The 57,671-nt window shown below is 44.0% G+C and carries 45 protein-coding genes (2 of these 45 cut by a window edge); 21 read left to right on the plus strand and 24 right to left on the minus strand.

Annotated elements, in window-relative coordinates:
• The 14 genes from FN961_RS07975 to FN961_RS08040 all read right to left on the minus strand — a co-directional run.
• Window positions 1-150, minus strand: partial view of an MtrB/PioB family outer membrane beta-barrel protein gene (locus FN961_RS07975; protein WP_143564083.1) — the 5' end (the start) only. 1,548 nt of this gene lie to the left of the window's left edge; only the first 150 of its 1,698 coding nucleotides appear in the window; it begins with the start codon at window positions 148-150; its stop codon lies beyond the left edge, outside the window.
• 9 nt (window positions 151-159) lie between these two features.
• Window positions 160-1,020, minus strand: a complete 861-nt coding sequence (locus tag FN961_RS07980) for a DmsE family decaheme c-type cytochrome (protein WP_143564026.1) — start codon at window positions 1,018-1,020, stop codon at window positions 160-162.
• Between the two features lie 562 nt (window positions 1,021-1,582).
• Window positions 1,583-4,444, minus strand: coding sequence for a hypothetical protein (locus FN961_RS07985; RefSeq protein WP_143564027.1), 2,862 nt, complete (start codon window positions 4,442-4,444; stop codon window positions 1,583-1,585).
• A 265-nt stretch (window positions 4,445-4,709) separates the two neighbouring features.
• Window positions 4,710-5,351: an ERCC4 domain-containing protein gene (locus tag FN961_RS07990; protein WP_143564028.1), complete on the minus strand. Its 642-nt coding sequence runs from the start codon at window positions 5,349-5,351 to the stop codon at window positions 4,710-4,712.
• Window positions 5,352-5,819: 468 nt separating this feature from the next.
• A complete protein-coding gene (locus FN961_RS07995; RefSeq protein ID WP_143564029.1) occupies window positions 5,820-6,680 on the minus strand; it encodes a hypothetical protein in 861 nt (286 codons plus the stop codon).
• Between the two features lie 9 nt (window positions 6,681-6,689).
• Window positions 6,690-9,308: a P-loop NTPase fold protein gene (locus FN961_RS08000; protein ID WP_185972749.1), complete on the minus strand. Its 2,619-nt coding sequence runs from the start codon at window positions 9,306-9,308 to the stop codon at window positions 6,690-6,692.
• A gap of 26 nt (window positions 9,309-9,334) precedes the next feature.
• A complete protein-coding gene (locus FN961_RS08005) occupies window positions 9,335-10,066 on the minus strand; it encodes an HNH endonuclease (RefSeq protein WP_221936109.1) in 732 nt (243 codons plus the stop codon).
• Window positions 10,067-10,112: 46 nt separating this feature from the next.
• The gene (locus FN961_RS08010) at window positions 10,113-10,976 is read right to left on the minus strand and encodes a hypothetical protein (RefSeq protein WP_143564031.1); all 864 of its coding nucleotides are present in this window, start codon (window positions 10,974-10,976) and stop codon (window positions 10,113-10,115) included.
• Complete coding sequence (locus FN961_RS08015; protein ID WP_143564032.1) at window positions 10,973-12,631, minus strand: AAA family ATPase; 1,659 nt, start codon at window positions 12,629-12,631, stop codon at window positions 10,973-10,975. The genes FN961_RS08010 and FN961_RS08015 overlap by 4 nt, the downstream gene beginning before the upstream one ends.
• A 22-nt stretch (window positions 12,632-12,653) precedes the next feature.
• Window positions 12,654-14,267, minus strand: coding sequence for a restriction endonuclease subunit S (locus FN961_RS08020; protein WP_143564033.1), 1,614 nt, complete (start codon window positions 14,265-14,267; stop codon window positions 12,654-12,656).
• Window positions 14,264-15,871 carry a class I SAM-dependent DNA methyltransferase gene (locus FN961_RS08025; protein WP_143564034.1) on the minus strand — a complete coding sequence of 536 codons (1,608 nt, stop codon included), beginning with the start codon at window positions 15,869-15,871 and terminating at the stop codon, window positions 14,264-14,266. Before FN961_RS08025 ends, FN961_RS08020 begins: the two co-directional genes overlap by 4 nt.
• A gap of 55 nt (window positions 15,872-15,926) precedes the next feature.
• Window positions 15,927-17,084: a protein adenylyltransferase Fic gene (fic, locus tag FN961_RS08030; RefSeq protein ID WP_143564035.1), complete on the minus strand. Its 1,158-nt coding sequence runs from the start codon at window positions 17,082-17,084 to the stop codon at window positions 15,927-15,929.
• Between the two features lie 261 nt (window positions 17,085-17,345).
• Window positions 17,346-20,903 carry a type I restriction-modification system endonuclease gene (hsdR, locus tag FN961_RS08035; protein WP_143564036.1) on the minus strand — a complete coding sequence of 1,186 codons (3,558 nt, stop codon included), beginning with the start codon at window positions 20,901-20,903 and terminating at the stop codon, window positions 17,346-17,348.
• A 318-nt stretch (window positions 20,904-21,221) separates the two neighbouring features.
• The gene (locus tag FN961_RS08040) at window positions 21,222-22,085 is read right to left on the minus strand and encodes a YicC/YloC family endoribonuclease (RefSeq protein ID WP_143564037.1); all 864 of its coding nucleotides are present in this window, start codon (window positions 22,083-22,085) and stop codon (window positions 21,222-21,224) included.
• A gap of 199 nt (window positions 22,086-22,284) precedes the next feature.
• Here FN961_RS08040 and rph point away from each other — a divergent pair, with 199 nt between their 5' ends.
• Window positions 22,285-22,998 (plus strand): ribonuclease PH, encoded by a 714-nt coding sequence (gene rph, locus FN961_RS08045; RefSeq protein WP_143564038.1) that lies wholly within the window; start codon window positions 22,285-22,287, stop codon window positions 22,996-22,998.
• 94 nt (window positions 22,999-23,092) lie between these two features.
• The gene (gene pyrE / locus FN961_RS08050; protein WP_143564039.1) at window positions 23,093-23,734 is read left to right on the plus strand and encodes an orotate phosphoribosyltransferase; all 642 of its coding nucleotides are present in this window, start codon (window positions 23,093-23,095) and stop codon (window positions 23,732-23,734) included.
• A gap of 177 nt (window positions 23,735-23,911) precedes the next feature.
• On the opposite strand, the gene folE is transcribed toward pyrE, so the two are convergent.
• The 5 genes from folE to coaBC all read right to left on the minus strand — a co-directional run bounded on the left by folE (window position 23,912) and on the right by coaBC (window position 29,335).
• Complete coding sequence (folE, locus tag FN961_RS08055) at window positions 23,912-24,571, minus strand: GTP cyclohydrolase I FolE (RefSeq protein ID WP_143564040.1); 660 nt, start codon at window positions 24,569-24,571, stop codon at window positions 23,912-23,914.
• Between the two features lie 226 nt (window positions 24,572-24,797).
• The gene (locus FN961_RS08060; RefSeq protein ID WP_143564041.1) at window positions 24,798-26,771 is read right to left on the minus strand and encodes an alpha/beta hydrolase family protein; all 1,974 of its coding nucleotides are present in this window, start codon (window positions 26,769-26,771) and stop codon (window positions 24,798-24,800) included.
• Window positions 26,772-26,930: 159 nt separating this feature from the next.
• Window positions 26,931-27,524, minus strand: coding sequence for a nucleoid occlusion factor SlmA (slmA, locus tag FN961_RS08065; RefSeq protein WP_143564042.1), 594 nt, complete (start codon window positions 27,522-27,524; stop codon window positions 26,931-26,933).
• A gap of 138 nt (window positions 27,525-27,662) precedes the next feature.
• A complete protein-coding gene (gene dut, locus FN961_RS08070; protein ID WP_143564043.1) occupies window positions 27,663-28,121 on the minus strand; it encodes a dUTP diphosphatase in 459 nt (152 codons plus the stop codon).
• Window positions 28,121-29,335, minus strand: a complete 1,215-nt coding sequence (gene coaBC / locus FN961_RS08075; protein ID WP_143564044.1) for a bifunctional phosphopantothenoylcysteine decarboxylase/phosphopantothenate--cysteine ligase CoaBC — start codon at window positions 29,333-29,335, stop codon at window positions 28,121-28,123. The genes dut and coaBC overlap by 1 nt, the downstream gene beginning before the upstream one ends.
• 145 nt (window positions 29,336-29,480) lie before the next feature.
• On the opposite strand from coaBC, the gene radC reads away from it, so the two are divergent.
• The 4 genes from radC (at window position 29,481) to argA (ending at window position 32,302) form a co-directional block, all read left to right on the plus strand.
• Complete coding sequence (radC, locus tag FN961_RS08080; RefSeq protein WP_143564045.1) at window positions 29,481-30,158, plus strand: RadC family protein; 678 nt, start codon at window positions 29,481-29,483, stop codon at window positions 30,156-30,158.
• Window positions 30,159-30,285: 127 nt separating this feature from the next.
• Entirely contained in the window at window positions 30,286-30,522 is a 237-nt protein-coding gene (gene rpmB, locus FN961_RS08085; RefSeq protein ID WP_012327135.1) for a 50S ribosomal protein L28, read from the plus strand.
• 6 nt (window positions 30,523-30,528) lie between these two features.
• Window positions 30,529-30,702 carry a 50S ribosomal protein L33 gene (rpmG, locus tag FN961_RS08090; protein WP_011494790.1) on the plus strand — a complete coding sequence of 58 codons (174 nt, stop codon included), beginning with the start codon at window positions 30,529-30,531 and terminating at the stop codon, window positions 30,700-30,702.
• Between the two features lie 280 nt (window positions 30,703-30,982).
• The gene (gene argA, locus FN961_RS08095) at window positions 30,983-32,302 is read left to right on the plus strand and encodes an amino-acid N-acetyltransferase (RefSeq protein WP_143564046.1); all 1,320 of its coding nucleotides are present in this window, start codon (window positions 30,983-30,985) and stop codon (window positions 32,300-32,302) included.
• Window positions 32,303-32,315: 13 nt separating this feature from the next.
• Here argA and FN961_RS08100 read toward each other — a convergent pair whose 3' ends face one another.
• On the minus strand, window positions 32,316-33,020 hold the full coding sequence (locus FN961_RS08100; protein WP_143564047.1) for a Crp/Fnr family transcriptional regulator: 705 nt from the start codon (window positions 33,018-33,020) through the stop codon (window positions 32,316-32,318).
• A gap of 108 nt (window positions 33,021-33,128) precedes the next feature.
• On the opposite strand from FN961_RS08100, the gene FN961_RS08105 reads away from it, so the two are divergent.
• Together FN961_RS08105 and FN961_RS08110 are read left to right on the plus strand one after the other, a co-directional pair.
• Window positions 33,129-34,502, plus strand: coding sequence for a hypothetical protein (locus FN961_RS08105; RefSeq protein WP_143564048.1), 1,374 nt, complete (start codon window positions 33,129-33,131; stop codon window positions 34,500-34,502).
• 107 nt (window positions 34,503-34,609) lie between these two features.
• The gene (locus tag FN961_RS08110; protein ID WP_143564049.1) at window positions 34,610-37,012 is read left to right on the plus strand and encodes a TonB-dependent receptor; all 2,403 of its coding nucleotides are present in this window, start codon (window positions 34,610-34,612) and stop codon (window positions 37,010-37,012) included.
• A 47-nt stretch (window positions 37,013-37,059) separates the two neighbouring features.
• Here FN961_RS08110 and rarD read toward each other — a convergent pair whose 3' ends face one another.
• Both rarD and FN961_RS08120 read right to left on the minus strand, forming a co-directional pair.
• The gene (gene rarD / locus FN961_RS08115) at window positions 37,060-37,947 is read right to left on the minus strand and encodes an EamA family transporter RarD (protein ID WP_143564050.1); all 888 of its coding nucleotides are present in this window, start codon (window positions 37,945-37,947) and stop codon (window positions 37,060-37,062) included.
• A gap of 149 nt (window positions 37,948-38,096) precedes the next feature.
• Window positions 38,097-38,561, minus strand: a complete 465-nt coding sequence (locus FN961_RS08120) for a thioesterase family protein (RefSeq protein ID WP_143564051.1) — start codon at window positions 38,559-38,561, stop codon at window positions 38,097-38,099.
• Window positions 38,562-38,819: 258 nt separating this feature from the next.
• Here FN961_RS08120 and recQ point away from each other — a divergent pair, with 258 nt between their 5' ends.
• On the plus strand, window positions 38,820-40,646 hold the full coding sequence (gene recQ / locus FN961_RS08125) for a DNA helicase RecQ (protein WP_143564052.1): 1,827 nt from the start codon (window positions 38,820-38,822) through the stop codon (window positions 40,644-40,646).
• Window positions 40,647-40,661: 15 nt separating this feature from the next.
• Here the strand turns inward: recQ and FN961_RS08130 are convergent, their stop codons facing one another.
• Window positions 40,662-42,407, minus strand: coding sequence for a tetratricopeptide repeat protein (locus FN961_RS08130; protein WP_143564053.1), 1,746 nt, complete (start codon window positions 42,405-42,407; stop codon window positions 40,662-40,664).
• Window positions 42,408-42,924: 517 nt separating this feature from the next.
• Here FN961_RS08130 and leuA point away from each other — a divergent pair.
• The 7 genes from leuA to glpK all read left to right on the plus strand — a co-directional run bounded on the left by leuA (window position 42,925) and on the right by glpK (window position 51,839).
• Window positions 42,925-44,496 (plus strand): 2-isopropylmalate synthase, encoded by a 1,572-nt coding sequence (gene leuA, locus FN961_RS08135; protein WP_143564054.1) that lies wholly within the window; start codon window positions 42,925-42,927, stop codon window positions 44,494-44,496.
• Window positions 44,497-44,613: 117 nt separating this feature from the next.
• Entirely contained in the window at window positions 44,614-45,708 is a 1,095-nt protein-coding gene (leuB, locus tag FN961_RS08140) for a 3-isopropylmalate dehydrogenase (protein WP_143564055.1), read from the plus strand.
• Between the two features lie 93 nt (window positions 45,709-45,801).
• Window positions 45,802-47,202 (plus strand): 3-isopropylmalate dehydratase large subunit, encoded by a 1,401-nt coding sequence (gene leuC / locus FN961_RS08145; RefSeq protein WP_143564056.1) that lies wholly within the window; start codon window positions 45,802-45,804, stop codon window positions 47,200-47,202.
• Window positions 47,203-47,211: 9 nt separating this feature from the next.
• Window positions 47,212-47,826, plus strand: coding sequence for a 3-isopropylmalate dehydratase small subunit (gene leuD / locus FN961_RS08150; protein WP_143564057.1), 615 nt, complete (start codon window positions 47,212-47,214; stop codon window positions 47,824-47,826).
• A gap of 507 nt (window positions 47,827-48,333) precedes the next feature.
• A complete protein-coding gene (locus tag FN961_RS08155; protein WP_143564058.1) occupies window positions 48,334-49,623 on the plus strand; it encodes an outer membrane protein transport protein in 1,290 nt (429 codons plus the stop codon).
• A 203-nt stretch (window positions 49,624-49,826) separates the two neighbouring features.
• Window positions 49,827-50,309: a nuclear transport factor 2 family protein gene (locus FN961_RS08160; protein WP_143564059.1), complete on the plus strand. Its 483-nt coding sequence runs from the start codon at window positions 49,827-49,829 to the stop codon at window positions 50,307-50,309.
• A gap of 42 nt (window positions 50,310-50,351) precedes the next feature.
• Window positions 50,352-51,839 (plus strand): glycerol kinase GlpK, encoded by a 1,488-nt coding sequence (gene glpK, locus FN961_RS08165; RefSeq protein ID WP_143564060.1) that lies wholly within the window; start codon window positions 50,352-50,354, stop codon window positions 51,837-51,839.
• 15 nt (window positions 51,840-51,854) lie between these two features.
• On the opposite strand, the gene FN961_RS08170 is transcribed toward glpK, so the two are convergent.
• A complete protein-coding gene (locus tag FN961_RS08170) occupies window positions 51,855-52,145 on the minus strand; it encodes a hypothetical protein (RefSeq protein WP_143564061.1) in 291 nt (96 codons plus the stop codon).
• Between the two features lie 514 nt (window positions 52,146-52,659).
• Between FN961_RS08170 and mraZ the strand changes: the two genes are divergently transcribed.
• The 5 genes from mraZ to murE form a co-directional block, all read left to right on the plus strand.
• Window positions 52,660-53,118 carry a division/cell wall cluster transcriptional repressor MraZ gene (gene mraZ / locus FN961_RS08175; RefSeq protein WP_143564062.1) on the plus strand — a complete coding sequence of 153 codons (459 nt, stop codon included), beginning with the start codon at window positions 52,660-52,662 and terminating at the stop codon, window positions 53,116-53,118.
• Window positions 53,119-53,153: 35 nt separating this feature from the next.
• The gene (rsmH, locus tag FN961_RS08180; RefSeq protein ID WP_143564063.1) at window positions 53,154-54,095 is read left to right on the plus strand and encodes a 16S rRNA (cytosine(1402)-N(4))-methyltransferase RsmH; all 942 of its coding nucleotides are present in this window, start codon (window positions 53,154-53,156) and stop codon (window positions 54,093-54,095) included.
• Window positions 54,096-54,167: 72 nt separating this feature from the next.
• Entirely contained in the window at window positions 54,168-54,482 is a 315-nt protein-coding gene (gene ftsL, locus FN961_RS08185; RefSeq protein ID WP_143564064.1) for a cell division protein FtsL, read from the plus strand.
• Between the two features lie 69 nt (window positions 54,483-54,551).
• Window positions 54,552-56,288: a peptidoglycan D,D-transpeptidase FtsI family protein gene (locus FN961_RS08190; RefSeq protein ID WP_143564065.1), complete on the plus strand. Its 1,737-nt coding sequence runs from the start codon at window positions 54,552-54,554 to the stop codon at window positions 56,286-56,288.
• Window positions 56,285-57,671: the 5' portion of a UDP-N-acetylmuramoyl-L-alanyl-D-glutamate--2,6-diaminopimelate ligase gene (gene murE, locus FN961_RS08195; RefSeq protein WP_143564066.1), read on the plus strand. 110 nt of this gene lie beyond the right edge of the window; the window shows 1,387 of its 1,497 coding nt (coding positions 1-1,387); its start codon is at window positions 56,285-56,287; its stop codon lies beyond the right edge, outside the window. The genes FN961_RS08190 and murE overlap by 4 nt, the downstream gene beginning before the upstream one ends.

Genomic DNA, 57,671 nt, shown 5'->3' on the forward strand with positions numbered 1-57,671 from the left:
GGTCATGATACCGACGGTGTTGCTGTGCTCAGGAGCGATGCAACGCTTGCAGGCGTAGTCCTTTTCAATATTTTGCGGTACAGCGAAGTTTGCTGCGGTGACATTGGCTGAGAGAACAGCGAGTGCCACTAAAGTAAGTTTAGCTTTCATCATCGATTCCTATTTCTCAAACAGATGCCCTGAGGGGTGGTTCGAGCCGTGTATCTTGCTGTGGCAGTTCATGCAAGATTGGCCTTGAGTGAAACCATCTAAGCTGTTGTGCACATCGCCCGGGTGACCCGCTTGGTTGTGACAGCTTTGACACAGCTGAGGTGCACGACTGTTGAGTAGGTTGTCGTTGACGGAGCCATGTGGGTTATGACAGGTGGTGCAATCTTCAGTGACAGGTGAGTGCTCCCAAAGTGTGGGTCCTCGCTTCTCGGCATGACAGGAATAACAGGTGTCATTAACAGACAGAGGTGCTTCTTCATGTGGGTTATGGCAATCACTGCAGGTTAAGTTATCGAGGTGAGTCGAGCGTTTAAACTCTGCGGAGGCTTGTTGCATATGGCAGCTGGCACACTGAGCTTGTGGCTGCTCTGCTGCTAACTCAGCCTGGTGAATGTTGTGACAATCACTACAGGCTTGGTCATGGAAGGGTGTGTGTTCTTGGGTGTGGCAAGACTCACAAACGCTGTTACGTCCTTCGATAGATATGTCATCTCCGAAGCTGAGCATAGGTTCGTTTTTGCCTTTGTGTTTCCCTTGCGGTCCATGACAGGCTTCGCATTGAAGACCTGACATTGGGCCTTTGTTGGTGTCACCGTGTGGCGTATTGAAGATAGCCATGACAGAAGGTGATTTTTTGTGACACATAAGACAGGTGTCAGCACCTTTGTTAGAGTAGTTCGCCTCCGTGAATTTATTAATTATCTTTTGCTCTAAAGGAGTAGTTGATTCATTTGCCAGTGCACTTGGCACTGATAGGATAGTCATGGCGATAAACGCAGTTAACATCCCGATATTTTGTAAGATTCTCATCTCATCTCTCACACTTGTAGTTTCAAAAAGAAACGCTATTTATGTTTTAGTACTTATTTCGAGGTAATTGTATGTACAAGTGTCACAGGGTAATGTGATTCAGATCACATCAGGGTAAGCAGGTGTGTATCTTGATGTTGATATTAAAACTTGGATTGCAAAATTAGGTTATTTTGTGAGCTGAGTCTGTGTGTGGTGTGAAAATTAAAATTATTTAGGTATAACGCATTAGATTTGTATTGTGACTGGTCACATATTTTGTTGGATTTATGATCTGTAAAGCAGAGTGGTGGAATTGCGAGCTTATTGTGTTGACAGGTGTCTTTGGGTGGGCGTAATCTGAATTGGCTTTTTGTTGTTCCCCATTATGATTTTTATATCTTAAGTATTAGATATGGACCATATAGCTAAAGCAATGCTCATCTTTCCCTGCAATGACGGATGTAGCTATATGGTCATTTTCTTTATGATGGCGAGACAGCAAATAGATAAAAAAAGCCCGCACCTAATTAGGTACGAGCCAGTTTTAAACTTGGAGGTTGATGACGGTTAAGACGTTAAGTTACAGATCAAAAACCTGAAACTTACCACTCCATACTTCACCCTCGGTGCCATCCATAGAGGACCATTCCGCTTCTTCAGTGAAACCTTTGACAGAGAGATGATCACCATCTTGCTCAATAAGACTAATGACAACCCTAAGATCATTGGTGCCGCTAGTGTTAGGGACTTCGATAATGAGCTCACCCATCGAGTTTACCTCCCAATTCAGTTCTTCGACTGTCGTCTGTCCATCATCAGTCTCTGTTAATGTGCCAGTACCCCCACTATTAAAGAGTAAAATGGTGTGGACAGTACCGTCTGAGTCGAAACCTTTTAATCGCTCTTCTGTGAGCATGTCAGTGGTAAATACCGCTTCATTTCCATCTCTGCATGTCGTCACTAAAGTCTGATACCCAGTGAAAGAGACGAGTGTATCCAGATCGGGCTGATCTGTTTCATCATTCCAGCTAGAGTCGCCTTCATCGCAGATAAAATTATTCTCCTCAGGTTCAGATAGAGGGAATAACTTCATTTTTTCGCTCCAAACTTCACCTGCAGTGCCGTCCATAGGTGACCAGTCAATGTCTTCGGCAAAACCCTTGATAGAGAAGTGATCGCCATCTTGCTTAATCAGACTGATGACGGCTCTGACATCATTTGTGCCTGTGGAGTTGCCTATTTCGATGACAATCTCACCCGTGTCATTGACGACCCACTTGTAGTTTTCAACTGTGGGCTCTTCACTGTCATTATCTGTGTGGCTGCCCGTTCCATCGGCGTTAAATTGCAAAATGGATTCAATGCTGCCATCTGCGTCGTAAGACTTTAACTTTTGACCGGCTAACATGTCGGTATTGAACAGTTGTGGGTCTCCCTCTCGACAGTTGGCCACAAGCGCTAAATACTCGCTATATGAGCGAGTAGTGCCCTCTTTAGGTTGATCGGTTTCATCATCCCAGTCGGAATCTCCATCACGGCAGACAAAGTCACTGTTTTCAGGCTGCGGCGCGGTCACGTTATCGAGTAAACTCAAGTCAGTATTGTCTAAAATGTCATTTTTCGCGGCGAGATTAAATACCCATTCGTCATCATCGGATACCTGGCCAGCAGCAGTAAATTCACCCCTCCTGACAGCCCCTTCAAATTCAGTGAACAGTAACTCCCCTAAATCATCGTCATCGCTGTCGCCAAAATTACGTACACTCTCAGGCAATGCTAATAGGAGTAACCTTTGATCTAGAACGGTGACCTCACGCCAAGTCCCTGTTGCGAAAAGGGAGGCGACATTACTGACTTCTCCTGAGTCACTTTGAGCTTGCCATTCAATTTTGTAGTAGTTAGCTACACCACCATCGGCCATCTCAGCGATGATTGAACGGCTACCGTCCCAACCAACATGGGGGCCGACAATATTATTGACCGCGCCATCTGATGCTGTGGCGGATATTAGGCTATTTAAGGTGACAGCTGGGCCATCCTTTTCACTGCCTGCTGTATGTGCCCACACGTTATTACACATGCCCTCAAACATCTCATCTTCATTGCAACCATCCCAATTGAAGATAGAGTAGACATCATTGATATTACTGAAGCTTAATTCGAAGGCTTCGGCTCCAGTACTAAAGGTGACGGTTTCTGGGATCACCTTATGCCAGATATCAGTGTCGGCTTGCTCCGATAAAAATAGCTTTACCTTGAGATCGACGACTGAAATTTGCTCGGCAAAAATAAGCTCACTCAACACAGGTAGATCTGAATTGATTAAGGTAATACTGCCGTCATCATTTAAATCACCAATGACAAAGTTATCATTACTGACAACCCAACCTGACTCGGTGAGAATAAAATCATCCTCATCATTCATGTCATCTTCTGCAACAAATGCACCGTCTACCAGCTTGAACCTAACTTCTGTCGACGTTTGAGTATCAGCGTTATAGGTTAAGGTGCCATAGGATAGTTCCAACATGTCGTCGTAATAGCCATCATCGAAAAAGTTTATTCCATCGCCGCTCACCAGCTCTGCTAAGTTTGCCGCCGCAGCGGTAGCTTCAGTGTCTCGGATCTGAACCTGACCTTCTAGATCGTCAGTGGAGACAGTGCTGGCATCGGTAACCGTTTCTGATTCGAGTACCGCATTAGGATCAAACTCACCACCTTGTTCGTTAACAAATTCGACTTCGCTGACTATTTCATCCAGTGCTTCGATGATCTGATCGACAATAAGGCCAATGATGTCATCGGTTGAAATACCTGCGTCATCAGCGGCGGTTTGAATCGCTTCGAAATTGCTCGCGATAAGTTGGGCGGTAACCTGAGCTACTTGGTGTAGCCGCTCATACTCCTCTTGTACATCTCCCTCCAAATCGGCATTAAGCTGTTGAGCAACATAGTCTTGGCTAAGTGCTAAGGTTGTCCCGAGTAGCCCTTGTAAGCTCGCTTCGGCATCTGCGAGAGCATTACCTTGTTCAACCTCATTTTGTACCATCGTGGTTAATGGACTCACGAACTCATATCCCACGGGAGCCGTCATGGTGTAGGGCTGAGTGATGGCTTCCCCTGTATCTTCATCGACGACACCTGCGGTGACTTCAACCAGCAGCGGAAAGTTATCTATCTGCTCTTGTGTTGCATCTGTAATAGAGAAATCCCCTCCCGCTGTGCTGGTGGCGCTTGGTTCACCATCATCGCAGAGTTTATTTTGGTTCAGATCTAAACAAACCTTAGCGCCTACGAGATAGCCATCGGCGACTTTTCCGCCCATGACTATCGGGGTGGGTTCAGGTTGATCTGGTATGGGTGCGGTGTCGTTACTGTCACCACCACAGGCGGTTAGGATTGGCAGGCTTAAAGATAGAAAAAACATATGTTTGGTATTCATCAAATCGCTCCATTGATCTTGATGGGATATGGGTATATCCACTCTTTTGATGAGTTAAGTAATCATGACTAATTGGTGTCATGGGTTCGTATCAATCACTATTTTTGGAAATTGGTAGTAGGCACGGTCTGTTATAAAAAGAGCCAGATTTGTTATTCGATTTATTGGCTTTTAAAGCGTAGGAGCCAGCTTAGATTTGTGCCAAACATTTCTTAATAGGAAGGTGTTTCAATGTGTGTACTAGTGTAAGCGTTTCGACCCTGTTTTATTTTAACGTTAATATTTCACGTATTCGCCGAGCTTTCTCTTGTCCAATGCCCTCGACTTTGGTGAGTTCCTTTACCGATGCAGTGAATACAGCTTCTATGCTGTCAAAATGGGTCAAAAGGCGCTTTGCCAATTTGGGGCCCACTTGAGGAAGGCTTTGAAGAATAAATAGCTGTCGGTTCTTTTGTCGTTTAGGTTTTCTGCCACTAGAGATAGTTCCCGTTTCTCTACTGTTTAATTGAGTCGCACAGAAGTAGAGAATTTTAGCCGATTCTGCTTGGGATAAACTGCGAAGAATAGGCATGTTGAAGTTGAGTGAAATAGAGCAGATCGCTCCGATTAATGCTTCACGCGTAATGTCATAGGTTGCAATATCATGAGATGAGCCTTCAATAAGCAGTGCTGTATTGTAGCTGGATTCAGATAATCTAGAAATTTGTGAAAATAGTCGACCACTGCAAAGAGAGGTAGCAAGGTCTGGCAACGTTTTTCTTTCGATAAGCCAGTTATTTATCTGATAATCGCCAAGTTTTAACCGTTTCTTTACTAGGTAAATATCAGTATTAAATGAAAGCAGTTCTAGCAATATATCTGCGTGTTCTCTGTCGTCATAGCTGATTTCAATGGGGGGGTTATTCATCCTGAATAATCCAGCAATCCTTTTGGTATTACTGAGCTTAGTTTAGGGCTTACAAAGATAAAGGATGTTTGGTTAAATTGACGAGAATTTTTATCGACATGAAAGGTGTTTTATTATGTTTATGTCGATGGTATCAACATGAGTGTTGCTTAATTTTTGAGGTTTAAGCTATCTCAGTCATATAAAAATTTAACTTTCCAATCAAAGAAGCCACCTCACCATAAAGGCAAACAAAAGCCCAGCGATAAACTGGGCTTGGATAGACTAATTCAAATCGATAAAACATTATTCTACGTTTTGGATCTGAATGTAGCTAATGTTTATATTTAAATTTAAAAACAATGGCTTAAATTGTGTTCGTTTGGTTTATTATTGTTTTAGTCACCACTTTAGTCACCACTTTAGTACCACTTTGTAAGGTGTGTAAGCCATTTCCCAGTAGAGATGAAATCTTAACGGTTAAGCGGGTTAATATATAACGCCGTGATGTTCAGTCGCGCAAGCGTAACAAGTAATAGCCTCGATGCTGTCATTGACCAAACGACTCATTCCCATACCTTCATGGACCTCACCTTTGCAATAGAAACAATCAGCAGGGTATTTATGCTCACTCTCTATTTTAGTTTTTAGCTCTCTCACTTCAGCAGGGCTTGCTGATAATGGAAGCGTGGCTTTAATGGCGTAACCAGAGTGACATTCATGTGGGTGAGGCCAAAAGGTCGTTGAATTGAACAGCCGAATTTCATCTTCAAAAATAGCGACTCTAATTTCGTCAAATCTTGAGCTTGTCACTCTATCTATTTGGTTAACGTCAAAGGTCTGTTTATACGTTCCTGTGCATGAGTCTGCTGCGCAAACGGGTATACCACTGATATCAATCAGTCTCGAGTCCACCAGCTGATTGCACTGCTGACAAACATAGAAATACTCAGAGTTGTCTAATAGGTCATATATCTTTTTAAATACAGTTTCTCGATGTTCAATATCACCAGCATTAGCAACAAACATGAGCTGTAAGTTATCCCGCTGATCATTATTACGATGAACGGTTAAGCTAATCTTTCCACTTAAATCTAACGAATATAACACCCCTATAGATTGGCTACTTCTAGGGCTTTTACTTAAAAGTTCTGAGCAATTATATCTATCATCAATCTCTAAATAGCCTAAATTCCCACAATCAAAATTGAGTTCTGATACATTAAAATGAAAACCTTTGAAGTAGATAAACTCTGATAATTCTCTTATCAACTCTTCGTTGCCAGAGACTGCAATGGCTCCTTGGTCAATGAGAGTTTTAACCGTTGGAATGTAATCTGTTTTAACCATGAATATTACCTATGCCTTTCCAAGTACTTTCACGTGAGGGATGGAGACCTTACGGACTCTGTTAAGGGTTACTTGTAGGGCGTTAAGATCATGACACTCTATGTCTTGTTGGTAGTGATATTGAACGACACTGTCTCTGCTAGAGCGAGTATCAGTTAGCTCTTCAAAAAATTTAGGTATGTCAAAAGCATGGGTTGGTATGCTAACAGTATAAATTTCATTTAGGAAAAGGTAGAACATATATTCTTTCAGCATCTCGTCATTACTTATGAGTACCGGAAAGAGACCTTTTAATAGGGTTATTGAGTTATGAAGTCGAATCAAAGTTCTAGGGTTGCCAATATTAAAAAGGCCTGTGAGCAGAGTAAAATATTCAACCTCCGCTATGGTGCTTTTTAGGTACGAGTCTGAAGTTTCGGTTATTTGTTCCTCTTCACTTTCAGCTTCCTCCCAATCTACTTTAAAGTCTTTAACTGATTCTTTTGCTTGTTGTTTCAACTGTTCGCTTCGCTTAAATGAGTCTGTTATTTCAGTTTCAACTGCAATAGAATCATAAAGTCGCTTCTGAATAAATTGGGACAGTTGAGCAGGGTTTGGCTCATCCAGTTCGATAACTAACTGAAATAGTTTGCCTAAAAAATCACGCGCTATTTGCTGAGACTGTTTTTGGTCTGTGAAGCTATTCAAGCTCTTTAAAGCGACAGCATTTAATAATTGCTCACCATCCACTGCGAATACCACTATTACATTATCAAGGCTTGCTAAGAGCCTTATAGCTTCTAGAGTATTAACTATTCTCTCGGGCGAGCAGCGATCTAAATCCTCTATTACGAGTATGATTTTTCTGCCAGTATTTGGCTCTTCTTCATGAGAGGAAGCTTTGCTGGTATTAAAGAGAGATGTAAATCTTGTCTTAACGTATTGTATTGCTGAAAAGCTATACGAATTCATTAGAGCCTGCATGTCTTCCTTGAGGTACTGAGCAACGCCTAAGTGCTTCGAATAGTCAGGGGAGTGACTTATAGACTTTATCTTTTTGAGGAAAGGACTAGCCCAGATATTTTTAGCTATACCAAATATAGTTAGAGCGAAGCCAGATGCTAATCCAGAAGCAATTATTTGGGACTTAATATCTTGCGGCAAGAAGCTGTCGACTATCCCAGTTGCGATTACAGCAAGCGCTGTTATCCCTATCCCTCCCCACCAAATCAAAGTATTTTTCAAAGCATTTTTCTGTAAGAATACTTTATACTTCCCTAGCATGTAAGTACGCTTAAGAAGGCTTTTTTTCGAATAGAGGTCAGTTGCTAAGTGATTTGCTAAAGCGCCTGCCATGAAGTCGCAATGTTCATTTTCCCAGGCATTGAAGATACTGAAACGATAGTCAGGGTTAGCTTTAAAACCCTGCTTCAATAGGTTTATGATTGTGCTTTTTCCTGTGCCCCATTTACCAAATAGCCCTACCGTAAAAGGCTTAAACTTAGAGTCAGATTCGATTATTCCTTTTAATACATGAACCAACGTTCCTCTACCTAGCAGATCAGTCCTATTTTCTTGGTCTCCTTTAGGTTCTATTCGGTAGGCTTTGTTGGTAACGGAGAGTTGAGAGTTTTCAATATCGATTCCAAGACCTGGAATACTCCAGTCAAAACCTGAATAGTCCCAGATTGTTGCTATATCCCCATTCGGTTTTGGTCTAGAGATTAGCGCTATTAACGTATGTGCTCGCCTAGGAGAAGAGAGTTTAAAATTAAGAATGTGGGTTAAATTTGGAAAAGCGAGGCTATCAGTGATGAGGAGGTCTACTGTAATGGCTATATGTGCCGTTTCATCTAATCGAAATTGCTCTATTAATTCTTGTTTATTGTTGGTTTCAGATGTTATTAGCGTGGTGTGTATTGCAACGTTAGGCATCGTTGCAAGAATTTGTTCGAGAATTTGAGTAAACCTTCCAGCCTCATATATATTGCTGCAACTTATAATTACTTTTTCTTCAGGGCTCAGTGCGACGTTACTTAACCAAGAGCTGATAAAGGACTCTATTGAGCTATCTGTAAAAGCTTCATCTGCTTTGAAGTTTTTATCTTGGATAACTCTTACTGGGTTAAGGTAGCCATCTTTTATTGCTTCCTGAAAAAGGTAAGAATAAATGACATTACCTCCAACAGTTTCAATCTGTTCAGGTGACATGTAAGAGCTAATAATTAGTATCTTGGCAGAAGGTGAAGCTTTCTTGATTTTTGGAAGGAGCTCTTTTATTGTTTTTGCATCAGTCTCATAAAGTATATATAGGTTGCTAACAGAGTAAGCGGTTGGGTTATCAATGAACTTTTGAGGATTGGCAACATCCCATTTTGACATTGGAATGGAGGCGGAGTGAAATGCAGACTGTAGTTGAGCTCTCAGGATTGTTAGCGTAGCCATAACAGTTGTAGTTTCAATTAACTCTACATTGGAAATTGCTTCGACTATTATGCTAGTTTTTCCTGTGCCTGTCGGCATTACCAGTATTGATACATCTTCTTTAGATTGCATTGCCGCAGCTATCGCATTCACTGCATCTTGTTGGTAGTAACGAAGCTTAGTTGGCTCTTGATATTGGCGCTCATCAGTACTTGAATTGGTCATTTCAACTTCCATGTTTTTAATTATTATTAGGTGTTAGAGCTATCGATTATCTGCTTTAATTTCTCAATACTCATTGCTGGCTTTCCTGTGTGGAGCATGGCGTGACAGTTGGGGCACACGGGGATTAGGTCATTAATCGGATCGACTTGGTAGCTTTTGCCAATAGTGGCTATATCGACTTTATGATGAACATGGATGAAGCCTTTACCTATCGAACCATAGATGGCTTCAAAGTTAAAATCACAGACCTTGCAGATGGAACCATACTTGTCTATACAAGCAGCTCTTGCTTTAGGGTCACGTTCATAGGCGTTGATGGTAACTTGCTTTACAGCTCCCTCAGTGAACTCTGTAGTCTGCTCATGGACTTCATCGGGGTAAACAGCTTGTAGAGTTAATTTTGCTCTATATGAGTCCACCAGCGTTCTTATAGTGACTTGGTCACCTTTGCCTTGAGCTACATAATATTCCAAATGTTTATCTACAGATTGCAGCACAAATTTAAACTGTACAGAGGTTAATGAGTCTTCAAATCGGTATAAATAATACTTTGTCGCTGGGATGTTTATGGTGTGTTTATACTCAACGCCTTTGGGCATGGCCAATACTGCATCTAGGCAGTATTTTGCAGAGGCTTTGTTTAAGCCTGTCTCCTTCGTGACAATCTCAATAGCATCATTTGCCTTTAGCTGACCGGATTGAACTTGCAAGCCTAAATCAAATACTGGTTCATATTGAGTTGAGCTAATTTTAGCCATCGACTGTTCCTGAATTTGAGGCCTAGCTAGGCTGCTAATCTAAAAGTTAGATATAAACTCCGTCCAAAACTCCATCATAGTCAGGCTTATGGCGCAAACTGTCCAAGTAAGCAACACTGAAGCTTGAGAATGGTTCTTTTTTATCTCGCTTCTTACGTAATCGGCATATGGCTTCTTCATAAGCGAGATCGTTGTCGGCATCGCCAGTTTCCAGTTTATTGAAATATCTCACGGCAGCCTTGACATCTTTATCAATATAGTCACGCAGCTCAATACGGCATCGCACAAAGTCAGAGTGATTGATGTTATAATATTCAATCGATTTGTCTGCTCGGGAAAATTTTCGTGCATGTTTTTCTTTCGAAAATCTAGGCATAGCCTCGCCATCAGGCTTGAACTCTAGCAATTGCACATCAGTCGCTTTTAGCGGATCTAATAGTATCGGCTGCTCTTCTTCCAAGTCACAAGTAGGCATCTTCGCACGGCTGGCCTCTTCACATAAGGGAAAGTGGTCAGCCTTTCCGCCTGTCTTGCCTGTTTCTACATCGGTTCGGCGACGATTTGCGACAATACAGCTAAAACGATAATTTTGAAGACAAAAAGCTAGCCACCAGTAACCTCCATGAGGCACGGTTGTTTTCAGCGTTTCTTGTACACGCTTCTTGGGGCGAAAATGGTCCACATCCACATCAGTACCCGCCTGTGGTGCTTCTGTGTACCAACACTTGTGATTAAACAAAGTTGCCAACACTGGCTTTATGGCTTTCCAGTGTTCCTGATTTTTATTAATTATATCAGAGCGTTCACCTTCATCTTTTGCTGCCAACAAAGAATCAGTGAGTTGTTGCGCTTTTTCTTGCCATCCGTCAGGGATCGGAAGTCGGTTAAAGTCTATTTCCAAGTGTCTCATTCTTGGTTTCCTTCACTCTCGGCTGCCAACATGCGCTGCACAATCGCTTTGGCGCGCTCTTTCCGGATTTTCTTAAGTTTTGGTGTTTCACTATCCGAATCAGCTTCTCTCTCTACCTCTCGGCGTATACGTAAATATTGAGCATACTCATCGTCCCAATGTGTAGTGGTAAAGCCGAGCCCTTCCAGTACTCGGTCAATTTTTCTTAACCGTCCAGCTTGAATCACCGTCAACTTCGTTTTTTCCGTAAAAAGTCTACGTAATCTCAGTAAGCGCTCTGTTGAATTATCCAGTGTCGTTCGCAAACCAAACATGTCGCTGGTGAGAATTCCACTATAGCCCATGCCTCTAGGGCTTTCTTCTGGTTCTTGCGCGTGCACTTGATAATCACTGTCTCGCCACATTACCTGCACTTGTTCTTTTTCTAATTCTGCAATCGCTAGCGGATGGTGGGTAACCATCAGCAAGTGGCTTGTTTCATGATTAGGTACAAACTCACGTAAAAACTTGAGGTACTTCACCGCCCATGATGGGTTCAGGTGAGTATCGGGTTCGTCGAGTAAAAATAATGAGTCTTTGCCGCCGGTAAACTTGAGCAAGCCTAAAACTGTAAGTAACTGCTGTTCACCTTCACTGAGTTCACGGAAGGTGAGTGGTTCTTGACTACTGGTTACTTTTACTCGAATACTGACTTCCGAAATAATTTCAGACAGTAAAGTGCTTTCTAGCATTTTAAATAGTTCGTCAGCACTAAGATTTTTGGCGAAATCTCGCAGGGCATCCACATCGGGTAAAAAAAGATGGAAAAACTCGTTGCGAATGTTACTACCTGTTAAGGAAGTATCCTCCTGTCGAGTCACTTTTACTGGCGAAAGTGTATATTTAATCAGCTCATCCAGAAAACGGCGCACTACACCACGCGCCCCCCAAAATAACTCGCCCTTTTTCTTGGCCCAGCCGGGTTGGCGCATAACGAAGTGTATGCTGTCTAAGCCTTCAATACCCAAATGCTCATGCAAAAACGCCTTTTCTGCACTGTCTTTTTCAGATAAGAAAAACGCCAGCAATACGAACTGGCTATGGTGTGGTTTGGCATAGAACAGTGGACGAATATCACCTTTCAAATCAAGCTCATCTTTGAGCAACCGACGGTAAAAGTCAGTGCGATGCTTTTTAAAGTGGTTTTCTAAACGGTCGCTGGGGCCTGAATAGTAAGCAAATACATAGTTCGGCAGGTAAGGCGCATCTCCTTCTTTATCGCGTTTAACTTTTGAAAAAGGTATGACTTTGCTTGAAGTCGTTTTAGAGAACATGTCCGGTGCGTCGTCATTTAATAAATCGCGAACATTCACTTCATATTGTTTTGCCAAGGTGCCGCGTGATGGATCTGCATCGATGGTTATTTCCAGCCAGCGGTCACTGGGCTGGTTGGGTTTATGTTGCTCACCCAATCGATAATTCAGTACATAAGAAAATGGTGGGGCTTCGCCTAAATCCAAGTTGCGAAATATGGAAACCAAGGCTTCCAGTACGTTGGATTTACCAGATCCATTGCAACCCACCACCACTGTCATCAGGTGCTCTTCGTCAAAGTCCACCTTCACGTTTTCAAGGTTTTTAAAGAGCGAACGTATATGCAGTTTATCAACTTTCATGGTTCATCCTTAACCTTGTGTTTTATTCATTAGTGTCAGACTTTGCCAAAGCGAACCAATCCTGTTCATCATCACTACGTTCTACTTTTACAATCGATTTATCCACTGTCATGGCCTGACGGATATCGAGGAAAAACGTCTCTAGCTGATCGGTGTTGCTGTCACTTGGGTAACCTGCAGCCACTAACAATTGCTGGCCGCTGAGTGGCTTTCCGGCTTCTTTTAAGGCTTCAATGACTTTAATCATTTGTTTGCTACCTGTCTTTTTTTTAAACGCTTTGCGTTTAGGCTTGGGCTGTTTCTTTATTGCTTCACGTTCGGCTTTGATGCGCTCAAGCAGGGCTTTAGCGCTGTTTTCACCAGTTATCAATGACGGGTTAGCGGCGCGCCAATCGGCGGTGAGTTCGCCTCTGAAGGCTTTAGCGAGTATTGACTGGGTGAGATTGTTGACTCGATCTTGTGCGGTATTAACCTGAGCTTCGACTTTATCTGCGAAGGCGAAAAGCTCTTCGACACGACGGACGATCTCGGTTTGCTCTTCAGTTGAAGGTATAGGAATAGGGTATGCACGAATATCCTTCATGTTAACTCTTGGAACAGTGCTTCCAATTGTTTTAGATTGGACAATGCTCAATATTTTATCTGAATTAAGGACAATAGTGAGATATCTAGAGCTAACTTCTACTCCCGCTCGAATCAAAACCATTCGTTGTCCAAGACATAGCTCAACATCAGCTGGAATTTGACAAGCTATGCCTACAGTGCCCTCCCGGCTATATAAAATATCGTCAGGTTCAGGCTTTAATCTTTGTATTCTATCTTCATAAACATCCTCGCTAACAAAACCTTGATTAGTTAAATCTAAGTAAAATGGATTAAAGGCTGTAGTACGAATACAGTACTTTCCGTTGTTACTCCACTTAGGTGTCGAGTGAGGGCAGTCAACAATATTACTTGTTACTTCTGAAAGTAGTCTGTCACTCCATGCAGATACACCAGTTTTCCCACGCCACTCTTCTGTCAACTTGCCACTGACGGCGGCGGCGAGGACGGATTGGCGGAATGATTTCAAGATGGCGGGTATGGCATCGAGGCGGGCTTTGGTGCTTTCCACCTGCGCAAGCAGTTCATCAAGCTTGTCGGCAATGACTTTTTGTTCGGCTTGTGGGGCTAAACGAAATGGTATCGTCTTAGCTGTAGCCCCAGAAAGCTCTTTAAATGTTGTACCAGAACCTAAGCTCTCAGCTAAATCACGAATACTTTTGAGGTAATAAAAAGCATAAGTTGAATTAACTTGCTCCGTAAAAACAAAGTTCTTAAAACCTTGATTAGTACAGATTGGATTTTCAGCTATAACAACATAGCCTATTGGGGCGCGACTACTAAATAGCAGAGCTCCTTTAGGCATTAATTTAGCAGAGCTTGAGTCGTAGCCTTCTTGGCTTAAATCTCTAGCACCATGCGATATAAATTTGCTTTTATATTTGCTTAAATCTGCGGGCGTAAGCCAGGCAATCTCACTACCTGGAGTTGCAAAGTTGTCTGGATTACCAGCTTTGGGAGTGCCTCCTGCTACCACATTAGCTATATTGCCAATAGGCTGTTCTAACCACCCCTCAGGAATCACTTGGCTCATCCCTTCACCTCTAACTCAGTACCTAGTGATTTCATTAAAGCCTCAAGATCGGCTAATGCACCTTTGAGCTCTGTCATGGCTTCACCTGCGAGTTCTTCAGGTGTGCCTAATGTCGCAGCATCGACGTTGTTGGCATCTTTAAGCCAGCTAATATCTAGCGAGTCACCTTTGCTATCGCGGATGAATTCACGGCTAAATACTCTCCAACGGCTGTGCGCTACTCTTTGCTGCGCTTTCTCGGCTCCTTGTTGTGCTTTCTCGCTTATATCTAAACCTTGATTAACCACAGAATCATCAACTTCAGCTTCTTCAGCATTAAACGACCATTCACCTTCCTTACGGTCAGTTAGTGGTAGGTTATAAACTGCTTCAAATGGCGTTAAGTGTTGCTCACCAAATGGGGTGCGCTTGCCAAAGTTGGGCATGTTGGTACGTAGATCATATATCCAAGTATTCTCAGTACAATTCTCTTCTTGGCGGATATCCTTTTCAGAGCCTTTAGTAAAGAACAGTACGTTAGTCTTGACGCCTGCGGCATAGAAGATGCCTGTAGGTAAGCGCAAGATAGTATGTAGATTGCACTTGTTCATGAGATCCGTGCGGATACTGGTTCCTACTCCCGCTTCAAACAAGACGTTATCAGGCAATACTACGGCAGCGCGGCCACCAGCTTTCAGGTTACGATAGATATGCTGCAAGAACGCCAATTGCTTATTACTGGTAGGGTAAGTTAAATCATCACGAGTGATAGAAGCATCACCGCCTTTGCTGGTACCAAAGGGTGGGTTCGCAAGAATGATATCCGCTTTTGGTAGTGCAGCGCCGACTTGGCCTAATGAGTTACCTAAATGCACCACGCCTTCGTCGTCGCCTTCCATGCCATGCAGTAGGCAGTTCATCAGGGCTAAGCGGCGAGTTGATGGTACTAACTCAACACCAACAAAGGCATTGTGTTTTTGAAAGTCGGCTTGATTTTGCGTTAGCTCAATATAGTCATCAGTTTTGGCTTTCATGTAGCTGTCAGCTGCAATCAAGAAGCCCGCAGTACCTGCAGCTGGGTCTTGAATGACTTCACCAGGCTGAGGATTGATAACCCGCACCATTGAGTCAATTAAGGCTCGCGGAGTGAAGTACTGACCTGCACCTGATTTAGTTTCGCTGGCGTTCTTCTCTAACAAGCCTTCGTACAAGTCACCTAAGCCATCTTTTTGGGCACTGAACCAGTCGATAGAATCAAGTGATTTGATCAGCTGCTTTAAGTGGCGAGGTTCACGCAGGCGGGTTTGGGCATCGGCGTAGATTGCAAGGATCAGCGGATCGGCGTGCAGGGTGTTACCTTCAGCATCTTTACCTGTCGATAAAGTGAGTAGCATGCGCTTATAGTCATCAAGCAGGTTTAAGCCATCTTTGTCGCTTAAGTCACTCCAGCGACAGCCCGTTGGCAAGGTGTGCTTATTCAGTAGCCCAGCTTCTGTGTTCTCATGCACCATCTTGATAAACAGCAGTAGCACTAGCTCGGTAACGTAATCAGAATAGTTAATACCGTCGTCACGCAGTACGTCACAGAGGTTCCACAGTTTTTGTACTATATCGTTGTTGCTCATAATATGTCTCAATCTTAAAATAATTTGGTTTAAATTCTGTTACTGATGCAGTGGCTTACTTTGTGGTTGCATTAGTACTTTCTTTTGCGCTATCGGCATCAAAATAAGAGCTGAACTGATTACTGTCTTTGGTCATCAGAGTTACAAATTTCGGGTGAACAAATAGCTTTTCTTTGCCCGATTGCAGCTCTTCAAGTACGCCAATATCACATAGCTGCTTTAGGTAGACTGAGGCGGTTTGACGTTTAGCTAAGCCACTTTCAACCAAGTTTTGAATGCGGCAGTAGGGCTGCTCGAAGATCACCTGTACTAGCTCATAGCTGTAGATTTTAGGTAGCTGCTGACGCACATATTCAGTGGTGTGTTCTATCAGTTCGCGGGCCGCTGCGATTTTATGGGTGGTCCACTTAGCGGTTTGCTCGACGGCATTGAGGATAAAGATGATCCACGGTTGCCACTCCTGCTTGGTGGTTACGTTCAACAGCAAGCGGTAATAATCTTGCTTATTAGCGACGATATAACGGCTGAGATACAAGATAGGTGCACTAAGCAGTTGTTGGTCGATAAGGTAGAGGATATTCAGCACACGACCTGTACGGCCATTACCATCGATAAAAGGATGGATAGCTTCAAATTGGTAATGAGCCATGGCCATTTTAATCAGTGGATCAACATCATCTTGATTGTGTAGAAAAGCTTCCCAGTTACTGAGCAAGTCTCGAATAACGTTCTCGCCTGCTGGTGGGGTATAGATAACTTCACCAGTGGCCTGATTGGTTAAGCTAGTACCAGGTACTTTACGCACATCCATCTGTACCGATTTAATGGTACTGCAAATCTTTAATGCGGTGGTAACACATAAAGGCCTGCTGGTCAGTTCTGTAAAGCCTTGGTATAGGGCGGTGCGATAACGCAGCGCCTCTTTGGTCATGGGGTCGGCTTGGCTATCTTCCTGAGCGTACTGGAATAGCTTGTCGGTAGTGGTGACGATGTTTTCTATCTCACTACTGCCTTGCGCTTCAAGTAGTGGCAGTAAGTTGATGAGTAGCCCTTGGTTTGGCAACAACTCTCCCGCTTGCTTTAGTTCGGCAAGGGCGGCACGTGCTGGAATACAGGCTTTTAGTATGAGTAAGGTTTCGGCTAACTCCCCAAGATCGCTCCCTAGCGGCAGTGGGGGTAAATGGTTGTATGCTTGTTCAGCTTGCCATTTCATGTTCAAAAAACCTTCTTTTATCGACATAAATAGATATTGCAGTGAGCTTATGTCGATTCAATCGACATGTAAAGAAAACATGTTTATAAAAGTTGATTTAATCGACATGAATGGCGTGTTTTGAGTCGTTATGTCGATTGTATCGACATGTATAGAAAGTGCCGATATCTATACAGGTAAAATTTATATGTATAGAAAATGCGAATTTCTATACATATCCCTTCGACCACTTGCCTGTGACCATCCGCCTGTGACTATGTACTAGCCAGCTTGCCAAAGGTACTCATTAAGTTCATCGAGTACGGTATCTAGCTGATCATCGAGCACACTGTTAAAGCGTTTAGCTCCGCCATGATCGGCGAAGCGTTGGTTAACAAACGGCTTATCAATTACCGCTTCATGGATCAACTGCTTAGCAAGGCGCTCTAACCACTTACGCTGATTGGGGTTCCAATTATGTTCACTGTAGATGCGCTGCATAGCGTTACTTACGCGTTGCTCAAAGGGGATTAAGGCCTCATTGATGGCGGCCTGTCTGATATAGCCGATAATGCTGGCGGCGATATCTTGGTTGGTATTCTTGCGCCATGCACTTTGTAGGTGTGCTTCGTTGTAACCTGCTTCATCGAGCAGTAACTTGACCTCTTTAAGCTGCTGACGAGTCAGGTCTTTGGGCCTATTAACCACGACAGACAGTGCTGCCGATTGGTTGATATTGTCTTTGATAAAGGTATTAAAACTCTCGAGATAATCAGCAGGCTTTTCATGTACACCATAGCTTTGCTGACGACTTAAGAATTCATCACGTCCCTCATAGATAACAGGCATTTTGTCGCTGCCCGCTAAGAAACGTACTTCAGCGAGTTGATTGATTAAGCCTTGATGTTGTTTGAAGAACTGCGCTGCCTGCTTAGGCCCTATTTGATGTAGGTGCTGGTGGAGCTTGTCGGGGGCGACGCCCCACATTCCCTCAAGTTGGTCTAACTTGGCTTTAAGCTCTGGTTTGTTCTCGGCCTTTTTAACGGCTTTGCGCATAACTCGCATGACTTTTTGGGTCAGTTGATTCAGCACATCATTGGCGTGACTATGGTTAGTGTCATGAGAGCTTGCCTGCTCACCAGGTGTATTTAGCGCTTGCTCTAAGTGAGCATCATCGCTCAGTTCGTCCACCAGCTGCTCTAAGGTGATATTAGGATCTTTGACAATCGGCTTCATGGTGTTGACCGCTTCTAGTGCACTGTAGAGATCGACTGGGTCGTAGACTTTGAAGACGGTTTTGCCTATTTCGTCACAGCGACGTGTTGCACGGCCCATCATCTGCTCGTACAAAATACGCGATTTCACTCGGCGTAGGAACACCAGATGGCTGATTGTAGGAACATCGATACCTGTTGTCAGCAAATCGACTGTGATGGCAATATTTGGGTATCGCTCATTTTTATATTGCCGAATGAGCTGGCTGACCTTGTCACTTTTTCCGGTGATTTTTGCAACGGCAGCCTGATTGTAATCATCACCGTACATCTTGTTAAAGGCACTATCTAGCGCGGTTTTAACCATATCGGCATGCAGGTCTGTAGTGCAGAATACTAACGTTTTTTCATCCCCAAAAGGGTCAAGCTCGTTAACTAACTGATCGCAGATAACGTCATTAAATCCTTTGGTTATAACGCGGCGATTAAAAGATTCTACATCGAACTTAAGTTCATCTTCTAAGTCTGCAGATTCAACTTCTCCGGTTTGAGTATTAATGGCGGATACGGTTTCACCTTTTTCAAACTTGATGCCATTTTTGCTGAGTAGAGTCTCGTAGCGAATAGGGGGCTCATGATCGATGAGCCAATCTTCTGCCACGGCTTCGCGATAACTATAGGTGTATATTGGCTTACCGAAGATCTCGCTGGTGTGCTTTGCTGGAGTAGCGGTAAGGCCTATGCGAACCGCATCAAAGTAATCGAGTACGCGGCGATAGCTGGAGAGGTACTGGCTAGCGTCACGGTTAGCGAGTTCGCCTTCAGTCATTTTCTGATCGAGTGCATATCCCCTGTGTGCTTCATCGACAATAATACAGTCGAACTCATCGAGGGACGGTGGCGTGTCAGACATAAAGATGCGCTTCACCATTGCTTGCACGGTGGCAACTTGAATACGGGTTTCGGCTTCACTACTCATATCACCCAGTTCGGCAATATTGTAGATAGAAGATAGTGTCTTATTCTGTTCAAGCTGCGCTTCATCGAAGGAGTCACAGGCTTGAGTGCCTAGCGCGGTTCTATCTACTAAGAACAAGATGCGTTTGAAGCGTTCGGCCTTAAGAAAGCGATACATCAAGCCGATGATGGTTCGGGTTTTACCTGTACCTGTCGCCATTGCTAGTAAGCATTGAGTTTTATCTTGTTCAAGAGCTAATTCTACCGCCACGATTGCTTTTTGCTGATAATCACGCAGACCTAAATAATCGAAACCCTCTTGCTGCAGCAGCTTTTCTGCTTCATCTCTGCTGCGCTTTAATTTATCGATAAGTCCATCGGGAGAATGAAATTGTTGTAATGGCCTTTTGGCATTACTTGGTTTGCGGGTATCGCGGAACCAAGTACCTGAGAGCTCAGCAAGCTGCTTATTGAAGGGGCGTCCATTGCAGGAGTAAACAAATGGAATGTGGTAATGGCCATCTTCCTCATCAGCCCATGCAATGCTTCTTCCCTCTAACTCCCACGCGCCTTTTTGCGGTGCTATGAGCTTATAGCCCTTAGAATAGCGCTCTGCTTGAGTAACTTTACCCGCAACATTGGCGTTTTCCTGTTTGGCTTCAACCACTGCAACAGGGGTTAAGCTACAGAACAATACATAGTCAGCACGTCCACCTTTACTTTTATGCTTGGTTGGCCATTCTGCTATTGCGAGGTTTTTACCTTTTTCGGGTCTGATGCCCTTCTGGTATGTAAGCTCTTGGCTATCAGCTTCCCAGCCTGCATCGGTTAGCTGTTGGTCTATGAGGATACGGGTTAGTTCCTCATTAAGGGTAAAGCGACTGCTGGCGGTGTTGGTACGCTTATTCACATCTTTGCGCTGCGCTTTAATCGCCTTGAGTGTTTCCTCTGTTTGCTCGGCTAATTGCTTTTGAAGTTTTGTAAGCTTGTTATCAAATTCAGTCTGCTGTTTGGCGAGTGCTTGCTCGTGTGATTCGGCTTGAATAGCCAGTTCTCTGGCTTCAACATCCATCTGGTGAGCCAGTACTGCAAACTCCTCTTTTTCTTGCTCAAGCAGGGAGGTCAGTTGCTGATTGGATTCAAGTTGCTCGTTATGTTCTATAAGCTGGCTTCTAAGCTGTTGGATTTGAGTTTGTAACTCACTTAGTTGTTTACTCGGGTCTTGCGGGATAACGAATTCACCCGTTTTGAAGTCGACGCCTTGCTCTCCAAAGGCTCGGTGGAACCAGATGGCAATATAGCGAGCTACTCGCAGTCCATCTAATGCTGGTTTATGTTCGGTTTTAAATTGATGAACAGCTTGGTTGCCTGCTTTGCGTAATCCGTGGAAAAAGTTAATGATTTGCGAATCGAGCTTTAGTTCTTTGCTTATCCTATACAGCAGATCAGCTTGATTAGTTTTATCGTCAAATTCAATGCTGCAGCGCATCGCTAGATCTTGCGCTATCGCTTCGGCAAACTGGCGCAGCTTAACTAGTGTGGTGTTAGGGTCGCTAGAGAAAGCCCGCTCTGCACTTTGTGCTAGCTGCAGAAAGATGGGGTCATGCTCTTTGAGGAAACCAAAGTTACCTACCGCTGTGGTAGCGTTAATGCTATTTGATCCTGTCATGACTTCCTCTTTGCAACTATAACGTCCAATGTTTAGGGAATAGCAATTATATTAATTAAAACGGCAACGTACAGCTAAGAACATAATCTGACATCACTTTGCTTTATGAGGAGGTAAAAAACAACCACATTTATTTGAAAATATGAGGCTAAGTCAGCTTTCGCAAGGAAAGCTGGGGGTATTTAAGCCCTTAAATGAGCCTGTTTAATACATCTAAATCGAAGAGATACTTTTGTACCCACAAATCTATATTTGATAGGCAAACAAAAGCCCAGCGATAAACTGGGCTTGGATAGACTAATTCAAATAGATAAAACGTTATTCTACGTTTTGAATTTGCTCGCGCATCTGCTCAATCAACACTTTAAGCTCAACAGCTGCGGCTGTGATTTCTGCGCTGATAGATTTTGAGGCTAGGGTGTTCGACTCACGATTGAATTCTTGCATCATAAAATCGAGACGACGACCTTGTGCGCCACCTTTTTTGAGGATGCGTTGAGTTTCAGCGACGTGGGCGTCGAGTCTGTCCATCTCTTCGGCGACATCCATTTTCTGGGCTAAGATAACCATCTCTTGCTCCATACGAGCAGGATCTAGCTCACCTGTGATTTCAGCAAGACGGTTGATTAGCTTGTCACGCTGCCATTGCATAATGGTTGGCATATGTTCACGTACAATGGCGACTTGCTCAACGATGGCATCGAGGCGTGTTTGTAGCATCACCTTGATGGCATCACCTTCACGGCCACGTGCTTCAATAAATTGATCGATAGCACCGTCAAATGCACCGAGTAATTCTTTGCTTAAAGCATCCATGTCTTGTTCTGAACCTGACATAACGCCAGGCCACTTTAGAATGTCGACTAAATTAAATTCACCTTGACCCGCTTCCTGTTTTACCCAGTTAGCAGCAGTGATTAATTGCTTAGCTAAGTCTTGGTTCAGTTGCAGTTCACTTGTCTTATTATCGGCGAGATCATATCTTAGGTTTACTTCAATTTTGCCACGATTCAAACGCTTGCGTAGACGGTCTCTTAGCAGAGGTTCTAAGTTTCGGAAGTGTTCAGGTAGGCGCAGGTAAGTTTCTAAATAACGCTGATTGACTGAACGGATTTCCCAAGAGGCGGTGCCCCATTCTGCTTTGTGCTCGATACGAGCGTAGGCTGTCATGCTTTGGATCATGGGTGAGTATTCCAGTTTGTTTAAATCGTCAAAGTGAACAGGGATTATAGTCCGATGAAGCCAAGGGTCAAAGTAAACTCTATGAGCTTTACGTTCTGTAACGGAATATCGTGGCATCCAAGGGCACAACCCCCTATACTATCCCCCCAAAATCATGCAGCTCAAATCGCTTTTAGATTTATGAATACAGGAATTTCCTATGCGCCCAAATGACAGAACGCCAGCACAATCTCGCCCAGTGACAATTACACGTCAGTTTACAGCTCATGCTGAAGGCTCTGTTTTGGTTGAGTTTGGTGAAACTAAAGTACTTTGTACCGCTAGTTTTACCGAAGGTGTTCCACGTTTTCTAAAAGGAAAAGGCCAAGGTTGGGTAACCGCTGAATACGGTATGTTGCCTCGTTCGACCCATACTCGTATGGATCGTGAAGCTGCTCGTGGTAAGCAATCTGGTCGTACTCAAGAGATCCAACGTCTTATTGGTCGCTCACTTCGGGCTGCTGTTGATATGAAAGCGCTAGGCGAAAACACGATTGTTATTGATTGTGATGTGATTCAGGCTGATGGCGGCACACGTACTGCGGCGATTACCGGTGCTTGTGTTGCGCTAGTTGATGCACTGAACTGGGCACGTGGAAAGGGTATTTTGAAAACTAACCCACTTAAGTTCCTTATTGCCGCAGTTAGTGTTGGCATCTATAAGGGCGAGCCAATTTGCGATTTAGAATATATCGAAGACAGCGAAGCTGAAACCGATATGAATGTCGTGATGACTGAAACCGGAAAAATGATCGAGATCCAAGGCACCGCAGAAGGTGAGCCGTTCACTCATGAAGAGCTACTTAGCTTACTTGAGTTGGCTAAGCACGGTATCCGTGAGATTGTCGATGTACAGAAAGCTGCATTGAGTTAATTTGTTGCATTGTTATTAAGGGCCCTACGGGGTCCTTTTTGTAAGTAAAAATAAAATTTACTAAAAATTACCCCTACATTTTTAAGGAGAGATTGTGAAAGCCTATCAGCGTGAGTTTATTGAATTTGCATTAGAGCGTCAGGTATTAAGATTTGGCGAATTTACGCTTAAATCGGGCCGTACAAGTCCCTATTTCTTCAATGCAGGCTTGTTTAACACTGGGCGTGATTTGGCTCGTCTTGGCCGTTTTTATGCTGCTGCTTTAGTGGATTCAGGTATTGAGCACGATCTGTTATTTGGTCCTGCATACAAAGGTATCCCTATCGCAACAACGACAGCTGTTGCCTTGTGTGAACACCATGACATCGATATCCCATACTGCTTTAACCGTAAAGAGAAGAAAGAGCACGGTGAAGGTGGCAGTTTGGTGGGCAGCGAGCTTAAGGGCCGCGTGATGTTAGTTGATGATGTGATCACTGCTGGAACGGCAATCCGTGAATCAATGGAGATTATCGCCGCTCATGAAGCTGAACTTGCAGGTGTGTTGATTGCATTAGATCGTCAAGAGAAAGGCAAGGGCGAGTTGTCGGCTATTCAGGAAGTTGAGCGTGATTTTGGTTGTGAAATCGTCTCTATCATCAAGCTGAGCGATTTGATTAACTACCTTTCTGAAAAGTCGGGTATGGAAGTGCAGCTTGCTTCTGTTAGCGCCTACCGTGATCAGTATGGGATTTAAAGGTTAGAACGCCTTCGGCTACAGAGCGCTGCGCTTACGGATGACGGAACGCTACGCTCACTGAAAAGATAAATGCCGCGATTATAGTTAACTATAATCGCGGCATTTTTTATGCTGTTTTACCGTGAGGCCGAAGGCCGTCCTCGAAGCGAAGCGTCCTAGTACCTTCTTTTAAATTTAGTTACTCAGAAACTCGGCACGTGTGGATGGGTTTGATTTAAAAACGCCACCTAAAGCCGTGGTTGTTGTTGAGCTGGTCGAATCCATCACGCCACGGGATTTAACGCAGTAATGCACTGCATCCATCTTAACGGCCACATCTTGAGTCTCGAGCAGGGTTTGTAGAGCAACTAAGACTTGCTGAGTCAGACGTTCCTGAACCTGAGGACGTTGAGCAAAAAACCTCACGATGCGGTTAATCTTAGATAACCCGATGATATTTTTACGGGGTAGATAAGCGACGGTGGCCAAACCATCAATGGTGACTAAATGGTGCTCACAAGTACTGGTTAGGCTAATGCCATTAACCTTGACCATCTCATCGAAGCCCATCTTATTTTCAATGACAGTGATTTTCGGGAAGTTGGCATAATCTAAGCCTGAGAAGATCTCATCGACATACATCTTAGCGATACGGCGTGGAGTATCAGTTAAGCTGTCATCGGATAGATCGAGAGACATCAAGGTTAAGATTTCACGCATATGCTGCTCAATCTTAACTTTACGCTCTTCGGCGCTAAACTCGGTCGGTAGCATTGGTGTTTCGAGACCACGTTCCAATAGCGCCTTTTGCACTAGCAGTGCAGATTCACTGAGGATTGCTTCTTTTGATGTCATAAGTTCCTCCACCATAATCATGAGTGGTAATATTCAGTATCTTTTTGTCTGCGGACAGTAAGTCTCTTATCTCATAATTAGCGCCAAGGTCAATGTCTTTGAACACTGGAATTAAGAGAGAGCAGGAGGATACCGTTATTTGGTGTAAATATATACCATAAAAAGGGTGGGGGGATAAGAAAAAACCGATAGTGCTTATCGGCTTTTTCTCGGTAATATTAGGTTATTAGAGATTGAGGTTTTTCTTTAAGAAACTCATCATCTCACCATAATATTTGGCTTTATGTTCATCGTTATAAAAACCGTGGCCTTCGTCGTCCATAATCAGCTTTTGAAACGGATAATTTTGCTTCTCTAGAGCCTCTTCTAATGCTTCAAATTGTTCAATGGGAGCACGTTCATCCTCTCCACCATGAACTAATAGCAGTTTGGCTTTGAGTTTATCGACATTATGAGTGGGTGACATTGATTTAAGAACTTGCTCATCTTCACCGAGTACTTGCTTTAGATACCGCTCACCTGCTCGACGACCTTGTACATCCCCCTCTTCGAACATCAAAGGGAGGTCATAGACACCAGCAAAACCAATGGCACATTTAAATAGATCGGGTTCAATAATGGCACTTTGCAATGCTGAGTAGCCCCCGAAGCTACCACCCGCGATACACACTCTCTCTTTGTCTGCTATTCCCTCGGCTATAACATGCTTAGTGGCATCGATAATGTCATATTGAATCTCGGTGCCCCACTTTTGATGGCCAGCATGTTCGAAATTAGCGCCGTAACCACCAGAACCGCGAAAGTTTACTTGCAGTACCGCAGCGCCTTGACTGGCGATTAACTGATTTTGAGGATCAAATCCCCAAAAATCTCTTGGGCCGTGTGGACCGCCATGGGGGTTAACGACTAAGGGCAAGTTTTTGGCATCTATACCGTATGGGAGTGTCAGGTAACCGTGTATCTGGACTCCATCTCGACTCGTAAATGTGATGGGTTTTACTTCTGCCATATTTTCAGGGTCTAGCCAATTTTTCTCTGACACCAGATACTCAAGTTTGACGGCTTTAGTGTTAAATAAGTAGTAATCCCCTGGGTTACGATCATTAAAGGCTTTAATGATAATTTGTTCAGTATCACTGGTTTGGCTGACTAAGTGTATTTGATGGCCGGGAAGTGATGCCAGTAGCTGCTTTACATATTTAGCTGATGGATCTTTAGGGTTAATAAATTCATAGGTTGGGTAACCGTTTTCATACTCAACAGCATAGAGTTTTTTGCTGATTTTATTAATCCATACATTACTGGGATCAACCTCTTTATCTTGGCTGACTAATTGTTGTTCGCCTGTTTTTATATTGAGCAGATAAATACCAGCTGGTTTACCTGATTCGCGACCAGTGACGTAAAGAGTATCCTTATCATCCCCGAAGGCAATAGGGGTTAGGTCATCCAAGTTGTGTTTCAATTTTTCGACATTGATCCATTGACTACCTTGTCTATAAAACAGCTCATAGTTAATGTAATCTCTTGTGCCACCGACAAAGCGAACTTCACCATCATGATCCGTAAGGAAATTTGCGTAAGGAATTGGAGCACTGGCTATTTTTTTACGTTTACCGTTATAGATATCGACGCGATAGACTTTTTGTTTATTCTCCGCCGTATTGCTACCGCCATTCCCCCAAGGAAGTGCTTGAACTAGCATATAGCGATCATCTTCAGGCAATGGATCTAAGATATAAGCCGTAGCTCGGATTGGAGTGTTTCTCTTAATATGCGAACCGACTTGTTTTTTGCCACTTTTGTAACCAAAAAGGTAAGTTGCGCGAGACCCGTCAGCATTGACAGCGAACAATTCACCGTGATAGCTCGGATGATCCTGCCAGCCTTTTAAGTATTCTTTTTGTAGTACAACTCGTTCATCGTTTGCCCATGCATAATCGCCAACCTGCGCATTACCGGGAAAGAATACAGCATGATGAAGCTTTCTTGTTTTTGCATCAAGAATCAGTAACTTGTTTTTACCATCGTGTTTAGTAATAGCGCTAATGTAGTTGCCAGAGGGGGAGATTTTTACATTAGTGAATTCAGCGCCACGACTAAATAGCTGTTCAGGGGATTGAGGGGCAGCAGCGACGAATTGGGTAAATAGACCAATATTGATTACTAGCAGTATGGATAATTTTTTTATGAATATCATGCAACATCCTTGTACATCTTAGTGTGTATTTTGATATTGAGAATAAGGTAAAAGTTGCAGATGTACAATAGATGTGTGGTTTGTTAGCTCGTAGGTTTTAGGGGCTTGTTAGTGATAGGTTACAACGAGTGACGGCCGAGTCGCCGTCACTCGTTGATTTTAGCTTTGAAGTAACTGTTGCTGAACAAATACCCACTGCTGTTCGAAGTGTTGCGTTGGTTTTTGCTTAAACTCACTGCGGACAAATTGTGAAATTCGACCTTCTGCAATGGCGAGCAGTAAGTTCGCTAAAATAGCTTCGTCAAGATTAAACCCTTTGCCTTCACGTAGCGTTTTCTCACGTAAAATTTGCTTTAGATGGGTTTCAATTTTAGAAAATATTTGATTAATACGACTACGCAATCTGTCATGCTCACCCAATAATGCGTCACCATTTAGGATGCGTGAAATGCCAGGGTTCCGCTCGGCGAAAATCAGTAATAGTTGCAGTAAATGTTGGCAGCGCTTCATGGTATCTTTTTCTTCATCCATGATGAGGTTGATGCGCGATAAGAGAGATTCTTCAATAAAATCGATTAATCCTTCAAACATCCGTGCTTTACTGGGAAAATGTCGATACAGAGCGGCCTCTGATACACCGACCTCAGCAGCTAATTTTGCTGTGGTAATTCTTTGCCCAGGGTGGGTTTCCAGCATTGTTGCCAGACATTGAAGTATATGTTCGCGGCGATTAATTTTTGGGCTTGCAGCCATCTGTTTTTCCTTCACTCAAAATACGGCAGGAACTAGGTGATTGTTCCACCTGCTTAAACAATAAAACAGGTGAGCGTCACTCTTATGTTTAATTCTATGAGGCTTAGCGGTAAGTCCCTAGTTCCTCTGTTGTGCTAACTACTTCGTGCCCGAGTGACCGAAGCCACCTTCACCGCGCATAGAGTTATCAAATTCATCCACAAGCTTGAATTCAGCTTGTACTACAGGAACAAAGATTAATTGAGCCAGACGGTCACCTATTTCTAAGGTAAAAGGTGTGTCTCCTCTGTTCCAACAAGAGACCATAAGTGGACCTTGATAATCAGAGTCGATGAGGCCAACAAGATTACCCAATACGATGCCATGTTTATGTCCTAACCCTGAACGCGGCAAGATCATTGCAGCAAGGCTTGGCTCTGCAACGTGAATAGCAATGCCTGTCGGAATTAATACTGTTTCACCTGGTGCAACGGTCATACTTGTGTCGAGCATGGCGCGAAGATCCATGCCTGCACTGCCCGGTGTAGCATAAGAAGGAAGAGGGTATTCTGATCCAATGCGTGAATCTAAGATTTTAACTTCTATTGGTGTTTTCATTACTTATCGTCTTGTAAAAGGGCTACGTGCTCTGCAATTAAGGTGAGTAGTTGGCGTGCCAAAATCAACTTATCTGTCGCAGGAAGATCGTGTTGCCCATCGGCCCAGATAACCTTAAGCGCATTTTGTTCTGCATTGAAACCGAGCTCAGGATTAGATACGTCATTAGCGGCGATCATATCTAGCTTTTTCCTGATTAATTTATCTTTAGCATAGTGTTCAACATCTTGGGTTTCAGCGGCAAAACCTACCGTAAATGGACGCGGCTTGTGGCTGGCAACGGTGGCTAAGATATCAGGATTTCTAACGAGTGCAAGTTGCATGTTCTGCGCTGATTTTTTTATTTTATCTTCGGCTACTTCGCCAATTCTATAGTCAGCAACTGCGGCGCAACCAATAAATATTTTATTATTATCAACATTTTGCATAACTGCGTTCAGCATGTCTTGAGTCGATTCAACATCGAGACGAGTAACGCCTGCTGGTGTTGGTAAGTGCACAGGACCTGCGACTAAGGTGACATTAGCCCCCATTGCAGCTGCCATTTTAGCTAATGCAAAGCCCATTTTTCCAGAACTGTGATTGGAGATGTAGCGAACAGGATCTATCGCTTCACGAGTGGGCCCAGCAGTCAGTAAGATTGATTGACCTTGAAGCAACTTCGGTGCAAAAAATTGTTCCACCTGTTGAGCAATCTCAAGCGGTTCCTGCATACGGCCAGGACCGACTTCGCCACAGGCCTGACTGCCAGAAGCAGGTCCCCATATGGTTAATCCACGTTTGGCTAAGTTGGCTAGATTATCTTGGGTTGCTTGATTACGATACATCTGCTGATTCATGGCTGGGCAAATAACAACAGGCGCTTCAGTGGCGAGACATGTGGTCGTGATGAGCTCATCAGCCATGCCTGCGTTAATGCGTGCTATGAGGTTGGCAGTCGCTGGGGCGACAACAACAAGGTCAGCCCAACGAGCCAGCTCAATATGCCCCATTGCTGCTTCAGCGGCAGTATCGAGTAGATCGGACGCGACAGGGTGGCCGGACAGAGCTTGTAAGGTCAGTGGCGTGATGAACTCTTTTGCACTTTGACTCATGACGACACGAACATCGAAACCGCGCTCTTTTAAACGGCGAATAAGATCAGCGGATTTATAGGCTGCAATACCGCCACCAATGGCGAGTAAGATATTTTGATTAGTTTGGCTCTGACTCATAAGAAATGGCTCAAATTAAGAAACGATACTATCGCTAAAATGAATTGCGCTTAAGATATCACAAACCAAAGCACTGAGAGGATACAAGTTTCAAAAACTAGACCATACTCAGGATCTACTGAATAAATCACACAGGGAAGTCGTGATGGCGATAAAAGATTGGCCTGAAGGCGAAGGTCCCAGAGATAAACTCATTAAATTTGGTGTGTCTCAGCTGTCTGATGCTGAAATTATAGCTGTACTCCTTAGGAATGGCTCACAGGGTTTAAGTGCTGTTGAGCTAGCAAGGAATCTAATTAATGAGTTTGGCGGCCTTAGAGAACTGCTGATAGCGTCTCAATCACAGGTTTGTCACTTATCGGGGATGGGGCCGGTAAAGTATGCTCAACTTCACGCTGCAGCTGAATTAAGTCGACGAGTTTCGCAACAAAATTTAAAAAGAGGTAAAATTTTAAGTGATCCTGATTTAACTCGGGACTATTTAATGAGACAATTGCGCGATCGTGCCTATGAGGTGTTTGCCATCTTATTGCTGGATAGCCAACATAGGGTTATTCAGTTTGTCGAATTATTTCGAGGCACCATTGACTCAGCTTCAGTATATCCTCGAGATGTAGTGAGTCTGGTGTTAGAAAAAAATGCCGCGGCCGTGATTGTCTGCCACAACCATCCATCAGGAGTTGCGGAGCCAAGTCAGGCCGATAGGCGAATTACTGAGCGATTGAAATGTGCACTTGCAACCATAGATGTTTCTTTGCTAGACCATATGGTTGTAGGCGATCGCGAGATAGTTTCATTTGCAGAACGGGGATGGATAAATTAACTATCCCTTGATCTTTGCTTTTAGATCCTGTATAAAATGCGCCCTCTGTTGTGTGCCTCAGGCGACGGCCATATTCGAGGTACATTAATGCTCGAGCGTTATATATATTGTTTTGGAGAAGTTTGACATGTCAAGAGTATGCCAAGTAACTGGCAAGAAACCAATGGTTGGTAACAACCGCTCACACGCGAAAAACGCGACACGTCGTCGTTTTTTACCGAACCTACAAAACCATCGTTTTTGGTTAGAAGGTGAAAAGCGTTTCGTTAAGCTACGTATCTCTACTAAAGGTATGCGTATCATCGATAAGAAAGGTATTGAAGTTGTTGTTGCTGAACTTCGTGCCCGTGGCGAGAAGGTATAATAAACCATGGCTAAATCTAAAGGTAATCGTGAGAAGATCAAGCTAGTTTCTAGCGCTAAAACTGGTCATTTCTACACAACTGAAAAGAACAAGCGTAACATGCCTGAAAAGATGGAGATCAAGAAATTTGATCCAGTTATCCGTCAGCACGTTATGTACAAAGAAGCTAAAATCAAGTAATAACTTGAAACCTAGTTTTCTTAAAAAGCCCCTGTTTCAGGGGCTTTTTTTTGGTTTAAATTTGTCCTTCCCTTCGTATTGCTCTGCAATAAAATTCATTTCTTACTATTATCTATAATTGTCGTTCATACCCAACATCATTTGAGCTTTATGGCCAATATCTCTTAAATTTTCGTGAAAATAAATGCTGTTATTGTGAATTAAAATGCAATATCATTGATTTTTAATTGCGGTAACTTCCCGCAACCCGATCAAACGATGAATTAAGTGAGATATTAGCGTGCGGACAACAGAACTCGTTGAAGGATTTCGTCACTCGGCCTCTTATGTGAATGCACATAGGGGAAAGACTTTTGTTGTAATGTTGGGCGGAGAGGCTTTAGCTCAAGGTCAGTTCCGCTCGATTATTAATGATATTGCCCTTCTGCACAGTCTAGGAATTAAGATGGTGTTAGTTCACGGTGCGCGTCCGCAGATTGATGAGGCTCTCGCTGAAAGAGCGCTAATCCCTGAATACTATAACGGTATACGGATTACTGAAGAGGATGCTTTTAAAGTTATTAAGCAAGTTGTAGGTGGCTTACAGCTGGATATTACGGCACGGCTCTCCATGAGTTTGAGTAATACGCCGATGCAAGGCGCACATATTAATGTGGTCAGTGGCAATTTTGTCACCGCTCAGCCGTTAGGCGTCGATGATGGTGTAGATTATTGTTTGAGTGGTAAGGTCAGGCGAATCGATGTCCAAGGGCTTAAAGCGCAACTGGATAACAATGGCATTGTGTTACTTGGGCCCATTGCTGCTTCGGTAACGGGTGAGAGTTTTAACTTAACAGCTGAAGAAGTTGCCACTCAAATTGCGGTGAAGCTTAAGGCTGACAAGATGATCGGCTTTAGTTCGCAAAAAGGCATTTTAGATAGTTCAGGCGATGTATTGGCCGAACTGATGCCAAACGAAGCCCAGGGGATTTTAAATCACATTGATGATGAAACTCATGTCTGTGTCGGCACCAAGGCTTTCCTTAAGGCCAGTATCGATGCTTGTCGAAATGGGGTCTCTCGATGTCATTTTGTGAGTTATCTAGATGATGGCTCTTTGCTGCAGGAGCTCTTTTCCAGAGATGGTATTGGCACTCAGATAGTCACAGAAAGTGCAGAGCGGCTGCGTAGGGCTGGCATTAGTGATATTGGTGGCATCCTCAATCTTATTCGTCCTTTAGAGGAAAAAGGATTTTTAGTGCGCCGCTCTCGTGAGCAACTGGAGATGGAAATCGAGCAGTTCATGCTGATTGAGCGTGATAACTTGGTCATTGGCTGCGCGGCTTTTTATCCCTTTGAAGAGGACAGTGCCGGAGAGTTTGCCTGTTTAGTGGTGCATCCTGAATACCGAGATGCAGACAGAGGGAGCTTGTTACTGAAAAACATCATAGGCCAAGCCAGAGTACGAGGTTATACGCGCCTGTTTGCCTTGACGACACGGAGCATTCATTGGTTCTTGGAGCACGGCTTTCAAATTGTTGAGGTGGATGAGTTACCGAATAAGAAGAAGCAACTCTACAACTATCAACGCAAGTCTAAAATTCTTGCGTTAGAGCTTTAGGGTTTTCTCGAGTTTAAGATTGGTTGGTTAGACTGGGTAACTTGTCTGCGTTAATTAAAATTTTTCGGTAGCCAATACTGATGTAACCATCTTTCTCTAATTCAACCAGTAGTTTATTGGCTGTTTGTCGAGAGAGATTTAAGAAAGAAGCGAGATGCTCTTGGGTGACATCAACCTGCAGCCAACCGGGTTTGTCATCCATTGGAGTGGCACTTATTTGCGATAAGATATTGATCAACATTCTGACTCTGGCATTAAGAGAATGTAGGCTAACAAACTCTGTCCAATTCATTAATAATTTAAACTGTCGATTAATCTCAGCCATCACTCTTGGGTACAGATCGGGATTATTTTCACACAGTTTTCGAATGACCGCACCTGATATCACAATGACGTCAGATTTAGCCGTCGCGACCCAATCATGGGAGAGTGCTTGGCTATCAAAGCAGGACATCCATCCCATCCAGCGGTGTGGACCGATTGGAGGAAATCGCACTTCTTTACCATCTAAACTGGTTGCGACCACATTTAGGCTGCCTTTAATGACAAATCTAACCTGATCGCCAATGTCTTCTCTATGGGCTATAACCGTTTCATTTTTATAATGATAGGTCTTTATCTGGCTCAGAATATAGTCTATTTCAGCTTGTTCACAAGCACTAAAAACCCCGGAATACCTGAGAAATACAGCTAACTCATCTTGGCTATATTTTTTCATAGATTGTCTATTTGGCGACAATTGGCCCTCTCTTTATCGTCTAGGTTAATACTCTAAATCTATTTACGAAAAGTAAACAATTTCGTTTCATTTTCGCAGGGGAGAAAGATGGCTTACGACATCGCTAATATAATAAGCACGCAACGACTCAAATGGATATCTGTTTTTTTTCTGACCAGTGTGAGTCTGAATATTCAGGCTAAACCATTGGATTATGAGAAGCCGACGGCCGACATTGAAGGACCACGTACCTGTTTTTGGAATCGTGGCCCTTTTAGTGCCGATCCCTATATCAATGTTGCGTATCCCGATGCCAATGTTTTTTACTGGGCGGCGACTTTTACCATTCCAAAAAGGGCTAAGTTAGAGGTTGATGGAGAGTTTGCCCATGCTCGTTATCAATCTTTGATCAGCTACGATGAGTGGGGAAGACCTCAGGACTCTGTTGCTGATTACTTGATCGCCCCCAAATTGAATAACACTAACCCTTATCAAGCGGGTGCTGACCGCCAGGCTGAAAGTCGCAGCTATAGCCTTGGTGTGAAAACCGGTGTGCCGCCAGAAATAGAGCGTGGCGTGATGCAGCGTAATACCGTACGTACCAGCATTTATGCCCCTAGTTATAAGAAAGACCAGCAATTGCTGATTTACCGTATTTATCTACCGGATGAACAAGCTTCAATTACTGGAGGCGTGCCTTTGCCATCGCCAGTGTTGACCTTAAGTGATGGTAAGCGACTCAAGGGCAGTGAGGCTTGTGACGCGCTAAAGTCGAGTCAGCAGCTGAAAATTGATCCTAGCGCCCTCAATATCAAGGCTGAAAAATATGTGGCACTGAGAGATCAAGCGGATAAACCTGCAACGTGGCCGGCGACTAATCCCGCCTCTTGGTATATCCAATATGACAGAGAGTTTTTATTGTCGATGTATTCAGGCGAGAAAGTGAAAGCCGGTCGGCGCTCTGAAGGGGGCTTTTATCCCAATCTAGACAATAACTATATCCGTTCAATCGTGAATAGAAAATTTGGCAAGGTGTTAGTGATCCGCGCCAAGATGCCTAAGGTGAGTAAGTCTTTTTACGGTGAGCGTAAACACAGTGAAGCGGACCTTCGTTACTGGTCAATCTGTTCCAATCAAAGCTTTGCTAATACTCGGGTGACGGATTGTTTGTTTGATGAAGAGGTGCCGTTAGATCAACACGGTTACTACACTGTCGTGGTGTCACGGGAGGAAGACCGTCCCCGTAATGCTAAGCGTGAGTGTGGTGTTGCTTGGCTTGAGATGGCTGCTGACGGAGATGGTTTAGGTGATGAAGATATGGCCGTAGTGCAGATCCGTAATTTACTCGCATCGCCGGACTTTCCTCATGCGGTGCAAAAGATCCTCAAGCCTGGGGATGAGCAAAAAGTTATGCAGGCGTATTTTCCTAAATCGCACTACATGATGCCCTCTATGTTTGAGGCTGTTTTTCCCTGTATTTAATGGGGCTGGCTCGCTGGGGATGGCGAGCCAATTTTACAGATGGGGTTTAGTCGTATTCATCTGCGTATTCCAATAACTATTAAAAAATAGAAGAAAGAGAGTGGACTATGCGTTTAACATTATTATCAAAACTGATTATTTTTGCTGTGATTGGCGTGCCTTTGGCATCATACGCCAATGATGAAGTGACAGAAAAAACACAAGCTAGAAAAAGGCAGCTCGAAGTGATCACAGTGACAGCGCAAAAGCGCACCGAGAGTGTCAAGGAGGTGCCTTTGTCTGTTGCGACGGTCAATAGAGAAACACTAGAGAATATGAACATTACCAATACGGAGGAGCTATCGAGCCGTATTGGTAATTTCACCGTAAGTCAGTCTGGTCAGGGATTTAATATCTATATGCGCGGCTTGGGTTCTGGGCCTAATCAAGGTTTTGAACAGACGGTGGGAACCTATGTCGATGGGATCTACCGTGGGCGTGGACATTTGATGCGCAGCACTTTTCTCGATCTTGAGATGGTAGAAGTACTGCGAGGTCCACAAGGCACCTTGTTTGGCATGAACACCACCGCTGGGGCGTTAAACTTGGCCACTGCAACGCCGACAGACTATTTCAGTGGTTATCTCAATGGCAGCTATGACATGACCAATCAAGGCCTGACCTTTGAAGGAGCGGTATCTGGTCCTCTAGCAGATAACCTTCAAGCCCGTTTTGCATTCAGGGCTGTCGACAGTGACGGTTACATGACCAATAGCGTGATTGATCAAAATGAAGTGCAGCATGAAACCTTATTGGGGCGCTTATCGCTGGCTTGGCAGCCAACCGATAATTTGAGCATTGAGCTTAAGTTGCAAGAAGATAAAGATGAGTTTGTTGGAGACAGTAATACCAAGGGGATATTAGAGCCAGCACTTGCGGCTGCCAATCCTGCTTTAGCGGCAAGTTTAGGTGATTATGGCGTGAGTCTGACATCAGCCAAAACTGCTCCGGCATTAGGCGAAGAAGAGGGCGGAGAGTTTACTGCGAGCCATCAGACTTTAAAGGTTGAGTATGAGCTAGATGAACACACCTTAAGTGCGGTAAGTGGTTGGCAATCCTATCAAGTCGATACCTCAAATGATGGCGATAGAACCCCAAGACCTTTGCTTTACAGAAGTGTGAGTGACGAGGAATACACGCAGTTTAGTCAGGAGTTTCGTCTTGCATCAAAGGGAGGTGAGACCTTTGATTATATTTTAGGGGCTTATTATCAAGATTCAGAGCTGACCTATGATGAGCACTTTTTGGCGTATGCACTGCAATTTGATGGAGTGCGTGGTTTTAGTAGTGACTCTGAAGTGATGAGTGTGTTTGGTAAGTTTGATTGGCAGGTTGATGATAACTGGAGTGCCAGTTTAGGACTTAGGTATACCCATGAAGAGAAAAAGGGTCGCCGTGATCTGACCTTAGTGGATTTAGTCTCAGGCACCCCTATCTCGCAAGTGCCGCTGATCTCACCTCCAGCGCTTAAACCTGCGTTAAATAACTTTGGGTTAGCGGGGATTCCCGGTTCAGTTTACAGCTTGATGTTAGGTGCCGATTATCCCTATTTAGATCCACTTCTTTTAGGCAGTAACACGCAAAATATTGTTAATCCTATTTATCGAACGGGGAGCGACCATAGTATCCACGCAGAGCGCACAGAGGAAAGTTTCACGCCGGCATTGTCGGTAAAGTATCAACTTGAAGATGCGATGTTCTATGCCAGTATTGCTAAGGGAGCTAAGTCAGGCGGTTTTGATGCTAGGGCTAACCTGCCTGAAAATTTTGAGTTTGATGATGAGTCGGTTTTGTCCTATGAAATTGGCAGTAAGTTAACCTTAGATGATGGTGCGGCGGATCTTAATCTGGCGTTGTTTTATATGCAGTTTAGCGATCTGCAAACCTCCACCTTTGATGGCAGTACCGGTTTCTATGTCGAAAATGGCGCTAAGGCGACTTCTTACGGACTAGAGCTTGATGGCCGATGGGCATTTGCTGATGATTGGATGTGGTCTGGCAGCTTAGGTTTACTCGATTTTAGTTGGGATGACTTTAGTGGGGCGAAATGTTTTACCAGTTTAAGCGCAACGTCTGACAATATTGAGGCGAATGGCAGTTCCTGTGATCTTTCTGGTCAGCCAAATGCGCTGTCGCCAAAAGTATCCGGGAGTAGCGGCTTAGAGTATCGAAGTGAGTTGAGTAGTGATTATGACATTAGGGTGATGGCCGAAACGGTATTTAAGTCTAGTTACTTTACTAATGCAGATTTGAATCCCTTTACGGAGCAAGAGGCCTTTGTAAAATACAATGCGCAAATCGCTTTGATCAATACCAACTCTGACTGGCAACTTGGCTTAATACTGAAAAACCTCTCTGATGAGATCACCATTAATAGTTCTTATGATATGCCGTTTACGCCGGGTGGTTATGTGGTTTACACCGAGCCTGGACGCAGTGCGACGTTACAGTTTAGCTATAAATTCGATTAGTCTTAGCAGAGTATTGAATCAAGCCCCGTCAAGGGGCTTGATGGTCTCTAAACGATAGGTTTTCTTTTATAAAACATATCAATAGTAAAGATGACTAGCGCACTCCAGATAAAGGCAAAGGTGATCCCTTTTTCTAGATCGAAAGGTTCATTAAACAGTGTAATGGCCATGATAAACATGATACTTGGACCAATATACTGGAAGAAACCCAGCATCGAGAGAGGGATCCTCACTGCGGCCGCTGCAAAGCATAATAGAGGAATAGTGGTAACAATACCCGCAGCCATCAGGAGCAGATTAAGGGATAGATCATTATTCATTAAGTGAGTCAGCGAGTCACCAAAGTTAGCAAACAAGAAGATCAAGGCAACAGGAAATAAGATTGCCGTTTCTACTAGCAGGCCGGTTTTTGCATCGACATTGACCTTTTTGCGTAATAAGCCATAAAGGCCGAATGAACAGGCAAGCCCAAGAGAGACTAATGGGATAGAACCAAATGAGATTACCTGAACTAAGACACCTGTTGCCGCTAAAGCCACCGCCAGCCACTGGAGTTTACGCAGTCGCTCACTCAGAAATACCATGCCGAGTATGACGTTAATTAACGGATTGATGAAATAACCTAAACTGGCATCCAACATATGATCATTGTTAACCGACCAGATAAACAACAACCAGTTACCTGCAATTAAAATGGAGGTAATGGTAAGTATGATTAGCTGTTTTGGTCTTTTAAGCACTTGTCTGAGCCGTGAAAAGCCACCAAACATCATCATAAGGAATGTGACGAAGACAAATGACCAGATCACTCGATGGATTAAGATCTCAGGGGCTGGGACATCACCGAGTAATTTAAAGTAGAGGGGAGCAAAGCCCCATAGGGTGTATGCGCAAATCGCGGATGCGATGCCCTTATTTTGTTCAGAACTAAGCATTAATCAAGCTACAGCAAGGAGAGTGACGGCTATTGTATGCCTCATGACTAACGGGCTCAAGCTTGGGTATAGATTCGTTTTAGCTTTCCTGCTGTCATCAGTTTGTGACAGCAGGAAAGCTAAATTGACACTGCTGTTAATGTTCGGCGTTAGCCAACCATATAAGTCCCTGTTCCAAAAGCAATATGATCGCCATGCTCATTATGCAGCTCCATACGACAGACCGAGACTCGGTTCCCTGCACGTATGACTGTACCCGTGCCGGTAAAGATAGATCCTCTGCCGGGTCGTAAATAATCAATTCTAAGATCGATAGTACCCAAGGTTTGCAGCCGAGTTTGTAGATCGTCAACGCTCCAATCATCTCGGCTAGCAACCAGCCCAGAAAAGGCTGTTAATCCACCGACGACATCGAGTACGGTTGCTGTTACACCGCCATGGAGAATGTTCTGATGAATGTTGCCGATGAGTTCAGGCTTCATATTAACGACGACTTCAACACCGTCAAGGTCATAGCGTTTAATGTCCATACCTAACAAGTTGTGGAATGGAACCTGTTTGTCGAAAACCTCTGCGACTCTTTGTAGGATCTCGACTTGAATAGGGCTAGTCATGGAGGTTAACTTCTCTTTTGTCGATTATTAGAGCAATTAATCTATCGCTAACCTAGGTCGTTAAGCAAGCAATAATCATAACTTTAAGTTGTGAAAAAGATGAACACATTAATAAAATCAGCTGATTAACGCCGTTAAGTGATTTGAATTTCTTGCAATAGATACTGAAAGCAATTGCAGAAAACCAAGTGTAATAGGCAAGCAATTTACTGAATTTGGTATTAGAATAGGCAGCCCAATTTCTGACTCTGAAGCCCAATGGAACAAGCGATAAATGAAGCTCAATTAGATCCACTCTCCGCCAGCCTACAGTCTGTTTTCGGCTACCGGACATTCAGAGATGGTCAGAAAGAGGTGATAGAGCAGAGTTGTTCCGGCTATGACTGTTTGGTTATCATGCCGACAGGTGGGGGTAAAAGCCTCTGTTATCAGTTGCCTGCTTTACAGTTCCCAGGGTTAACCATTGTAGTATCCCCTCTTATTTCATTAATGAAAGATCAGGTTGATAGCTTGACTCAGATGGGGGTCAGCGCTGCTTACCTGAATTCCTCTTTACCTAGAGAGGAGAGCGCTAAGATTTTACAACAGATGCACAGTGGCGAATTAAAGCTACTTTATGTCTCTCCCGAGCGTTTATTGCAAGGGCACTTTATCGACAGACTGCATGAACTGCATATCTCCCTTTTTGCTATCGATGAAGCTCACTGTATCTCACAATGGGGCCATGACTTTAGACCTGAATATGCCGCCCTAGGTAGACTTCGTGAAGTGTTTCCTCATGTGCCGATTATGGCGTTAACGGCAACCGCAGATCAGGCTACTCGCAAAGATATCTGCGATAGATTAACCATCACACCCTATTCATTGCTAACCAGTTTTGATAGACCCAATATTCGCTATACAGTGGCTGAAAAGCTCAATGCTGCGAATCAGTTACGTCAATTCGTTGTTGCCCAAAATGGCACCAGCGGAATTATCTATTGCAGTAGCCGCCGCCGTGTCGATGAAGTGGCTGAGCGACTTAGGTTACAAGGCCATAATGCAGAAGCTTACCACGCGGGTAAAACCCAAGAGGAGCGAGCAGACGTTCAGGACAGGTTCCTAAAAGATCAACTCGATATCGTTGTGGCGACAGTGGCATTTGGTATGGGCATTAACAAGTCTAATGTGCGCTATGTCGTGCATTACGACATCCCAAAAAGTGTTGAATCCTACTACCAAGAAACCGGAAGAGCGGGTCGTGATGGCCTAGATTCTGAAGCGCTATTGTTATTCGATCCTGCTGATATTGGCCGAGTGCGCCATCTTATCGAGCAGTCTGAACCTGGTCCACAGCAACAAGTTGAATTTCATAAACTAAATACCATGGCGGCTTTCGCTGAGGCGCAAACTTGCCGACGTCAGGTACTACTGCACTATTTCGATGAGAGTGCTTCTGAGCCCTGCGGTAACTGTGATATCTGTTTAGATCCTCCTAAGCGTTATAACGGGATTCAAGATGCGCAGAAGGTGCTGTCCTGTATCTATCGCTTAGATCAGCGCTTTGGTATTAACCACCTCATTGAGGTGCTTAGGGGCTCTAAAGCGGCAACAGTGTTAGATCGTGGCCATGATAAGTTGTCCACTTGGGGAATAGGTAAAGACAAAAGCCATGAATTCTGGCTGAGTATCATACGTCAGATAATACACCTGGGGTTTGCCAGTCAAGATATCACTCGGGGCTCCTCGGTGAAACTTAACCCATCGGCGCGTTCGGTACTAAAAGGTGATGTTGAATTACTGCTCGCTGAGCCGAGAATGGTGCTGCAAAGCACCACTAAGCGTAGAGGCAGCAATACTCGGGCACCGCTTAACTATGACCGTAAGTTGTTCGCACGATTGAAGCAGCTTAGGCGTAAGTTGGCAGAAGAGCTTGATGTGCCACCTTATTTAGTATTTAACGATGCGACGTTAGCCGAAATGGCGGCGATACTTCCAACAAGTCCCGGTGAAATGCTAGCTGTAAACGGTGTTGGTGAGCGCAAGTTGAGCCGTTTCGGTGGTGAGTTTCTTGATGAGATAAGCAGTTACTTAACTGAGGGGTAGAGAGTTTGTGAGAGGTTAATTTGTCTCTCTTTGCTTTCTTTGCCTTAACTGTTGCACATTGGCGCGTTTGATCAATGAAGTGATACTGTCATGCTGTTGCATCTTTGCATAACCTATCTTGCTGATGTTACCTCGTAAAAGGGGGATCATCAGCTCTTTTATCTGTGTGATCAGTTTTAAAGTTCCCTCCTCTTTGGTATAGGGCAAGAGCAAGATTATCTCCTCATTACTTCCATTAACCATTAGGTCTTGCTCCCTGAGCAACTTTTCCAGCTGTGCATTCAGTATGGGGAGATCGTCACGATAAACTTGTAAGGTATTTATCAGGATAAGACTCAAAGGAAAGCCGCCGAGTTTACTGTTACTGAGTAGACGATCGATTTTTTGCTCTTCGGTTTTAGCTTCTGGAAAACTCGTAATCTGCTTAGCTTGGTGTTTTGATCGATAAGTGAGAAAGCTCAATATTGACGTAATGAGCAACAAGATAAAAATAATGGCATAGCCAGATTGGAAACCAAACCCAGGACTTACCGACGCCATATTGTTATTGATTTCCGATTTAAGCTCTTGTTTTTGGCGGCTTAACTTGGCGTTTAATTGCAGTAGTCGGGTATCTTTTATGAAGTTATACGAGTTTTCAGCCGCTTTAAATTGGCTCTCTTTATACTTATAAGCGAGTTTAAAATCTCCCTCTTTTTCATAATGCAGACTCAATATTTGATAGCAGAGCACTAGCTCATCGTAGCGTGATGTTCGCGTTGCGACCTCTATCGTTTGCTTCATCAGGGTTAGGGCTTTATTGGTGGCACCACTCGCGAATAAAGACTCGGCAAGTTGACGTTGTGCCCTGATGACCTCCAAAGATTTCTTTTGCTTTTTGAAGGTGTTTAAGCTGATCTCTAAAAGTTGAATTGCCCGCCTAAAGTTTCCTCGAATATATTCAAGTTGAGCCATGAGTGTGTAGCTCTGAGCCAGCTCAAAGGCGGTACCTAGTTCAGGTAGTTGGCTCTTTGCATTTAATATTAAGGCATCGCTCGACGGGAGTTGAATTAACAGTGCCATGTAAGCTACTTGGTTTAAGAGTTGAGCTTTGACTTTTCCTTGCAGAGGCTCGGATGCTAGTGCGCTATTTATGACTGAATAGGCTTGTTTAAACTCACCTCTTTGTGCCAAAAGTTGACTTAAGGAGAGGCGAGCATAGGCAAGAGGCGGCCAGCTCCAATTGAATGGCTGTTTTGATAGCTCTGGATAGATAGCAATCGCTAAACGCAGATCTTCAGAGGCGTTACTGTAACTATCTATGCGGGCATCAATAAGCCCCCTGAGCATTAAGCCGTTGATTAAGGATTGGGGCTGCTGAAACTCCCTGGAGAGCGCTATCGAGGTATCAATAATGGGCAATGCCTGACGGTAGTCACCATATTGGGTAAGGGCACCTGCCATACAGTTCATGAAGTAGGGACGTGCTTCTTCAAGCTCCATCACTTTTGCTTTGGCTTCGCTCATTCTCGCAATATTAATGGCCGCTTGATTCTCTCCTAGTTGCAGGTAAGTTTCACAGCGTAGAAGAGACAACCTTAACTTTTCAGATTCAGATAGCTTAATGGGGGAGGTGATATTGTCGAGCGTGTTTATTTCTTCAAGCGCCCTGCTTGGGTACTCGTAGAGCAGTGTGTTGATGTTATTGAGCCGATCCATAGTATTTGCCCACGCTGGCGCGAACCAGAATGACAGGCACAGTACTATGAGGCGAAAATCCATTTATTCAAGTCCCAAATATCAATTTTAATGATTGAATTCGGCATTATAACGAATTCCCCTCTTGTGTTGTATTAAAAAACAGCGATGATTGATTTTACTGCTTATTGTGAGCTCAAGCCTTGCATAAACAGTGTGTAAAAGATCACTGGTTAACAAGAGATTATTGATCGTTGAAACGGTATTTTCTGGTCTAATCTGTTCATAATGAAAAAAATGGGGTTGACACTCGCGGCTCCACACGTTAAAAATTAACCTGTAGTATTAAAAAATGAACGCATAATTATTTATGCGGATTGAATATAACAGCGATATAAGACTAAATGAATACTAATAGTGCATTACTGAACCTCCTCATTCTCATTCTCGCAGTTTCTGCGCGGAGGAAGTAGTGTTGCACGATTGATTAGAGTCACCAACATTCAAAACCCCGCGCTACGAGTCGCGGGGTTTTTTGTTTATGTACCCAGCAACGAGATGTAGCGCATAAAAATAAATAGCTATTCCACGGAGAAAGCAGATGTCTAACCGAGTGATTATTTTTGATACAACCCTACGTGATGGCGAACAAGCTCTTGCGGCCAGTTTGACGGTTAAGGAAAAACTACAGATAGCACTCTCTTTGGAGCGTTTAGGTGTCGATGTTATGGAGGTGGGTTTTCCTGTCTCCTCTCCTGGCGATTTCAAATCTGTAGAGACTATCGCCCGTACGATTAAAAACAGTCGAGTGTGTGCGTTAGCCAGAGCGCTTGAGAAAGATATTGATGCAGCAGCGCAATCTCTATCAGTTGCAGAACAATTTCGAATTCATACCTTTATTTCCACTTCGACCATTCACGTAGAAAGTAAGCTTAAGCGCTCATTTGATCAAGTGCTGGAGATGGCTGTCGGTGCGGTCAAATATGCTCGTCGTTTTACCGACGATGTAGAGTTCTCTTGTGAAGATGCGGGTCGTACACCTATTGATAACTTATGCCGTATGGTTGAAGAGGCGATTAAAGCGGGTGCACGCACGATTAATATCCCTGACACTGTGGGTTATACCGTTCCGAGCGAGTTCGGTGGCATTATCCAAACGCTATTTAATCGAGTGCCTAATATCGACCAAGCCGTAATTTCAGTGCATTGTCATGACGATCTAGGTCTTTCCGTTGCCAACTCAATTACAGCGGTTCAGCACGGTGCACGTCAGATAGAATGTACGATTAACGGCATTGGCGAGCGAGCGGGTAACTGTTCACTAGAAGAGATCGCCATGATCTTGTCGACCCGTAAAGGAGCGCTTGGATTAGAGACGGGGATCAATGCTAAAGAGATCCACCGCACTTCAAACTTAGTCAGTCAGCTATGTAATATGCCTGTGCAGCCTAACAAAGCTATCGTTGGCGCGAACGCCTTTACGCATTCATCGGGTATTCATCAAGATGGCATGCTGAAGTCGCAAAATACCTATGAGATCATGACTCCAGAAAGCATAGGGCTTCCACGTAATAATCTGAATATGACATCACGATCTGGTCGCCATGTGATTAAACATCGCATGGAAGAGATGGGCTACGGTGAGCAAGATTATGATATGGATACCCTGTATGAATCTTTCCTTAAGCTTGCTGATAAAAAAGGTCAGGTTTTTGATTATGATCTTGAGGCACTGACCTTTATGGAGGCGCAAGCGGAAGAGGAGTCATATTACCAACTTAAGCAGTTAGTGGTGCACTCTGATTCAACCCAAGGTCATGCAACCGCCACTGTGACAGTTGAGCTAGAGGGTGACAGTATTACTGAGGCTGCAACCGGTAACGGTCCTGTCGATGCCGCCTATAACGCCATTGCTCGTGCGAGCAAGTGTGAAGTGAATATCACCAGCTATAAACTTAGCGCTAAGGGTGAAGGACAAGATGCGTTAGGTCAGGTAGATATTGAGGCTAGCTATCAAGGGCAAAGCTTCCATGGTGTTGGATTGGCAACTGATGTGGTTGAAGCTTCAGTGCAGGCGCTCATACATGTAATGAACTTGACTTGGCGCGCAGATAAAGTGGCAGATTGTAAGCAAAGAATACAGCAAAAATCGAAATCGCTTGGTGGCGTTTAGCCCTAAGAGCTATTTGTCTTTTTAGCTTGAGTTTGGCGATTGAGATGAGCGTACAGGGCAAAAGACCCTATTAAATTATTAGAATATTAACATTGAAGATCAGGAGTTGAGTGTCGTATGAGTTATCAAATAGCGGTATTAGCCGGAGATGGAATTGGGCCTGAAGTAATGGCTGAAGCGCGTAAAGTGCTCAGTGCTGTAGAGGAGCGATTCGAGCTTGCTATTGAATATAGTGAATATGATATTGGTGGAGCTGCTATTGATAACCATGGTTGTCCGCTGCCAGATGTAACGCTAAAAGGGTGTGAAGCCTCTGATGCCATTCTTTTTGGATCGGTTGGCGGCCCTAAGTGGGAGCACTTACCTCCTAATGATCAGCCTGAGCGTGGTGCTCTATTGCCGCTTCGTGGTCATTTCGAACTATTTTGTAATATGCGCCCGGCTAAGTTGCACTCCGGCCTTGAGCATATGTCACCACTGCGCAGTGATATCTCATCAAAAGGATTTGATGTCTTGTGTGTACGTGAACTAACTGGTGGTATCTATTTTGGTAAGCCTAAAGGGCGCCAAGGCGAAGGTGAGAACGAAGAAGCTTTCGATACCATGCGTTATAGCCGTAAAGAGATCACCCGTATTGCTAAGATTGCTTTTGAAGCAGCTCAAGGGCGTCGTAACAAAGTCACTTCAGTTGATAAAGCCAACGTGCTGGCCTGTTCTGTATTGTGGCGTGAAGTGGTTGAAGAGGTTGCCAAAGATTTCCCTGATGTAGAGCTTGAGCATATCTATATCGATAACGCGACAATGCAGCTACTTCGTCGCCCTAATGAATTTGACGTCATGCTTTGTTCTAACTTGTTTGGTGACATCATCTCTGATGAGATTGCCATGTTAACTGGCTCAATGGGACTGCTTTCATCGGTTAGCATGAACAGCAAAGGTTTTGGTTTGTATGAACCTGCTGGTGGCAGTGCGCCGGATATCGCTGGGCAAGGTATCGCAAACCCAGTGGCTCAAATTTTATCTGCAGCACTATTACTGCGTCACAGTTTGAAGCTTGAAGATGCGGCTGCAGCGATTGAAGCTGCCGTAGGTAAAGCCCTTAGTGATGGTTATCTGACGGGCGAGTTGTTACCTGCTGATGAGCGTAGTAATGCTAAAACAACTTCACAGATGGGTGATTATATTGCTCAAGTCATTAGAGAAGGCGCATAACTCATGGCTAAAACATTATACGAAAAGCGGTGTGAGATGGATACCTCCGTTGCTGCGAATATGAGCTGGTTCGAAATGGGAGGTTATTAATTCATGGCTAAGACATTATACGAAAAAGTATGGGATACCCATATTGTGGTTGCCACTGAAGGTGAAGCGCCGCTTATCTATGTCGATAGACATCTTGTCCATGAAGTGACATCACCTCAGGCGTTTAGTGGTTTGAAGGTGGCGGGTCGTAGATTACGCGCGCCAGAGAAAACTTTTGCCACTATGGACCATAACACCTCAACAAAGAGTGCCAGTCTAGATGCATTAAGCCCAATGGCGCGTATTCAGGTTGAAACCCTACAGGAAAACTGTAAGGAGTTTGGTATTCGCCTATATGATATTCATCATAAAAATCAGGGTATTGTTCATGTTATGGGCCCTGAGCTTGGCATTACCTTGCCAGGCACTGTTATTGTGTGTGGCGATTCTCATACAGCGACCCATGGTGCGTTTGGTGCACTTGCATTTGGTATTGGTACCTCAGAAGTCGAGCATGTGATGGCGACGCAAACCTTGCGCCAAAGCAAAGCTAAAACGATGAAAATCGAGGTTCGTGGTCATGTGACTCCAGGCATTACGGCAAAAGATATCGTGCTTGCGATCATCGGCAAAATTGGCATGGATGGCGGTACAGGTTTTGTTGTTGAGTTCTGTGGTGAAGCGATTGAAGCGCTCTCTATGGAAGGGCGCATGACGGTATGTAATATGGCTATCGAAATGGGCGCCAAGGCAGGGATGGTTGCACCAGATGCGAAAACTGCTGAGTACCTTAAAGGACGTGAATTTGCACCTAAGGGAGAGTCTTGGGAGCAAGCTATTTCGGCGTGGGCTGAACTTCACACCGATGCTGATGCCGTTTTTGATGCGACTGTGGTACTTGAAGCTGCTGATATTGCGCCACAGCTCACTTGGGGAACCAACCCCGGACAGGTGGTAGCTATTGATGGTTTAGTGCCAAATCCTGCCGATGAGTCGAATGCTACCGTCAAGGCGAGCATAGAAAAAGCATTAGAGTACGTGGCGCTAGCCGCGGGCACGAGCATGAAAGATGTGAGTATAAACAAGGTCTTTATCGGCTCTTGTACTAACTCACGTATTGAAGATTTGCGCGATGCAGCTCTGCATGCAAAAGGTAAGCAAGTTGCAGTAGGTGTTACTGCGATTGTGGTACCCGGTTCAGGGCTAGTGAAAGAGCAAGCTGAAGCTGAAGGACTAGATAAGATCTTTATCGAAGCAGGTTTTGAATGGCGTTTACCAGGTTGCTCAATGTGCTTAGCGATGAATGATGATCGATTGGAGGCTGGCGATCGCTGTGCTTCTACGAGTAATCGTAATTTCGAAGGACGTCAGGGACGGGGGAGTCGTACTCACCTTGTTAGCCCTGCAATGGCTGCAGCTGCTGCTGTTGCCGGTCATTTCGTCGATATTCGTCAAACTCTTTAGGAGATTATTATGCAAGCATTTACTAATCACACTGGCCTAGCTGTGATGATCGACAGCGCTAATATTGATACTGATCAGATTATTCCTAAGCAGTTTTTATCTAAAGTGACCCGAGATGGTTTCGGAGTTCACCTATTTCATGATTGGCGCTATCTCGATGATGCCGGTGATGAGCCAAATCCTGATTTTAGCTTGAATCTTCCAAGGTATAAGGGCGCGTCAGTACTTATCTCGAAAGAGAACTTTGGTTGTGGTTCTAGCCGTGAGCATGCACCTTGGGCTTTAGCCGATTTCGGATTACGCGTGATTATTGCGCCAAGCTTTGCCGATATCTTCTATGGTAACTCCATCAATAATGGTTTATTGCCAGTCCGTCTGAGTGATATTGAAGTGCAACAGCTCATGGATGAAGTTGAGGCCAATGAAGGTGCTGAGATTGTGGTTGATCTCGAAGCGCTCACCGTTACCTCTCCATCTGGTGCAGTGTTCAACTTTGAGATCGCAGGTTCGGCAAGACACAACATGCTTAACGGATTAGATGCGATTGGTTTGACCTTAGCCTATGCGGATCAGATCGCGAGCTATGAATCTCAGTTACCTAGTTGGAAGCTTAACGAACTTTAAGCGTACAGCTGTACTAACGTATTGTATTAAGGAGGCCAAACAAGCTTAAACTTGTTTGGTCTCTGTTTTAATTTTATTATATATTCATATATCTAATTGAAATATATGAATATATAAATTTACGGTTTGCTGTGTCGTTACCCACTCTACATTGCTAGCCATTTGCACTAGTTAAAAAAACAATATTCAGTGAACACATGTTCTTAAAGATTTTCAGTGTAAGCAGTTGATTTAAAAGTTATTTATTTATTATCGCATCTCCTGCCTAAGCATAAGTACGAATCAACCTCTCTATTTGGGTACATCAGTGCCGTTTTAAAAGCATTTTTTCATTTTTTTGTGCTTATCCTGCCTAAAGCCCCAGTGTTTTCCCCTGTTTTATCTTGTTTACTTGCAAAGATATGCTGCTTGAGTACACTGCGCCTCAGAAAAGTGTTGAGCTATTACTCTAAATTGTGGGCTCGATGACAATAACGCTAAGCGTGAAACATATAGATGAGAGAAATAATGAATAAGCGCATTTTATCTGTTGCTGTGATTGCAGCGATGATGGGAACAACGACTCAAGTTCAAGCAGCTGGTTTTCAGTTAGCAGAATATTCAGCGACTGGCTTAGGCCGTGCGTATGCAGGTGAAGCTGCAATGGCTGATAATGCCGCTGCACAATTCCGTAATCCAGCGATGCTAACTTACCTTGAAGGCACTCAAATGACTACGGGTGCTATCTTGGTAATGCCAAACATCGATGTTGATGGTGAAGTGACTTTTGCCGATGGTGGAACTAGCGCCACATCAGCCAAAGATATTGCGGGTGATGCCGTTGTCCCTAATTTTTACGTCTCTCATCAGTTGAATGAACAATGGTTCTTGGGTCTAGCACTAGGCAGTAATTTCGGCATGGCTACTGAGTTAGACGATAGTTTCCTCGGCACCCAATTTGGCAATGAAGCATCAATTACTGCAATCGAAGTCAACCCTAACGTGGCTTATCGTGTTAATGAGCAGTTCAGCATCGGTGCAGGTGTTCGTTTGGTGTTAGGTGAAGGTAGCTTTGGTGCTCAAGCGCCTACGGGGACTTTTGTACCTGCAGAAACGACGCTGAAATACATGGAAGGTGATGATATCTCTTGGGGCTGGCAATTAGGTGGTGCTTGGCAGATTAATACTGATAACCGCATAGGGTTTAATTACCGTTCTGAAGTTGAACAAAATCTTGAAGGTGAAGCTAAAGGTTTAGGTTTTGACATCGCTATGATCATGCAAGGGAAAAAACCGTCTAACCATTATGATGGTGCAATGGAGTTAGCGCTTCCTGCAACCGCTGAAATCGCCAGTTTCCATCAATTGACTGAGAAGTTAGCTGTTCATGCTAGCGTGAATTGGACAGATTGGAGTACGTTTGAGAAGCTAGAAGCGGTTATTCCTGAGATATCGGCAAGCCCAATTTTAGTTAAACAAGAGAACTGGGAAGACAATTACCGTTTTGCCGTTGGTGCGACTTATCAATTGTCACAAAAATCAACGCTTAGAACTGGTATAGCTTACGACCAAGCAGCAGTCTCTGATGCTAATCGTACCACCACTATTCCTGAAGTTGACCGTTTGTGGTTGAGTGTAGGCTACGGCTACCAGTACAGTAATAACCTAGATTTTGATTTTGGTGCCACTTACATCTTCGCAGATGAGTCACCAATACATGAACATGAAGAAGATTCTGCGAAATTTGGCGGTACATTCGAAGGCCAAGTGAGCGGCAACATCATTCTAGTGGGTGTGCAGGCAACGTATCGTTTCTAGTATCGTCTCTATATAACTAAGGGGTCAGGGTTTATGCTCTGGCCCTTTTTTGTTTTAGGCCCAGCTATTTCTTACCATTTAGTATTGAAAATACTTCGGTACATTATTTATTAGCAAAATGAACTTCATAAGATTATATTCATCTAATCATAATATTATCGCAACCTAGCTCTGAACTAGGTCAATATCCTATGAGGTGTACCATGAAGCCCTTTTTATGCGCAGCAATATTATCCGTTTTACCTTTCACTGCAAGTGCGGCTCCTTCATCCAGCGAAGTCGTTGAAAGCTTTATACAAGCTTACAATCAACACGATGTAGGATTGATGGTGTCACATACAACAGATAACGTTACCTGGATGCATGTCACGGGTAAAAAAGTGAAAGTTGAAACATCGACTAAAGCTGAGTTTGGTGCGGCAATGACTGACTATTTTGAAAGCCTTAAGGGGGCTAACGCCACCATTCTTGATATTATGGAATCAGGCAGTTATGTCAGTACGGTAGAGAGAGTGACTTGGGATAACGATGGCGAACAGCTTAGCCAGTGTAGCATTGGTACTTTTCGAGTTACTGAAGGAAAACTCGCTGAGTTTTGGTATTTCCCTGCTCATGCGTGTGACGAGTTGAGCCTAAAGCCTGAAGTAGCACCTGAAGTCGGTGTACTTCAACAAACCCAATATTAATGTTTGAGACTAAGTCGAGACCTAAGTTAAAAGGATAGATTTGTGACTAAAAAATATGTAGTGGCACTGGATCAAGGAACAACAAGTTCTAGGGCGATTATTTTCGATCACGATGCGAATATTGTTGCTGTTTCACAACGTGAATTTAGTCAAATTTATCCTCAAGCAGGTTGGGTTGAACATGATCCTATGGAGATCTGGGCATCGCAAAGCTCAACCTTGATAGAGGTGATTGCCCGCAGCGGGATCCATGCCGATGAAATCGCATCCATCGGGATTACCAACCAACGTGAAACGACGGTTATCTGGGATAAAGTAACCGGGAAACCGGTGTATAACGCCATTGTTTGGCAGTGTCGTCGTAGCAGTGAAATCTGTGAAGAGTTTAAATCCCAAGGTTTAGAAAAGTACGTTCGTGATACCACGGGCTTACTTTTAGACCCGTATTTTTCCGGTACTAAAATTAAGTGGATATTAGACAATGTTCCCGGCGTTAGAGCTCGTGCTGAAAAGGGGGATCTCCTGTTTGGCACTATTGATACTTGGTTGGTCTGGAAGCTGACAGAAGGCAAAGCACACGTCACCGACCCAACGAATGCAAGCCGAACCTTGCTGTTTAATATCCATACTCAAGCCTGGGACACTAAAATGCTTGAGGCGTTAAATATTCCCGCATCTCTTATGCCTCAAGTTAGACCCTCTTGTGGCATATATGGTAAAACGCGCATTGCTGGTGAAGGTGGTGAGATTTGTATTGCAGGTATTGCAGGAGATCAACAATCAGCCCTCTTTGGTCAGCTCTGTACTGAGCCGGGTATGGCAAAGAATACCTATGGCACAGGTTGTTTCTTGTTGATGAACACGGGAGAAAAAGCGGTAGCATCTCATCATGGCTTACTGACGACCATTGCGATAGGTGCTAAAGGTGAAGTGAATTACGCGCTTGAAGGAGCGGTGTTCATGGGCGGGGCAACGATTCAATGGCTTAGAGATGAACTAGGATTGATTAGAGATGCTCAGGATACGGAATATTTTGCGTCGAAAGTTGACGACACCAATGGTGTTTACCTCGTCCCAGCCTTTGTTGGTTTAGGTGCCCCCTATTGGGACCCCAATGCTAGAGGAGCTTTAGTTGGATTAACCCGAGGCTCAAACCGAAACCATATTATTCGAGCCGCATTGGAAGCGATCGCGTACCAGAGCCGAGATCTACTCGATGCCATGACAAAAGATAGCGGTGTTGAGCTAAAGCAGTTAAAAGTTGATGGTGGAGCCGTGGCTAATGATTTCTTAATGCAGTTTCAGGCTGATATCACCTCTGTCGAAGTACAACGTCCTACAGTGACGGAAACCACCGCAATGGGAGCGGCATTCCTTGCGGGTCTGGCCGTAGGCTTTTGGAGTTCCACTTCAGAGCTTAAGCATAAGTCGGGGACGGATAAAACGTTCATCCCTTCAATCTCCGATGAAAAAAGAGATGAGTTATATACTGGCTGGCAAAAAGCTGTTTCTCAAACCATTAATACTTGATTTGAAAGATTAGGATTAAACATCAATATCAATATGGGGAAGGAGAGATTCAAGTTTCCCTTTATTGATTTCGGACTTATCATCTGTTCGTTTTTCTTGCTTGCGACGGTCACCATGAGCTCCGCTTCGCCTATCTTGAAAAATATGACGACGTTCTAGATCCGGCGGTAGCTGAGATTGAGGCGCTTCATGACTATCTTCAGTAATACCTGAGCTGTTCTCTGTCTCTTCAACAATACGTTTACGCTTAATGCTTGCCTGTACTGGGCGAGCTAACATGGCGTAGAGACTGTCTAGACCTATCATAGATCCTCCCTTTATCTTTCCCTATATTCTTCTATCGGCATGGAGTGGTTAATATTTAATCTTATAAGGGCGAAAGTCCTCCCCATTTGCACTTTTTGGATATTTTGGCGTTATAATAATCACCTCGCGTTAGATCCTGTATATACAAGTATTGAATTGTCGACTTACTCGTTCTCATATACTTAAAAGCTGAATAGCCTTTTTAGGCGTAAAGCTTAAAATTATGCGATTAAAAGTAAAAAATTGAGAAATAAAACCCACTTCTAAGATAAATAAAGATTAATGAAGTCATATTCTGTCTGTTTTCTCAGCAGTTTATGGGTAGGAGATCCACTTTTACCCCTTGTTATTTCTATAACTCCTCTGATTTGAAATATGCTGCTAACCCGCTTGAATGCTGGGTCTATAAATAGTTCCACGCTTGACAATGCTTGCGTTCTATCTCTAAACTTAGGTATTGTGGGAAATTGTGGATCTTTGTGGATCTTTTTTTCGGAGTTAAGGACAAACTAACGTGTTTCGTGGTGCCAGTGCTATTAACCTTGATACCAAAGGTCGGGTCGCTATTCCTAAGCGTTACCGAGAGCCTCTGCATACCGAATATAACAGCCAGTTAGTGATCACAGTTGATATCCAATCCGCCTGTTTATTGCTTTATCCATTAGATGAATGGAGCAAGATAGAAGCAAAATTACTTTTGTTGTCAGATACCTTACCCGCTGAAAGAGCGATGAAGAGGATGCTCTTAGGTTATGCACATGAGTGTGAACTCGACAGCAACGGAAGATTATTATTACCTCCGCCATTACGCCAATATGCCAATTTAGGTAAACGGGCCATGCTGGTGGGGCAGTTGAATAAATTTGAGCTCTGGGATGAAACTGCTTGGCAGCATCAAATAGAGCAAAGCCGGGAGACGATTCAAAGCGAAGAGTTCGCAGAGAATATACGTCTCGCCGATTTTTCACTTTAACCAGTGAAGTTAAATAAATTAGATAGAAGACAATAATGAGTCAAGAATTCGCACACTTATCTGTTCTGCTTACCGAAACGGTAGCAGGGCTAAATATAAAAGAAGATGGCATCTATATCGATGGCACATTTGGTCGTGGTGGTCACTCTCGAGAAGTGTTAAAGCATCTGGGAGAAAATGGCAGATTAATTGCTATCGATCGCGATCCACAAGCCATTGCTGCTGCTGAGCAATTTGCTGACGATGCTAGGTTCTGTATTGTTCATGGTGGTTTTGGACAACTGGCTACCTATGTTGAAGATCTTGGTTTGAAAGGGAAAATCGACGGTGTTTTGCTCGATTTTGGCGTGTCATCACCTCAATTAGATGATGCTGAGCGTGGCTTTAGCTTCCTGCGTGACGGACCACTCGATATGCGCATGGATAACTCTCAAGGCGAAACGGCTGCAGATTGGTTAGCCCGTGCAGAGATTGAAGACATGGCTTGGGTATTTAAAACCTATGGCGAAGAGAAGAACTCACGTCATATCGCTCGTTGTATCGCTGCGGATCGTGAAAAAACACCATTTTTACGTACCAAAGAGCTTGCGGATCTTATCGCGCGGATCTCTAAAAGCAAAGAGCGTAATAAGCATCCAGCTACACGTGTTTTCCAAGCGATTCGAATTTATATCAATAGCGAGTTAGAGCAGATAGATCAAGCATTAGAAGGAGCTCTGGCGGTATTGGCCCCTCAAGGTCGTTTGTCTGTGATCAGTTTTCACTCCCTTGAAGACAGAATGGTTAAGCGCTTTATTCGTCGTAATAGCCAAGGCGCAAGCGTGCCTCATGGCTTACCGATCACCGAGGAAGAGATCAATAAAACACGTCTTCTCAAGGGAGTGGGTAAAGCGACGAAACCTTCTGAAGAGGAAGTTGAGCGTAATACTCGTGCTCGTAGCTCAGTGTTGAGAATTGCAGAGCGATTGGAATATTAATAAATAACGTCATAGCGGTTGTATTGCTATGACGTCGGCGATTAAACAGGCATTTATGCAAAGGGGGAAGATTTGAGTCAATCGCAATTTAATCTCCCCAAAATCGTGTTACTTGATCTCTGGCATCATAAATGGGTGTTGCTGCTTGCTTGTGCAGTAATAGGAAGCGCAATCACGGTTGTATATACAAGCCATGTAACGCGTAAATATACCAGCCAGTGGGATCAGAAGTTACAAGATAGGGATAGGCTGGATATTGAATGGCGGAATCTACTCCTTGAGGAGCAGTCTCAGTCGGAACATAGCCGTATTACACGTATTGCATCTAAAGAGTTAGAGATGAACCGTCCGCTACCGAAAGAAGAAATTGTAGTTAGAGTGCCGTAAGCATGAACCAATCGGATAATGTTGGTCCTGCATATTGTGTACCTGAAGAAACCGCATCGGTGAGAGTGTATGAGTAAGCAGGCAAAACGTAAGAAAAAGCCGCAACTAATACAATGGCGTTTATACGTTGTCGTGGCTTTTGTATGCCTGTTGTTTACCAGCCTTATTGGTCGAGCTGCTTACATTCAGATTGTAGAGCCTGAAAAGCTTCGTCATGAAAGTGACATGCGAACGTTAAGAACAACGAGTCGTGAAGTACAGCGCGGGCTGATCACTGATCGCAATGGTGAGATGTTAGCCGTTAGTGTTCCAGTTAAAGCCGTTTATGCGGATCCTAAGGTCGTGCATGATAAAAATGGTTTTACGGATATGCGTCGTTGGCAGGCATTGGCTGATGTGTTGCATGAACCTAAAGATGAGATACTTAAACGTGTCCAATCCAATCCTAGAAAACGATTTACCTACCTTAAGCGTCAGGTGACACCTGCTGTTGCTGAATATATTAAGCAGTTAAAACTTCCCGGTGTGTATCTGAAGTCTGAATCTCGTCGTTACTACCCAACCAGTGAAATTTCTGCACAGTTAGTGGGCATTACTAACATTGATGATTTGGGTATTGAAGGGATTGAAAACTCTTATAACGACTGGTTAACTGGGACCCCGTCTAAGCAGAAAGTGCGTAAATCTCGTGATGGTCATGTTGTGGAGCGTCTTGATATGGTTCAGGAAGGCGAAAGCCCGAATGATCTCGTGTTAAGTATTGATCAACGTATTCAGCAATTAGCATACCGTGAAATTAAGAAGGTCACTGAGATCAATCAGGCAACGTCGGCTTCAATTGTGGTGCTTGATGTGCACACGGGCGAAGTACTGGCGATGGCGAATACTCCATCCTACAATCCCAATTCTCGAGAAAACCTGCAAAGTTACCGCATGCGTAATCGTGCGCTGACAGATGCCTATGAGCCGGGATCGACGATTAAGCCTTTTGTGGTCGCCGCAGCGCTAGATGCCGGTACGATACAAGAAGATCAAATTTTTAAAACTTATCCTGGACGCATGAGAATTGGCGGCAAGATTGTTCGTGATGGCCGATATTATGGTGATCTTTCTCTTTCTGGTGTTTTAGTGCATTCGAGTAACGTGGGCATGGCCAAAATTGGTTTGTCTATGCCGGTGCAGGAGTTACTGGGCTCGTATCAGACCATGGGCTTAGGTAACTATTCAGGTATAAACCTAGAAGGCGAAAGTTCAGGCCTTATTCACGATCGCAGGCGTTGGTCGGAGTTTGAAAGAGCCACGCTCTCATTTGGCTATGGCTTCATGGTCACTCCACTTCAGTTAGCTAGGCTTTATGCCACTTTAGGCAGCAAAGGCGTGCTCTATCCTGTATCGATTTTAAAGCTTAAGCAGCAGCCAGAAGGGGTACAAGTTATCTCTCCCCATGTCGCACAGAGCGTGATGGAGATGTTGGTTGGTGTGACCGAGAAAGGAGGCACGGCAACTAAGGCTCATATCGAAGGTTATCCGGTAGCGGGTAAGACTGGCACGGCACGTAAAGCGGTGGCAGGTGGATATGGCGAAGATTATGTGGCTATTTTTGCTGGGGTCGCCCCAGTTAATAACCCAAGACTGGCGATTGCTGTCGTGATTAATGAACCTAAAGGTGACAAGTATTACGGCGGTGATCTTGCCGCACCCGCATTTGCGAAAGTGATGTCAGGTGCTTTACAGATGCTCAATGTTGAACCCATTTCATCTACAGAAAAAGTTCGGTTAGCTGGGACAACGAGGAGATCTGAATGATGTTGTTACGGGATCTATTGGCGCCTTGGTTTCATTATGCAGGACCAGAGAGTTTCAATAATTTGAGCTTGGATAGTCGAGCCATCACTCAAGGTGATCTGTTTGTTGCCGTACCTGGTCATCAGGTAGACGGTAGGAATTATATTGATGTTGCCGCTAAAAATGGCGCAAAAGTGTCATTGGTACATACAGATAAGCCAGATGATCATGGAAAAGTGATATTAGGCGACCGTGTAGAGATCCTCTTTTTTCAGTTGCATCGTCAACTGTCAGCGTTAGCAGCCCAAGCTTACCCTTTATCCGTTGATCGATTGAAGTTGGTTGGCGTTACTGGAACTAACGGTAAAACGTCTATCACGCAATTGATGGCTCAGCTGTTGGTCAGTTTAGGTAAACGACCTGCAGTGATGGGAACGTTAGGCAATGGCATTTGGGGAGACTTGGTCGACAGTGGTAATACAACTGCTGATCCTATCACCATCATGGCACAACTTAAGACTTTTGATGAGCAAGGTGTAGATCTGTGTGCAATGGAAGTCTCAAGCCATGGACTTATACAAGCCAGAGTCGAGGCGGTGCCTTTCGATGTCGCTATTTTTACCAATTTGAGCCGAGATCATCTTGATTACCACGGCACAATGGAAGCTTATGGCGATGCAAAGAAAAGATTATTCAATTTTCCCTCTTTAGCGTCAGGTGTGATCAACTTTGATGATGAATTGGGTCGTCAGTGGTTAGCTGAAAGTGATTCAGGCAAGTTTATCGGTTACAGCATTGCTGGCGATAACGCAGAGGTTCGCCAACGCGTTGGGATTTACACCCAAGACAACCATTTTCATAACCAAGGTGTTAGAGCAAGAATTGTGTGGCCTCAAGGAAGCGCAGATATCGACTCACCTTTATTAGGTGCATTTAATCTGTCCAACTTGTTGGCCGCATTAGCGGGTCTATATCAACTTGGTTTTGATATGAATGAGTTGCTTAACGCCGTGCCAAAGCTGAATGCCGTTGCAGGTCGTATGGAGCAATTCACAACTGAAAATGGTGTCACTCTTGTGGTTGATTATGCTCATACACCAGACGCTATCGAACAAGCGCTTAAGGCATTAAGAGGTCATTGTGAAGGTGATCTTTGGTGTTTGTTTGGCTGTGGTGGTGATCGAGATAAAGGCAAACGCCCTTTGATGGCTAAAGCTGCTGAAACATACGCTGACCGGATTATGGTGACGAGTGACAATGCCAGAAGTGAATCTCCTGATGAGATCATTAATGACATCATGGTTGGTCTTATTGCACCTGATAATGCACTGACTCAAGTGGATCGAGAGCTTGCGATTAGACAGCTTGTGGCACTTGCTAAACCAGGTGATCTGATTTTGTTAG

The organism is Shewanella hanedai, from assembly GCF_007197645.1.
In the GTDB taxonomy this organism is placed as follows: domain Bacteria; phylum Pseudomonadota; class Gammaproteobacteria; order Enterobacterales; family Shewanellaceae; genus Shewanella; species Shewanella hanedai.

Coding starts and splice junctions, on each gene's coding strand:
- FN961_RS07980 (WP_143564026.1), bottom strand. CDS start 1,020: ATGAGAATCTTACAAAATATCGGGATGTTAACTGCGTTTATCGCCATG.
- FN961_RS07985 (WP_143564027.1), bottom strand. CDS start 4,444: ATGAATACCAAACATATGTTTTTTCTATCTTTAAGCCTGCCAATCCTA.
- FN961_RS07990 (WP_143564028.1), bottom strand. CDS start 5,351: ATGAATAACCCCCCCATTGAAATCAGCTATGACGACAGAGAACACGCA.
- FN961_RS07995 (WP_143564029.1), bottom strand. CDS start 6,680: ATGGTTAAAACAGATTACATTCCAACGGTTAAAACTCTCATTGACCAA.
- FN961_RS08000 (WP_185972749.1), bottom strand. CDS start 9,308: ATGACCAATTCAAGTACTGATGAGCGCCAATATCAAGAGCCAACTAAG.
- FN961_RS08005 (WP_221936109.1), bottom strand. CDS start 10,066: ATGGCTAAAATTAGCTCAACTCAATATGAACCAGTATTTGATTTAGGC.
- FN961_RS08010 (WP_143564031.1), bottom strand. CDS start 10,976: ATGAGACACTTGGAAATAGACTTTAACCGACTTCCGATCCCTGACGGA.
- FN961_RS08015 (WP_143564032.1), bottom strand. CDS start 12,631: ATGAAAGTTGATAAACTGCATATACGTTCGCTCTTTAAAAACCTTGAA.
- FN961_RS08020 (WP_143564033.1), bottom strand. CDS start 14,267: ATGAGCCAAGTGATTCCTGAGGGGTGGTTAGAACAGCCTATTGGCAAT.
- FN961_RS08025 (WP_143564034.1), bottom strand. CDS start 15,871: ATGAGCAACAACGATATAGTACAAAAACTGTGGAACCTCTGTGACGTA.
- fic (WP_143564035.1), bottom strand. CDS start 17,084: ATGAAATGGCAAGCTGAACAAGCATACAACCATTTACCCCCACTGCCG.
- hsdR (WP_143564036.1), bottom strand. CDS start 20,903: ATGACAGGATCAAATAGCATTAACGCTACCACAGCGGTAGGTAACTTT.
- FN961_RS08040 (WP_143564037.1), bottom strand. CDS start 22,085: ATGATCCAAAGCATGACAGCCTACGCTCGTATCGAGCACAAAGCAGAA.
- rph (WP_143564038.1), top strand. CDS start 22,285: ATGCGCCCAAATGACAGAACGCCAGCACAATCTCGCCCAGTGACAATT.
- folE (WP_143564040.1), bottom strand. CDS start 24,571: ATGACATCAAAAGAAGCAATCCTCAGTGAATCTGCACTGCTAGTGCAA.
- FN961_RS08060 (WP_143564041.1), bottom strand. CDS start 26,771: ATGATATTCATAAAAAAATTATCCATACTGCTAGTAATCAATATTGGT.
- slmA (WP_143564042.1), bottom strand. CDS start 27,524: ATGGCTGCAAGCCCAAAAATTAATCGCCGCGAACATATACTTCAATGT.
- dut (WP_143564043.1), bottom strand. CDS start 28,121: ATGAAAACACCAATAGAAGTTAAAATCTTAGATTCACGCATTGGATCA.
- coaBC (WP_143564044.1), bottom strand. CDS start 29,335: ATGAGTCAGAGCCAAACTAATCAAAATATCTTACTCGCCATTGGTGGC.
- radC (WP_143564045.1), top strand. CDS start 29,481: ATGGCGATAAAAGATTGGCCTGAAGGCGAAGGTCCCAGAGATAAACTC.
- rpmB (WP_012327135.1), top strand. CDS start 30,286: ATGTCAAGAGTATGCCAAGTAACTGGCAAGAAACCAATGGTTGGTAAC.
- rpmG (WP_011494790.1), top strand. CDS start 30,529: ATGGCTAAATCTAAAGGTAATCGTGAGAAGATCAAGCTAGTTTCTAGC.
- FN961_RS08100 (WP_143564047.1), bottom strand. CDS start 33,020: ATGAAAAAATATAGCCAAGATGAGTTAGCTGTATTTCTCAGGTATTCC.
- FN961_RS08105 (WP_143564048.1), top strand. CDS start 33,129: ATGGCTTACGACATCGCTAATATAATAAGCACGCAACGACTCAAATGG.
- FN961_RS08110 (WP_143564049.1), top strand. CDS start 34,610: ATGCGTTTAACATTATTATCAAAACTGATTATTTTTGCTGTGATTGGC.
- rarD (WP_143564050.1), bottom strand. CDS start 37,947: ATGCTTAGTTCTGAACAAAATAAGGGCATCGCATCCGCGATTTGCGCA.
- FN961_RS08120 (WP_143564051.1), bottom strand. CDS start 38,561: ATGACTAGCCCTATTCAAGTCGAGATCCTACAAAGAGTCGCAGAGGTT.
- recQ (WP_143564052.1), top strand. CDS start 38,820: ATGGAACAAGCGATAAATGAAGCTCAATTAGATCCACTCTCCGCCAGC.
- FN961_RS08130 (WP_143564053.1), bottom strand. CDS start 42,407: ATGGATTTTCGCCTCATAGTACTGTGCCTGTCATTCTGGTTCGCGCCA.
- leuA (WP_143564054.1), top strand. CDS start 42,925: ATGTCTAACCGAGTGATTATTTTTGATACAACCCTACGTGATGGCGAA.
- leuB (WP_143564055.1), top strand. CDS start 44,614: ATGAGTTATCAAATAGCGGTATTAGCCGGAGATGGAATTGGGCCTGAA.
- leuC (WP_143564056.1), top strand. CDS start 45,802: ATGGCTAAGACATTATACGAAAAAGTATGGGATACCCATATTGTGGTT.
- leuD (WP_143564057.1), top strand. CDS start 47,212: ATGCAAGCATTTACTAATCACACTGGCCTAGCTGTGATGATCGACAGC.
- FN961_RS08155 (WP_143564058.1), top strand. CDS start 48,334: ATGAATAAGCGCATTTTATCTGTTGCTGTGATTGCAGCGATGATGGGA.
- FN961_RS08160 (WP_143564059.1), top strand. CDS start 49,827: ATGAAGCCCTTTTTATGCGCAGCAATATTATCCGTTTTACCTTTCACT.
- FN961_RS08170 (WP_143564061.1), bottom strand. CDS start 52,145: ATGATAGGTCTAGACAGTCTCTACGCCATGTTAGCTCGCCCAGTACAG.
- rsmH (WP_143564063.1), top strand. CDS start 53,154: ATGAGTCAAGAATTCGCACACTTATCTGTTCTGCTTACCGAAACGGTA.
- FN961_RS08190 (WP_143564065.1), top strand. CDS start 54,552: ATGAGTAAGCAGGCAAAACGTAAGAAAAAGCCGCAACTAATACAATGG.